Here is a 57671-nt window from a genome sequence, read left to right on the forward strand (position 1 = left end):
AACGACAAGTCCTGCCTATCGTGATTTTAATAGTTATCTATCACCAGCAAAACAATTATATGATTGGTTCATTGCACCTATATCAGCAGAATTAGAAGCAGCAAATATCGATACCTTATTGTTCAGTATGGGTGAAGGTTTACGTATTTTACCAGTGGCAGCATTACATGATGGAAAGCAATTTTTAATTGAGAAATATAGCCTAAGTTTAATTCCGAGTATCAGCTTAATGGATACAAATTATCGCCCACTTCAAGGTACTCAAGTATTAGCTATGGGAGCTAGTAAATTTATCAATGAAAAACCTTTACCAGCAGTACCTGTGGAGATAGAAACAATTTCTGAACAGTTATGGGAAGGTAGTAAATTTTTAAACGAAGAATTTACCAAGAATAATTTGTTAACTCAAAGAAAAAATTATCCCTATCCTATTATTCACTTAGCTACCCATGCAACATTTAATAGAGGAAAACCTAGTAATTCTTACATTCAGCTATGGGGTAATGAACAAATAAAGTTAGACCAAGTGCGGGAGTTGGGTTGGAGTACCCCATCGGTTGACTTGTTGGTATTGTCTGCTTGTCGCACTGCTGTAGGAAATAGAGAAGCGGAATTAGGGTTTGCAGGGTTAGCAGTAGCAGCAGGAGTGAAGTCAGCCTTAACGAGCCTTTGGACTGTAAGTGATGAAGGTACATTGGCATTAATGACAGAGTTTTATACTCATTTGAATAATGTCAGTATTAAAGCAGAAGCGTTAAGACAGGCGCAGTTAGCAATGTTGCAAGGGCAGGTGCTTATTACAGGTGGGGAGTTGAGGGGAAGCAGCACTCGTGGTGGGGTGGAGCTACCTTCGGCGTTCGCAAATGTAAACAATCAAAATTTATCTCATCCTTATTATTGGGCAGGGTTTACTATGGTTGGTAGTCCTTGGTAATAAAAATGGCCAACTAATATTCAACATCACCAACAATGTCGACCCCGACGAGGATGGCAATAAGGCCTTTACTATTGATGGCGATCGCCTCCTAGTTAACGACAGTGACGACCTAAATTATGAAACTAACCCCATTCTCAATATTACCATTGAAGCTAGTGATAGGGAATTGACTGATGCAGCTTTATGTCTGGACTAGCAATTCTGAGGGTGTGGAAATCTGGGGATGCTCTGTTACCTCTGGAACAGGAATTTAATATTGACCTGAATGGAGACGATATAATTTTCTAGTACTCATTCCTATGCACATAGGTTAGGCGATTAAAAAATTATAATGCACAAAAGGGGGTAATATCATCTCCAGATAATCAGTGATCAAAAAGTATATGGTTTGTAGTAGGGCAAGGGCCTTATCTGCACTTAGGGCTTTGACCTTATTACAAACTTTAATTATATAGTTATTTTAAATAAGAATGAGACACTATTTGGCACAATAATTACGAATAATTTCATCAATAGATGTATTGATAGGTGAATACATTCTAGCTTTTTTTAATGCATTAAAATCATGTTCTTAGTCATTTAAATCAGGAGAGTTTTTTGACAAAAATAGTAATTGATGACCCCCTGCTTCTACTAATTCTCTAATAACCTTTTTTCGTTAGAATTGGTTAATTCTCCATAATTAGTAAACTGAGAATTTTTAATAATGGCAAGAAATGTTTATCTAACCATTGTTCAAATACCACGGTATTTAGGGTTCCTTTAAATATAATTGGTGCTATTGAATTTTTTTCCTTTTTTATTCTCCCAGCTACTAAATTTTCTCTTTTACCTCGTTTTCCCTCTTACTCAGCATCAACTTTTTTCCCTTTTTTTGACCAGGCATAAATATAGTATTGATTATCTTCAAATCTTGATTCATCAATAAATATAAGGCTTTTGCCTCAAAATTTTTTGATGAAATCTCGTAGTTTATGAATAATATTTTATCCTTTATTCTCTATTTATTTCCCTATAACGAAGTTGTTTTTTTTAAGGAAAATTCATTTTTTTCAAAGCATAAAATATAGCTGTAGGATTAACTCCAATTTTTTTATCTCTGTCTACCAATTTAAACTCTGGATTTAGTTTGATATCTTTTTCTAATTCTTTCTAATCTAATTTTATTCGACGAAATTTTACCTTATTTGCTTCCAATTTTGGGCGAGATCACTATCTATATATCGAAGTTATTCCTATCCCAAATACATGAGCTGCTTCGGTAATAGTACCACCATTTTCTACAAAATTTATGACTTTTTGTCTGAAGTCTAAATTGTAAGGCATGGTTAAAAATAGTTTCTACTTTACTTAAAATTATTATACTCAATTTTTGTCTCAATTTTAATTAAAACAACTATAACTATTTAACCGGACACGATATGACCGGAAATTACCCTTTTAAAGCAATGGTTTATAAATATCTTTTTTAGCATAAAACTTGACAAAAAAGAGAATTTATAAATTTGCTATTAAATGGATATTTTGAAAGAGTAAATGTGTTTAAAAATATATTTTTTTTCTACCAGATGTAGTTTTGAGATAATTCTCCCCCCCCCCATCCCCTTCCAGGTCAGGTAGAAAAAGTTTTAGACATTCCTGATCAAGGATAGCCTTTTAGAAGGAATTTAGGGGCTAACTACTGAAGCCGAATAAGAGCGACAAAGTGGGAGAAATATTAAGAAATTTTGTCCTTGACATTATGACAATTCTAAGCTGTAAAATTATATCTAAAAATCTTAGAGAAAGGTAAAATTATGGGTTCTTGGCAAGATAGGTTAAATAAATTTACAGGTAAAACTCGATTTGTTGTCTCTCGTTTATTCATTCACTTAGCAGGTTCAGAGGTAACACCCTTATTAGGTGTTTTAAACAAAGCTGCTAGGGAAGCCGTTGGATCAGAAGGTGACTTACAACAAGTAGGAGAAGAACTTGTGGAAGTCTGTAAAACTCTACTACAATACGACACCTACTGGCAGTCCGCCGCTAATGAAGGTGATGTTGTTTGGGACGAGGCAGAAGCAGGAGACTTTTTTGATGAACTGTTTACAGACTCTGCCCAACGCTATCTAAGTTCTGGGGAAAATGAAGACTACGGAGAAAATAATGAACCTTTAACCTTACCTCCCACCGGTAATTTAGTCGTAATGATAACAGCTGCTTTTGAGGGAGAAGTGCCAGACATTGAAACTGACCTTGCGAGTATAGAAGCTATGACTCAGGCATTAAAAGCTTTAATTAATTTACATTATCAAGAAAAATTACGGGGTATTCAAATACATTTTTCACCAGCACGTTTAGGAGATGAGTTAGATAATGAACAACTATTAGTCAATTTTTCTGAATTAATTCCCTTGTAATATCAAGCCAGTTGAATACTTATTAGAGTTGTTGGAGGAGGTGGGGAGGTCTGATACTAAAAATAGTAGGGACTTTATATACAAAACCCATAGGTCAGACCAAAGTTGGAAAACTAAAGTTAGAGTAAATATTCAAAAAAAAAAGGAATAAACTATAGAGATAACTGTCTTAAATTAACAGAACTTACACACCTAAACAAGAAACCAGGTTTATGACCCTGACCATTATTGTTCAAACCAGGGAGTTTCCTCAACCCGGTTTCTACATAGATCATGACTATATAGCATCAATTTCCGGGATTCAATTTATACTAATTTGATCAAGCAGAATTTTCGGAGTAGAATTGACTTGCCCAACTTCGAGACTGACGCACAGGGCCATCATTTTGATATAAAAGTGGATTACGAATATTTTTTTTATTCTCTAAAATACTCACATCTTGTTCAAAAGTTTCTAAAACATCCTGTTTTAACATCTTATTTAAAATCAAGCTTAAAGGAAAAGGTAGAACTTTTTTCACACTATAAAATATAGCAATATCAAGATACTCATTATTTATTGGTGTTCCTGTAAAAATAGTTAGCAAACCTAGCTTTAACTTTCCTTCTGTCCAGTAAAAACTCACATCATAAGCAGGTCCATAATAAATAGTAGTAACTGAGCCATCTTCCAATACTAATTTTCCCGCTGCTAAAGAAGATAAATTATATTTCTGGGACATTCTATGAGTTAACATTGGTCCGTCAATTTCTACACCATAACTATGAGCGCTTTTAAAAGTACGGCTGTGCAAATTATATAAGTGAGAGACATCTACACTATTGTCCATATAATCTTGAAGAGTAGTGCGTACTTTCCACTGACGGACTAAACGTAGAGGAGTCCATTCCTCAGACATTAGTTCTGGTATTTGCGGTATTTCCCAGTCTGGTAATTTTCCTTGGTGGTGATGATACATCATTATTAGACCATTCAGCTCAAGTACAGGCCAATTTTGTATTTTGACTTGAGGTTTTGCTTTATTCGGATAAGGAGTCGCAGCACATTGTCCATTTGTATCCCAAAACCAACCGTGGTAGGGACATCTTAGAGTCTGGCCTTCTATTCTACCCCCATGAGCAAGATGAGCCCCTAAGTGAGGACAATGGGCATCAAAAATATGGGGTTTGCCATCTTCTGTACGAAACAGTACAAAGTCTTTTCCAAAATAATGAAGTGGTATAACTCCTTTGGTAGATAAATCTTCACTTCTAGCAACACGAAACCAGCTATTAGGCAAATTTGAATACATAATTATTTTTTTTTGAATATAGACAAAAATCAGCTATTAGTTTATTTGGATAGCGATCGCTTACCAAAGCTAAAAATTAAAAAATATTTTATGCAAACTATCAAAGTAGAAAGAGTCACAGGAGTTAACGACATTCTCCCAAGTACCTACCAGATAGATCAACAAATCAAAAGTATACTGAGTAGCAATTTTGAGTCCTATGGATATCGACCCATAGATGTACCACTCATAGAATATACCGAACTCTATCTAAAAAAATCTGGTGAGGATATTATTTCTCGTCTCTACGACTTCATTTACCGCAACCGTCGCCTCTGTCTAAGACCAGAATTTACAGCTTCAGTGGTCCGTGCTTATTTAGACAATTTACAAGAACTACCCCTGCCAGTGCGACTTTATTATATGGGGCCAGTATTTCGTTATGAACAGCCCCAGAAAGAAAAATATGGACAGTTTACTCAAATGGGAATAGAGTTAATAGGTGCCACAGGAGCGATCGCTGATGGGGAAATTATTTCTATGGCCTGTCAAGGTTTAGATCGTCTAGGTTTAACTGAATATCAAACATTTATCGGCCACGTTGGAGTCCTCAATAATTTTCTTGACCATCTTCAGCTAGACACTCGTCTTCGTAGTTTTCTACTTACTCAGATGGAAACTCTAAGAATAGAAGGTAAAGAGATAGTAGAAAGTCGACTTTCTGAAATCTATCCTGCTTTTAAAAAAAATAATTTTTTGGCAGAACAACTAGATACAAATACGACAACAAAAAAAATCACAGATATCCTACAAAATTTAGAAGAAAATGAGGCAAGAACAGCAATTTTTAAGTTGCTGGAAAGTATGAATATAGAACTTACAAGTACTCGTACACCAGAAGAAATAGTTGACCGTTTGTTAATTAAAATTAAACATCAAGATCAAACTAAAGAGCTAAATCAAGCATTAGAGTTTATGACAGAATTGAGTCAACTCAAAGGAGAGCCTCAAGCCATATTCAAAGAAATAAAAAAACTACTTTCGGCTTATGGTATTGATGATTATGGTTTAGCAGAATTACAAGATATTTTGAAAAGTTTAGAAGCTTTTAATATTGACAAAAATCGTATTAGTCTTGACCTGGGAATTAGTCGGGGTCTTCAATATTATACAGGTATGGTTTTTGAGATTTATGACAGCAAGTTAGGAGTAGAAAGAAAATTATGTGGTGGAGGTAGATATGATGATTTGGTTGTCAGTTTAGGAGGTAAACAGGAAACTCCTGCCACTGGTTTTTCCTATCTCATGGAAGAACTCAGAAAAGAATTAACAGAAAAAGCTCATTTGAGTTTCAATAATTATCAATTTGTTGAAGCTCTAGTAGTTGGTTTGACTAGAGAAGATTATAGTGATTCTGTGAGAGTTGCTGAAAAATTAAGAAGCCTAGGCTTGCGAATAGAAACTGATGTTATTGGAAGAGATATTCAGAGTAATATTGAGTATGGAAATCAGCAGAAAATTTCATTTTTAATTATTGTAAACTCTACCGAAAAAAAAGGTGGTAAGGTGCTTTTGCAAAATCTAGATTCAGGAGAACAAAAAAAATTAGAGTTGCATGAAGTAGTACATCAAGTTAGAAATATTAAAGATAATACCAATTGTTAAAATTAATGCTATACTTAGGTAATACTTCAATTATTAAGTAATCAACATCTGCTCAATAACTCTTTTGAGAATAATGAGCTAGTAGTACGTTAATTATTATTAGATGAAAATTATACGTAAAATCCTAACTATTATCAATAAAATGTAGATTGTTTTTGATAGATTGTATCAGCATTCAGCTATCAGCTTGATAACAATTTTTGGGTTAATAAACTAGATTCAAAAAAAAAATATAATGATGCAAAACTATTTCATTTGATTCAAATTTATATTGGTTCATATAGTGAGTTTAAATCTTATCTGTTACTCGCTTACTACCTTCATTAATTAGATATTCAAAACACGAATTTCTGGTTAAAAAAGTAGTAGAAATTAAACTAATAATTGCTGGATTCATGAAAAAGCCGATAGCTGAATTATTAGTAAATATCCTTAAGCAAAACCACCAAAAAATTAGATTTCAATTTACCCCCTTTCAAGGGATGAGAAAAATATTAAATTCAGTATTTGAATACTTATAATTTAGCAGGTAATACTAATAACTAATAACTGAAATGACAAAAGATCAAACTTTAAGAATAGCCTTACCAAGTAAAGGTGCTTTGGCAAAGGGAACAATGAACTTATTGTCAGCCTGTGGTTTGGGTGTATCTAGACCCAATGAAAGACAATATTTTGGTTCAATTCCTGCTTTACCACAAGTAAAAGTTTTATTTCAAAGAGCAGCAGATATTTTTACAAAGGTAGAAGAAGGAAGTGTAGATTTAGGAATTACAGGTTATGATGTGGTTTGTGAAGAAGGTCAATCACATGATGATGTAATAGTAATTTGGGATAAGTTGGGTTATGGTAAATGTAAATTAGTCTTAGCTGTTCCTGAAAGTTGGGTTGATGTTTCTTCTATAGAAGATTTAGCAGAGTTAACTCTCTTATTTAGAGATAAAGGAAAAAATTTGAGAATTGCGACTAAATATCATCATCTAACTCAAAAATGGCTCTATGAAAAGTTAATTGTACATTTTTCTTTAGTGGCAGTTCAAGGTGCAATGGAAGCCGCACCAAGTATGGGATATGCTGATATGATTGCTGATATAACTAGCACTGGTACAACTCTCAGAGAAAATCGTTTAAAACAAATTGAAGGAGGTACACTTATAGAATCTCAAGCTTGTTTAATTGGTAATAAACGCTTGTTACAAGAAAATAAAATTAAATTAGAAACAACTCAAGTATTTTTAGAGTTGCTCGAGGCACAAATGGAGTCGAAAAAGTATGTTTCAATAACAGCAAATGTAGATGGAAAATCACTAGATGAAATAGGCGATCGCCTCATGTATAAAAGTCAATTAACTGGTATTGCTGGTCTACAAGGACCAACTATTGCTAAAGTATATTCTAGGGAAAAAAATAGCTTGTATGCTGTGACAATTGTAGTTAAACAAAGTATGTTATTGCCAGCAATTAACCATCTGAGAAATGTAGGTGGTACAGATATGACAGTTTCTTCTCCTAGTTATGTTTTTGGTTCCCAGTCTCAAATTTATGAGTCATTTTTGTCAAAGCTAAAATAATCTTTTATCCCTGGATAAATGAGCTCTTTTTAAGGAAAAATATTTACTTGATCTAGCCTATCTTTCATACCATTTATAAAAAAATTCTACATTTTATTTAGCTGAGGATATGGCAGATGAGGTAGTAGCGTTGCATATAATTTTCACACAAACAAAATAAGAATAATTAATACCCACTCTGACTAATAATAATCATAAAGGTTATTTACCCCATGTTAATTCTTAATAATTAAAGCCTTGTTTAAGTATAGTATTATTTTTTTCATCCTTTGGTATAATATAATTTTTGAATTAATAAGTTTAAACTTTTAAATAAACTAAAATGCCACATACAATTGTTACTAATATTTGCGAAGGTGTTGCTGACTGTGCTAATGCCTGTCCAGTTGCTTGTATCCATTCAGGGCCAGGTAAAAATAATAAGGGAACTGATTGGTATTGGGTTGATTTTGATTCCTGTATTGACTGCGGAATTTGTTTGGAAGTTTGTCCTGTAGAAAAAGCAGTACTTGCTGAGGAAAGACCTGAATTACAGCAGACTCCAGAGTAGCTCTTAGATGGGAAGAATTTAATTAAAAAATAGGGATAAACTTAGTGCTAGTTTGCGATCGCTATTTGATATTATAACAACCATTATCCTATAATAAATTATATGTAAAATTTGACATTTATACATAATTGAAATTTGTAGAAATTTAATCTCCAAATCTCTACCTAGTAAATAGATTAGTTTAATTATCTGAGCTATATTTCCTGAAAGCAAAAAATAATAATTAGGGCAATAGACCCAATTTCTTTTTTTGTACTTAATATCATTTATCTTTGAATACCCACTTTGGAAAACTCTAGGGAATGGGGAATAGAAAGTAAAACGAATAATTTTTGCTTTCTAACCCACCCTAAAAAAATCTATAAACAAATTCTTAACTGAACCGTATTGACTTTAAATTCGACTTAACAATTTACTGGCATAGAGTTCTTTTGGCATATCCTCAACTCTAGCTCCTTGCTGGTGCAGCTCTAGCTTCATATCCTTGGACAAACCGATAGCAAGAGCAAATTTTGTCTCAGTCACATTCACTTTAGTTATCTTTATATCTCTGAGGTCAGCACCACTTAAATTGGCACCACTCAAATTAGTACCAATTAAAGTTGCTTTATGTAAATTAGTACGACTCATGTCAGCATAACTGAGATGAGCATAACTTAAAATTGCCCCACTCAAATCTGCAGCACTTAAGTCAGCCCCACTTAAATCTGCACCAGTTAAATTTGCACGAGTTAGGTTAGCACCACTCAAATTTGCACCACTCAAATTTGCACCATATAAATTAGCACCTATCAAAGTAGAATTATACAGATTAATACCAATCAAATTCGCTCTAAATAGATTAGCTCGGAACAAGTTAGCACGAAACAAATTTACACCAGCTAAACTAACATTATTAAGGTTAGCTCGAAATAAATCAGTATCTCGAAAATTTCGTTCTCCGGCAGCATAACGTTCTAACAACCGTTCAACTTCCATAATTTTTTTCTCTTAATATTTTATTCAAGTTTTTACCTTAATATTTGAAATAGACTTCTCTTATTTCAAACTTTAAAAACAAAAGACTTATATTAACCATTGTGGAACGTTGTGAAAAGTTAACCTAACTTTTATAATATTTTTTTATAAAAATTAAGATATCTTAAATAAATTGATAAATATCAATATAACAAAACACTATAATTGAACCATATTTTCATGGTCTAAAAGTATTTTTAGAAAATAACTATAAATTCTATAATTGGTCAGTTTATTAATTAAATATAACTAAATTTTTATTGAAAACAAGATAAGTATTAAGGCAAATTTTGCCAACAATTATAAGTAAAAAATTATCTTATTTTGATAATAAATGGGAATAGTATTATAAGCAAGTGAATCATAATCATATATCTCAATACTATCCATTATAAATCTTATTATTAAGCTTATTAAAGCCTTATTATCATTTTCCTAAGTATGTATTTTTGGAGATATATATTGTGTATTAAAAGACAGAAAAAAATTGCTATTTGCGAAATATGCCTTAGGAAAAAACATTATATTGCAGCAATTATAGTTATGTGGAACAATCATAATGTAGGCACTACAAAAGTGATTAAAAATAGAACTTTAATAACAGTAGAGCAAACTGTTAAATAAAAAACTTGTGGAGGTGGTATAGTAGAAGTACAACTCAACTTGTTTAATTCCTTATCTAGTTAATAATCTCTTAAACAAGAATCTCCCATGATAATTAATCTTATTTAATGTTTAATGGTGAGAGTATTAAAATTCAAAATTTTCTATTATTGAGAAATAATTCGTGACTATTACACCTCTAAATCCAACTTCCACTCAACAACCAGATTCTCTAGGCAGATTTGGCAAGTTTGGCGGTAAATATGTCCCAGAAACATTAATGCCTGCCCTATTGCAGCTAGAGACAGCCTGTAAAAAATACAGTCAAGACCCTACTTTTAAACAAGAACTTCAACAACTATTACGAGACTATGTAGGTCGCCCTAGCCCTCTTTACTTCGCCGAACGTTTGACAGCTCATTACACCAAACCTGATGGTACAGGGCCACAAATTTACCTGAAAAGGGAAGACCTTAACCATACAGGAGCCCACAAAATCAACAATGCTCTAGGCCAAGCCTTATTAGCCCAGAGAATGGGCAAACAACGCATTATTGCTGAAACAGGTGCAGGTCAACATGGTGTGGCCACCGCTACAGTTTGCGCTCGGTTTGGCTTGAAGTGTGTCATTTACATGGGCATTCACGACATGGAACGTCAAGCTCTAAATGTATTCAGAATGCGACTGATGGGGGCGGAGGTGCGACCAGTAGAAGCTGGCACCGGTACCCTCAAAGATGCAACTTCGGAAGCTATTCGCGACTGGGTGACTAATGTGGAGACAACCCATTATATTCTAGGCTCCGTTGCTGGGCCCCATCCTTACCCAATGATGGTGCGTGATTTTCATGCTGTCATTGGGGTCGAAACCCGCGCTCAATGTTTGGAAAAATGGAATGGTTTGCCTGACATTTTGATGGCTTGTGTTGGCGGGGGGTCTAATGCCATGGGATTATTCCATGAGTTTATTAATGATCCGTCGGTGCGGATGATCGGTGTGGAAGCTGCTGGTAAGGGAGTTGATACGAATAAGCATGCTGCGACTCTGACTCTTGGTCGAGTAGGTGTGTTGCATGGGGCAATGAGTTATTTGTTGCAGGATGAGGAAGGTCAGATAATAGAACCCCACTCTATTAGCGCTGGTTTAGATTATCCTGGAGTAGGACCTGAGCATAGCTTTTTAAAGGATAGTGGTAGAGTCGAATATTATAGTGTGACCGATAATGAGGCGGTGGCAGCTTTTCAACGTTTGTCTCAGTTAGAGGGTATTATTCCAGCTTTAGAGACTGCTCATGCGATCGCTTATCTAGAAACTCTTTGCCCACAGTTAAGTGGTAGTCCCCGCATTGTCTTTAATTGCTCCGGCCGTGGGGATAAAGACGTGCAGACAGTAGGGAAGTTTTTGGAGGGGTAATTAATTCTTAGAGGTTTGGACACCAAACCTCTACCCATAACAGAAATTTCAGATTAAAGGCACTTATGCATTTACAGCAGATTTCAGGCCAATGATGTACAAAGTAAATAGTAAAAATTATCTACTGCCCGCATCTTGTCCCCGTAGCTGTATCTTATAACAACGGAAAGCGCCGTATGAGTAAAACATAATCAAGACTTACCCAAGCATGCTATGTATAGAGTACTGTCATATTTAATTTTCAATACTATAATTAGTTATTTTTCGGATAGATATTACTTTGAAGATATATAATTGCATTTAGCCATATTCCCATCAACTAATTAGTGAGCTACTCCATCAGAAAATTTTATGATATTAACTCAAAAGCCTTTACTAAAGACTATAATCTTTGCATTTGTTTATCTTAGCTTAATTCCTTTTGCCAAAGCTTTGCCTGTAGCTAAAACTCCCGAAGAAATTGGACTTTCTTCATCTAAACTAGAAGCAATTACAGAAGAACTGGAGCTACTTGTAAATACCAGGCAAATTGCTGGAGGAGTACTCACAGTAATCAGAAATGGTAAAGTAGGTTATCGTAAAACAGTAGGCTTCAGAAACTTAGAAACCGAAGAGTTAATACAAGTGAATGATATCTTTCGGATTGCTTCTATGACCAAGATTATAACTGGTTTTGCAGCTTATCTTTTAAAACAAGATAACTTGATTGATTTTAATGATCCGGTCTCTAAATACATTGAGAGTTATGGGAGTCTGAAAGTGTTGATTCCTGGAAAATCTGGAGAAGCAAGTGATTTCACTACAGTTACTGCTAAAAACCAAATTACTATTCAGCATTTACTAAACCACACTTCTGGATTAAAAGCAGGAATTTCCAATAGCATCTCTGGTAACTCTGCAACAATTGGTGAAGCAATGGAGAAACTTGTAAATATTCCCTTGCAATTTGAACCAGGAAGTGCTTTTCTCTACAGTAACTTAAACTCGGATTTATTAGGCTATTTAATAGAAGTAGTATCAGAGCAGACACTAGCTGAGTTTTTTGAAGCTAGAATTTTTCAACCACTAGAGATGAAGGATACTTCTTTTTTTGTCCGTGAAGAAAAATTAGACCGTCTCACCACTGTATATACTCCTAAGAATAATAATTTGAAACCTCTTGTTAACAATGCTGACGTTTTTAAACAGACCTATTTCTCTGGAGGAGGAGGTTTATATTCTACTATTAACGACTATTCTCGTTTTCTCCAAATGCTTCTCTCACAAGGCCAGTTAATTAGCAAAGATGGTCAAACAGTAATTCAGGTGGCTGACGCAAAAACAGTAGAAGAATTTCTTTCAATTAAACCCGAAGATTTAGAAATTAACCCATTTTTTCAACAATTATTAGGTGGGGCTAGCTATCGTTTCACTAATGGTATGGCCGTTAAGTCAGCACCTAGTGAAACAGTAGCTTCAATAGGTGCCTTCAAATGGTTCGGTGCCTACAGTACTTATTATTTTGTTGATCCAAAAAAAGAGTTGATTGGTATATTAATGACACAAATTCCATTTGCTCCATTTCTATTGCAAACTAACTTGATAAATAAATTTGAATCTCTTATTTACAATTCGCTTTGTAATAATTGTCAAGATGTAGAACCTTAGGCGTATTAGTCAAGTAGGGCGAAAGAAAAAGAAGCATGAAAGTGGCTACTATCGATACCCCTTATCTATTTACGCAGAATTCCACAAGGAAAACAACTTTTTATTTTTCCATAAACTAATGCTTAGAATTGTCCTAATTTAGTTCAAAATTATTATATTCTGAGTTTTTGTTCTGCCTCATATCATGGGCGTTAGATGATGTTAAAAAGCAGTTGAATCTCTATAGGAAGCAATTAACAATTAATCAATAGAAATCAGTGTTAGAAGTAGAGAAAGCTTTATTAGCAGAAAAAGAAAAATTTGATGAGGTGGTAAAAGCTAATGAAACATATAAAAATAAACTTATAAAATACCTTTTGCTGATAAATTCTCTAGGATCTGAAAAGGCTTTGTTGTATAAAAGTAAAGTTGCGATCGCAGCAAACCCCCCTTGTGGAAGTTAACTAGAACTAAACCCATGTAACTTTTGAGTTTACCTGTTTGAATCATACCTTTCAACATGGCACATTGCATGAATAACTCTACTCCCTAAGCATCAAATTTTCCTCGCCGCAAATTACCTCCAAATGTTACTTTTAGCCTAAACATAGTAGTTTCGGATCAGGAGCGTCGATGGTAGCCACTTTTACCCTTCCACTTCTTTTACCCACAGATATGAATACCTCTGAGATGTTCATCTCTAGGATGATGAGCCCCTCTACAATTGCCATAATGCCAGATAAACCCATTTTTTTTCTGGCAGACAGACCTTAAGGATAAAGACGTGCAGACGGTAAGGAAGTTTTTTGGAGGGATAATTTATTGTAGGGGTTTACTCTCTAAACCTCCACTGAAATTTTAGCAAAATTTATAGTGCACTGACAAAATTGAAATTCAGAATCACTATGGTATATCTTTAAATAACAACTATAGGAAATTGGGAGTAATTTAAAATAGAAAAATATTCTTATTATGGCTAACTAATTAGACTTAATATTATTAAAAAATAGTCAAGTCTTGCCATAACAAGAATTATCAGAAAAAAGCTAATCCACTATTTTAGCTGTGTCGGCCTAGTAGCCAAATGAAGTTTTTTATTTAAGTGCTTACGAGAAGCAATACATAAATTAAGCTGACTCCGGTTTAGGCAAAGACGAAGGATGCAATAACAACTCTGCAGTTGATCGCTTTTCCACCATTTCCTTAGTAATAGTGCAACGACTCACATCCTTCCGTGATGGTAGCTCATACATCACATCCAACATCAACTCCTCAACAATACCCCGCAAAGCTCGCGCCCCAGTCTTTCTCCTAAATGCTTCCTTCGCGATCGCCCGTACAGCATCCTCCTCAAACTCCAACTTCACATTATCCATCCGTAACAGCTTTTGATACTGCTTCACCAGAGCATTCTGAGGTTTCGTCAAAATTGCCATCAGAGTCTCCTCATCGAGAGGTTCAACGACAGCCACCATAGGTATTCGCCCAATCAATTCTGGGATCAAACCAAACTTCACCAAATCATTTGGTTCCATTTGCTTCATTAAATCTACAACTTTTTTCTCCTTAACCTGATAACTGTCCCCACTCTGGTGAATAAAGCCCATTGACTTTTTACCAATTCTTTGATCTACTATCTTTTCTAAACCAACAAAAGCACCACCACAGATAAATAAAATATTACTCGTATCGATCTGAATACAATCTTGATAGGGATGTTTCCGACCACCTTGTGGAGGAACATTAGCAACAGTTCCCTCCAACATCTTTAATAAGGCTTGCTGCACACCCTCCCCAGAAACATCTCTTGTTATAGAAGGGTTCTCACTCTTACGAGCTATTTTATCAATCTCATCAATATATATAATTCCCCGTTGTGCTTCATCCACTTCTAAATCTGCTACTTGTAAAAGTCGTAGCAAAATATTCTCCACGTCCTCCCCAACATATCCAGCTTCAGTTAAAGTCGTCGCATCTGCCACGGCAAAAGGCACATCCAATAAATCCGCCAAAGTTTGAGCCAACAACGTTTTTCCACAACCTGTGGGCCCAATCAACAAAATATTAGACTTTTGTAATTCCACCTCATCTTGAGAGGACTTACCACTTTTTTTGGCCTCTAGAAAACTCAGACGTTTATAGTGGTTATAAACTGCCACTGATAAAACCTTCTTACCTTCCTCCTGACCAATAACATGAGCATCCAGATAATTCTTTATTTCCCTAGGCTTAGGTATTTGACTAATAGATAATCTCTTAGTACCAGTCCCTCGTTTTTGGGGTGCTGGTGCTGGACGTGGTATTGGTGGTTGTGCTCCTGTAGCATTGGAGTCAAAAAGCTCCTCATCCAAAATCTCATTGCACAACTCTACACATTCATCACATATATAAACTCCAGGTCCAGCTATCAATTTCCTAACCTGCTCTTGAGACTTGCCACAGAATGAACATTTTAGATGGGAGTCGTATTTAGACATAACTGCCTCTTATTGCATTGCAGGGACAGACTCTCCTGGTACAGGAAGATTCTGTCTAGTAATCACTTGATCAATCAGGCCATAGTTTTTAGCCTCTTCTGCGGACATAAAAAAGTCACGCTCTGTATCAACCTCTATTTTTTCTAGAGGTTGACCTGTATGTTCTGCTAATAATTCATTTAGCTTACGCTTATGATAAAGGATTTCCTTAGCTTGAATCTCAATATCTACAGCTTGACCCTGAGCACCACCTAGAGGCTGGTGAATCATAATTCTAGAACTAGGAAGAGACATTCTCTTACCTTTTGCTCCACCAGATAGAAGAAAAGCCCCCATACTTGCTGCTAAACCATAGCAAATTGTAACTACATCAGGTCGTACCTGTTGCATCGTATCGTATATAGCCATTCCTGCAGTCACTGAGCCTCCAGGAGAGTTTATATATAGTTGGATATCTTTTTCTGGGTCTTCAGCATCCAAGAATAACATTTGGGCTGTGATGGTATTTGCCAAATTCTCATCTACTTGAGTTCCCAGAAAAATTATTCTTTCCCGAAGTAGTCGTGAGTATAAGTCAAAAGCCCTCTCTCCCATGCCTGACTGTTCCACAACCATTGGCACAATATTACTAGGGCCGGAATAAACTTGTGACTTGCTATAACTACTATTAACTAAATTATCAGAATATTGAGATAGAACCATCATAAACTGGTTTATTTATCAATTTTAATTTTTGGCTCAGTATATTTCGAGCTAAATATCATTATGCCGTATTTTTACTAATTTTAGTAATCCAACACTTATCTTGCTCAAAGCTAGTGCTCAAGCCATCAACTTTAAATCTTCATGTCATTAACAGTTAAAGCGATAACTGTTGGATACATTGTTTTGCTTAGAGTACTAAACCCCATCGCTAAGATTTTAAGGACCATTTGCTGACTTTAATCCGCACAGTGGTCACTCAGACCTCCATTATTTAATATCGCTTAACCTACGGCCGATACTATTAAGTACCAACAATTGTTAACAATGCACAGAAGGATTAACCGGGCTCAGAGGTTTCCCCTAATGTCTACAAGAGAACTTGTAGAAGCTTTTCAGAACTAGCATTGCCTTGCTTATCGACCCTCACAGAAGTTTCAATTACTTGATTATGGGCTTAGGTACCTGATCAGGAATTCGGTTAAGCAGTGGCCAGGTTTGATACCAAAATCTACTTATCAAATTTTACCATAATCTATATTACTTAATAAGTATAACATAAGTATAACTATATCCCTGATATACAAGCTTATGTGAATAAACATTAGTAAATCAACAATAGTTAACTAACCTTGGCTCCCAAAATAAATTTTGTTTCTTGGCCTTACAGGAGTGTTATCTTGTCTAACAAGCTACTCACTATCCCAAGTATAGTTTACTTTTTGGCTTTTTTCTGTTTGATGCTAAATAATTACCTAAAAATTGTGTTTAAAACCTCTCCCGTAAGATGGCTACTTTTTAGTTGTTTCTTTTTACATACATCTGTTATAATAAGACTTAATTAACTACTGGCGGGGGCCGTTAGGAGTCAAATAGATTAAACGAATCTAGCAGATAATGGTTTGAAAATGGATCAAGTTTCCCTGTCGTGACTCTAATTGCAGTAGCATATCTGAAACATCAACCCCCACAGGGATTTCACTCCCATTATATCTAACCCCGCGGCGGGAATAACCGTGGGTATATCAGTCAATCTTCTGCCTCCTATTCCTGAGAATTTTCTACAGTAGCTACTTCCTCTGCCTTTACTTCTACAATAGTTTCACTAGCTTGAGGTATTTCTGACTCTACCTCTGTTTCTAAGATTTCTGTAGTTTGAGGTGTTTGTGATTCTGTATGCAAAGTTCCTTCAGGGACTAATTCCACAGTGCCATTTGCTTCTAGCCATTTGATAGTTTTTTCTTTCAACAATTCTTGAGTAACTACTTGTCTTAACCTATCTGAATCAAAATCTTTTTCTTTGAGCTGCTTCACTACTTTCTGTGACTCTGCTTTTATTTCTTCTTCGTCCACGGTAATAGACTCTCTTTTTGCCACTGTAGCTATGACCAAATCCCTTTTTAATCGCTCAATTGCTTCAGGTCGTGTACGCTCTTGCATTTCCGGCAATTTCTCACTGCTGAAGAATTCTTTAACATCTATTCCATACTGACTCAAATCCATCGCACTTTGGGCTAACATTTGCTGAACTTCATTTTTAATTAAAGTTTCTGGAATTTCTACTTCTAGATGAGTCACCAGCTCGTCTATAATAGCCTTTTCCTTATTTTGTTTTGTTTTTTCCTCTTTTTCTTTAGTAAATTTTTGCTCCAAAAACTCTCGTAATTTGTCTATTGTTTCAAACTCACTAATCTCTTGAGCTAAATCATCATCTAATTCTGGTAATTCCTTTTCTTTGAGTTCTTTAAGAGTCACAGTAAATACCACTGGCTTACCGGCTAAATTTGCCTCACTATATTCCGAAGGAAACTGTGCAGAAATTTCCTTTGTTTCCTGTAACTTCATCCCCACTATTCCCTCAATAAAGCCAGGAATAAATTGTCCTTCTTTTAAATCCATTTGGAAATCTTGAGCCTTACCCCCCGGCACTTCTTGTGCTTCTTCTCCTTCCGTCTCTGATGGAATTATACCTACAAAATCCACTATGGCCACATCTCCCATCTCAGCAGCTCTTCCTTCTATAGGAATTAATGTTCCCATTCGAGAGCGACGTTCTTCAAGAAATTCATCCACAAGGGCTGAGTCATACTTAGCTTCTTCCGCCTGAACCAAGAATCCCTTATAATCCTCAACCTTGGCCTCTGGCTCTACATCTACCTTGGCCGAGAAAGCCATTTCTTTTCCTGGTTCAAAATCTTTTACTAACTCTTCAAACTCGGTTTTTAGTTCAAATTGGCCTATTGCTTTGATGCTTTCTTGTTCCCTTGCTTTTTCTAAGCAATTATTGATTAAGTCATCTAAGGCCATGGCCTTAATATAATTTTTTCCTAGTCTTTGGATCAAAATGTTTCTAGGTACTTTACCTTTTCTGAAACCAGGAATATTGGCCGAACGGATATATTTCTTAATTATCTGCTCATAAGCATTTTTGGACATTTCTGGTGAAATCTCAATTTCTAGACTTATTTGACTAGCTGGTAGTTTTTCCTGAGTAACTTTCATCGGCTTTTATAATTTTAGTAAGTACTATAGGTTATGATTTTTTTTAAGCTATATGAATATCTATTGCTTAGGTAGTTTAGTATTTCCCTTTATTTATTTGTGCATATTATTATATTATTCCTCCATATTGGTCATTAAAACTTTAATCTTAGGACTTTTTTAACTTTATTTTTGTTGAGCAGAGTCAGTTTAAATGTTGTGTGTAAGTTATGGCAAGTATGATAAATAATATATGTAATATCAATTTCCTTAAATATAACTACACATTATGCTCAAGAATGAAATCATAATAATCTTATTAAGATTAAGTAATGTAGCCTAAGTTTATGAAATTGGTATAAATGTCACTAAAAATAGACATTTTGTAGCAAAATCTCATCAAGATATTTTTTCAATAGTTCAGTCCTGATAACCTTTTGTCCATAGCATTTTAAAGTGTGTATAGTAATCCTATTTTTATGTAGTCCCAAATATTGCAATTTTGACAGGAATAGGGAATAGGAATCTGGACCATGGGCAAGAGTTTCAGAACTCATTTCTAGTTTTAGCAATTTTGAAAACCCAATGATAGGATTGCTATATAAAACTAACTTCCATCTAAAAAGAAGTATTGCCCTCTAAAAAAGTCCGGGAAATTAATGGCAAACAACCTGTTTCATTTCTCAAATATCTGGTAAGCATTCTTGGTTAGATTAGTTGAGAGATATACTATACCCCTAAAAAAAATCATAATAATATATTATTATGATTATAAATTCTGTTGATTTTATATAATAATTATAGGTTGAGGTTGATATATGCTTAAATCCTTAAATAGAAACCCTATTCTTAGGTAGCTCAAAATATTGTATGTTTTGGTAAAGAGGAAATAGTAATCTGGGCAATAGTTTTGGAGTTTATTTCTAGTTGTTTGATTTTGACAACCGTTTGATTAGATTGCTATAATATAATTAACTTATTGATTGATCAGCTAAAAGATTGTAAAAACTGCTTCTGTATCTAAATAAAATTGTGGCTCTTGAGAAGAGAATCGTTAAAATCAATTCTGTCTGAGGCAGCAGAGTTTTTTTTAAACTTATTTATCGAGTACTCTAATAGATATTTTATTCAATCCATTAAAAACTTAATATTAATAAGTTAGATATGATGTCGTGTCATTAAAAAAAATGCACTTCATGGGGTAAGGTAAGATAGATTGATTTTTTAGGTATAAAGCAAGAAATAAGTACATAAGACATAGATGAAAATTTTGCTTGTATTTGAACTTGATTAAAACATGAAATATATATTATCAATAAGCAACTCTAAAAATAAACTTCTGAAAAAGAATATAGCATGATGGGTAAAGTGGAAATAATTATTATAGAATAATCTAATAATTATTAGAAGTGAGTATAGTTGATAAATATATATCAGTAAAAAAATGAAAATTTAAGGTAAAAATTAGTCGAAAAAATTGAGATTGACAGCAATTTTATTTGAGTTGCGTAAAAAAGTAGGCTAGTTTGAGGAAATACCCAATATTTAAGAAGATTTGCTAGAATTTTAACTGTAATTACATAATCAACTCTTATATGAAATATAATTTTAAAATCTTATATAAAAAATTATTATATTTAGTTAAAAACTCTAGATTAAAATAAAACTGTTTAAAATTTAAACTAAAGGAGGAAAATAATTTGTCAGATTCATACAGAGTAGCAATATTAGGAGCAACTGGTGCAGTAGGTACGGAATTACTAGAATTACTGGAAACTCGGAACTTTCCAGTAGGAGAATTAAAACTCTTAGCTTCAGAATTTTCAGCGGGTAAGACCTTAAAATTTAAGGAACAAAGTTTACAAGTAGAAGCTGTAACAAATGATTCATTTAATAAAGTAGATTTAGTGCTAGCATCAGCAGGTGCATCTGTATCAAAAGTATGGGCAAAGAAAGCAGTAGAGGCTGGAGCTGTAGTTATTGACAATTCTAGTGCTTTTCGTATGGACTCCCAAGTACCTCTTGTAGTCCCAGAAGTTAACCCAGAAGCAGCGGCTTTACATAAAGGTATAGTTGCTAACCCTAACTGCACAACAATATTAATGAGTGTAGCAGTGTGGCCATTGCACAAAATCCAGCCAGTCCAAAGGTTAGTAGTGGCCACTTATCAATCAGCAAGTGGGGCCGGGTCAAGGGCTATGGCAGAAATGAAAATTCAGGCCCAAGAAATCTTAGATGGAAAAACTCCAACAACAGATATTTTTCCCTACCCATTAGCATTTAATTTGTTCCCTCATAATTCTCAACTCAATGAGCAGGGATATTGTCAAGAAGAAATGAAAATGCTTGATGAAACCAGAAAAATATTTGGCTCTAAGGAACTGAGAATTACAGCAACTTGTATTCGAGTACCAGTATTAAGAGCTCATTCAGAAGCAATTAATTTGGAATTTGCTGAACCATTTAGTGTAGTTAAAGCACGGGAAGTATTAAGTCAAGCACCAGGAGTGACACTGGTAGAAAATTGGCAAGAAAATTATTTTCCTATGCCTATGGTTGCAAGTGGTAAAGATGATGTATTGGTGGGGAGAATTCGTCAGGATATTTCTCAAGCTGAGGGGTTAGAATTATGGTTAAGTGGAGACCAGGTAAGAAAAGGAGCTGCCTTGAATGCAGTACAAATAGCTGAATTATTGGTGGCAAAAAATTGGCTGAGAATACCAGTAGGAACATTTTAATTCAGTATGCTAAAAAAAACAAAAAGGGGTCATAATTGAGTGCCAATTTCTGATTTTTTATATAGATGGAATAGGTATACTGAAGAAAGTGATAACTTGAGGAGAATTATCCCAAGGTTACTTATGATCAAGTCCTGATTAAAGCTTAAATTCCAAGCTTTCTTAAAAGCTTAAGTTACGACCTACTAAAGTAGAATTAACTCTAGGGTTAGAGAAAAAAATTTTGGCAGTACAGACTGTAAGGTGATATGAATCTAAAAAAAAATTAGGTCTATAACGTAAATACGGTTCATTAGTATATTTTTTTGCAGTTCTGTAACCTGAAGAGCTACTCTCATGTTTTGATACCATAATAGTTTTGGCCTTATCTGAAGCGTATTAGTCCATAGTCCATCAATAACCCGAAAAACTAAAAATACTAAGCAAAAAAAATCTAAATAATGCCGATCAAGGAGTGGAAATAGTGTGGTAAACTTTGGTAGTGTTCTGACTGCAATGATTACACCGTTTAATCTAGACGGTAGTGTTAACTATGAAGAAACAGAAAAGTTATCAATATGGTTGACAGAAAATGGAACAGACTCATTAGTGGTATGTGGAACAACAGGTGAGTCTCCGAGTCTGACATGGGAAGAAGAATATGAGTTATTTCAAGTAGTTCAAAAAGCAGTGGGAGGAAAAGCTAAAGTTATAGCAGGTACTGGGTCAAATTCAACAAAAGAGGCGATCACAGCTACTGAAAAAGCAGCTAAATTGGGTTTAGGAGGTTCATTACAGGTGGTACCATATTACAATAAACCACCACAGTCAGGACTTTATCGGCATTTTCAAGCGATCGCTCAAGCCACGCCAGATTTCCCAATCATAATATATAATATACCAGGGCGTACAGGTAAAAACATGGAGCCAGAAACTGTAGCTAGACTGGCGGAAATTCCAAATATTGTCGCTATTAAAGAAGCAAGTGGCAACTTAGACCAAGTAAGTCAGATTAGAAACTTGACGGCACCAGAGTTTAAGATTTATTCTGGAGATGACTACCTAACTCTACCATTAATGGCTATAGGTGGCAATGGGGTTGTTAGTGTAGCTAGTCACCTGGTAGGAAATAAACTACAGGAGATGATAGTAGCGTTTAAAACAGGTGAAGTACAGCGTGCGACAAAAATTCATTTAGAACTATTCAATTTATCTAGAACTCTATTTGCCACAACTAATCCCATTCCTATAAAGGAAGCTATGAATATGTTGGGATGGAATGTAGGTAAGACTCGCCTTCCATTATGCGATCCACCAGCAGAGATTACTGAAAAATTAAGGGTAGAAATGGATAAATTAGGTCTATTAGCCAGATAGTTTCATAGACAAAAGATGATGACCATAACTAATATATTTATATTATTGATATATTTGTATTATCGAATTAACTCTGACTTTTGAGTTTATGGTTCCAGCAACAACTTGAGAAATGATTACTGAATACTTATTGTTATTACGAAAATATTGTGTATAAGAGGTTAGTTTTCCTAAATTTTAATAGGTATAAAGTATAATTAATAATTACTCAAAATCAAAAAAAGTAAAGAAAAATAAAAATAGGATAATTATGATTAGAAAAAAATCATCCTCTGCCTTAAAAATTATTCCCCTTGGTGGATTGCATGAGATAGGCAAAAATACTTGTATATTCGAGTACGATGACGAAATTATTATACTTGATGCGGGATTAGCTTTTCCCACAGATGGAATGCACGGTGTAAATATAGTTTTACCAGATGTAACCTATCTGTATGAAAATCGTCATAAAATTAAAGGCATGATTGTCACTCACGGTCACGAAGATCATATTGGTGGCATACCTTTCCATTTGAAAAATATGGAAATTCCAGTCATCTATGGACCAAAACTGGCGATGGCTCTACTTTACCATAAATTAGAGGAGGCAGGAGTTCAAAATCGTACAGAGTTGAAGACTGTTTGCCCCCGTGACATTGTTAAATTGGGTAGATATTTCATTATAGAATATATTCGTAATACTCACTCAATGGCGGATAGCTTTACTGTAGCAATCACAACACCAGTGGGAGTAGTTATCCATACAGGTGACTTCAAAATTGACCATACTCCTGTAGATGGAGAAAAGTTCGATCTGCAAAAACTTGCGGAATATGGAGAGAAAGGAGTTCACTGCCTAATTAGTGACTCTACAAATTCAGAAGTACCAGGTTTCACTCCTTCAGAAAAATCGGTTTATCCAAGTCTAGACCGAGTATTGTCTGAAGCAGCAGGACGTGTGATGCTGACAACTTTTGCCTCTAGTGTACATAGACTACAAATAGTTTTGGAGCTAGCAAAAAAACATGGTAGGTTAGTGGCAATAGTAGGACGATCTATGCTGAATGTGATTGCTCATGCTCGCAATCTGGGTTACATTAAGTGTGAAGATAGTTTGTTTGTACCTTTGCATACTGTCCGAAGTGTGCCTGATGAAAAATTGTTTATTTTGACTACGGGTTCTCAGGGGGAACCAATGTCAGCACTTACTCGTATTGCTAAAGGTGAACATAGGCAAATAAAAATTCGCCAAGGTGATACAGTGATATTCTCTGCAAATCCTATCCCTGGTAATACGATCGCTGTTGTCAATACTATAGATAAACTAATGATGCTAGGAGCAAATGTTGTTTATGGAAAAGACAAAGGCATTCATGTTTCTGGTCACGGTTGTCAGGAAGATCAAAAATTAATGTTAGCCCTAACTCGTCCGAAATTTTTTATACCATTTCATGGAGAGCATAGGATGTTGGTGAAACACAGCCAGACGGCTCAAGGTATGGGAGTTCCGCGAGAGAACATGGTTGTGATTCAAAATGGAGATGTGGTGGAACTGACTCAAGATTCTATTTATGTTGCAGATAAAGTATCTTCTGGTATTGAATTGCTAGACTCTTCCCGTTCTGGTATGGTTGAAGACAAGATTCTCAAGGAACGCCAACAACTAGCAGAGGATGGTGTTGTTACTATAGCCCTGGCAGTTGGTTTGAATGGTAAATTGATTGGTCAACCTCAGTTACATTTGCGTGGTGTTGTGAGTTCTGTGGACAAAGTAGAGTTGCAAGAACTGGTGATTAGGGTATTAGAGAAAGAGTTGAGTTCTTACTGGTCTGAGTATGTTAACTCTAATGGTCATGACAATACTCAAGTTGATTGGTCTAGGTTGCAAGATCAGCTTGAATGTAGTGTTCAGAGAATGTTAAGACGAGAGTTTCAAGGTCAACCCTTATTGGTTTTCTTGATGCAAACTCCAGATGCGGAAGGTCAAGAACGTGAAACAGATATTAAAGTGAAACCTGTGGGAAGACGGCGACGGAGATCTACTGCTAAGGTAGCATCTTGAGTGCTTTGAAGTCAAAACTCATCCATTCAAAGGTCAAAAGTAAGGTTTTTGATGGATGAAAACTTTGATAATAGTAGGAAGTTCTAATGGAGAGGGAAAAATCTTTTTCCCTTTTTTTTATGTTTACTCTTTCTTATTTCTTCCCTCTGGCTTTGAGCTTTTATATGGTTTCTGGTTGAATACTTACAGTTTCAAGGTTTTTGGCTGGAGGTCAGGATATAAAGTCAATATAAATTATTGGATGAGGCTATGATAAGGGCACAGTTTATTAGAAATAAGGCTGTAAGGTATTGGAGCAACAACGAAGAGGTAAATAAGTCACAGTTTGACTTGGTTATTGCTGTAGCAAATATTCTTGAAAAATCGGTTTGACGACGAATAGAGTCGATTTTTGCACTTCAATTTTTTCTAGTAGCGATCGCTTTCCTAAAGACATAATGGCATTCAAAATATTGGAATAGGAGCGATCGCTTCCCTCCTGCAACCAAGATATGGAAACTGGTTCTTTTTGATGGCTAATTTGTAGTAAAATTTGACTCTCTAATTCCGATAGCCGACTTAAATGTTGTTTTAAGATAACTGTCAATTCTTCTGCTAAAAATAGAGGTTTGTACTGCAAATATTCTCCTACCCTGCCACCAAATAAATCTTTGATACCTGTTGCTGTAATTTTTAACCAGTGGGGGTTGCCTCCATAAATATTGATTAATTCGGACCATTTTTCTTGATCTAATAAATCTGCTTGTTGTAAAATTTTATTGGCGGCTTTTCCCAAACCTTCTAGTTGTAAGTAGGAAACAGGAGCATTTTTATTTTTTAAATTGAGAATTTCTAGGGGTAATTCCCAGGTATTGAAAATTATACAGCTTTGATGGGATAGTTCAGCAATGGTTTCAAACAGGTTTTTATAACTTTCGTATCCCGGTTGATAATGACCAACTAATTTATCTTTTTCTAAAACTTGATGGAGGTCATCTAATATGATTAAACAGCGGTTATTTCGTAAGTATTCTATTATTAAAGATAGTTGCTCTTCTTCTTTTTGATTTTTGCGACTTTGGAAAGTTTGATCAAAAAATTGAATTAAAGATTTGAGGGTAGTTTCTGGAGTCGGGGCACCGCGAAGACTCCGCCATATTATATGGTCGAATTCATCTTCTATTTGGGATAGTAATTGAAGGGCGATCGCTGTTTTCCCTATGCCGCTAATTCCGGAAATGGCTACTAGACGACTCCGTTTTTTGAGGAGCAGGTTTTTTAGGGTAGCCAGTTCTGCGGGGCGATCGCAATCATATTCTAGGTCTGGTGCTTCGGAGCGATCTATATGGGGTTTGCTGTTATTTGGGGGTTGAAAGCGATCGCTCTGTTGTTGCTTGATAACTGCTGGTCGATATGAGGTGTTTCCGCAGACGCTGACATGACTGATATGTGGGATATCTCTGAAATGTGAGATATTTGAAACTCGCCACCTTTGGAATGTCGAACGCAAATTTGATTTATTTATTTGTTTTCCATCTCCTAAACTTTGTGAGAGTGTTTTCCACAAGAGAGAAGCAACCTTTTTTACATGAACCTCAGTACAATGATAGGACTTAGCGATATGGGAGTATTTTTCACGTTCCCAGGTGCCACACAAAATAGCTTTTTGGAGGTCGTCTAAAGGTTTTCCAGTGTGGGCCAAAACCTGCTGCTCTGCCCAAGTTAATAATTCTTGGAATTCCATAAGAGTTTAGTGAGTCTGGTAGATGTGGTGGATGAGATTACTATATCCTACTTTATGCTACCTTCGACAACTGTAGCAATTTTTAAAGATCTTAGGCAAGACTTATACTAATTTAATCAGTAAATTTTCTGACAAGACTTATCAAATTAATACTAACTGGGGTGCTCATGATCAAAGTTGTTTATTTAAATGGAAAAAATGAAAATAATACAAGGGCATAAAAGTTGAAATTGTTTGTTTATTTGGAAAGTTTAAAGTTTGGATAAACTTAGTTTTTCCTATTTGTTAAGTAAACTGATATGACCGTTTCCTTAAACATAACTTTTTCCTGCTTAGTAGGGCAAAACTCAACCTCATAAATTACCTACTAAATCCAACTTTATTCTACTGACAATATTAAGTTTTACCAATAAAATGCTTAACTAAACTGTGTAACAAGTATTTTACTTTTGCGCGAGTTAGTGTTTCTAAGTAGCAGGTAAAAATTAATTATACACCCTAAGACACAATAAATATGTTCTCCAGGTAATTTAACGTGTAAATCTTTTTGTCTACCTACTTATTAACAAATTGCCAACAAAATAGATAGGGGAAACTATGCTGAATTTATCCAAAAATTGTTCGGTCGGTGAGGCTTCCTGCCTAGCTCCACCACCTCAAACTTTAGTGGCGATCGACTCCCGAGTTGATAACTCTCAAATATTACTTACAGGAGTTAAACCCGGAGTTAAAGCTGTAATTATAGATAGGGAGGAAGATGCTATTCCTCAAATTACTCTAGCTTTATCGAAATATCCCGCCCGTAATTTACAAATTGTTTGTCACGGCGAACCGGGTATTTTATATTTAGGCAAAACCCCTATTACTGCCCCTACTATGGAAGGATATTCCCATTTGTTAGCAGAGTGGGATGTAGAGGATATTTTATTATATGCTTGTCAAGTGGCGGGTCTCTCCAACAATACCGTTAATTCTTTATTAGCTCGACTGCATCAATTAACAGGAGCAAATATTGCTGCCTCAACCCACCGGGTAGGAAGTCAACAGTTAGATGGCAGTTGGGAGTTAGATACTTTTATCGGTCAGGTTAATTCTGAGTTAGCTTTGTTACCAGAAGTGGTGGAAAGTTATCCGGGGGTATTAGCGACATTTGGTGAACCTACTACTTATCCTACAGGTGGACTTGAACCTATCTACTTAAAAACAGGAGACTTGAACAACGACAACATTCCTGATGTTGTGACTGGCAATGGTGAGTCAGATAATGTCTCTATATTTTTAGGTAAAGGTAATGGTACTTTTGAAGTAGCTACCCGCATTCCAGCAGGAGATGGACCTACTGGCGTCAATATCGGTGACTTCAATAAAGATGGCTTTAATGATATTGTTGTTAGTAACTTTGATGAAGATACTGTATCAGTCTTTTTAGCTGATGGTATGGGTAGTTTTTTAACTCCTCAAACCTTTGCCGGAATAGGCGCTCCTACTGAAATTCAAGTAGCAGACTTTAATAAAGATGGAAATCAAGATATAGTAGTTACAACCCAGTCTAGAGGAAATAGCATCATTACGCTGCTAGGAAATGGGAATGGTGACTTTAATCAATTAACAACTCAGGCGACAGGTGCTTGGTTGTCAGCTAAAGGGGATTTTAATCAGGATTCGATCCTAGACCTTGCCACTGTTCAAGCCATTGGTGGCGGTTTGACTTCTTATGTTTCCATCTATTTAGGCAACGGTATTGGCGGTTTTTCTACTCCTGCTCAATATAATACAGGTGGAAATTCTGGTGATGTGGAAGTAGGTAATTTTAATAACGATCGCTTCATTGACTTGGTTACCACTAACGAGGAGTCAGACAATATTTCTATCCTATTAGGTAATGGAAATGGTACCTTTGAGAACCCTCTCTTACTTGATGCCAGCGATGCGCCAGATGGTGTGGCTGTAGCTGATCTAAATAAAGATGGTTTTGATGATATTGCGGTAGCTCACAATAGCTCAAATAATGTTTTAGTGTTTTTAGGAAAAGGGAAAGCTAAATTTGCTTCACCTATTGATCTTCCTACAGGAGGCGCTGACGCCAGAATTTTAAAGTTATCCGACCTTGATAGTGACAATGACTTGGATATTGTGGTGCCCAATAGAGACTCTTCCAATATCTCAGTGATACTAAATACATCCCTCATCGGTAACAACAAAAATAACACCCTCAAAGGAAATAACAAAGCCAACTTCATCAACGGTGTTGGTGGTAAAGATAACTTAAAAGGCAGTGGTGGTAACGATACCATATTAGGAGGAGGCGGAAACGATCGCCTAGATGGCAACAGTGGCAATGACACCCTTACTGGTGAAGCAGGGAACGATAGCCTCAACGGTGGCAGCGGTAACGACAAACTCAACGGTGGTGGAGGCAATGACATACTCAACGGTGGTAGCGGAAGAGATAGACTTGATGGTAGTGGAGGCAACGATATACTTAATGGTGGCAGCAGCAATGACAAACTCAACGGTGGTGGAGGCAATGACAAACTCAATGGTGGCAGCGGAAGGGATAGACTGATCGGCAATAATGGCAAGGACATCCTAACCGGCGGCAGTGGTAACGATACCATATTAGGAGGCGGTGGAGACGATGAATTAATTGGGGGTAGTGGCAACGACCTACTAAATGGTGGATCCGGTGACGACAAATTTATCTATAGTAGTCGCAAAGCTTTTAACAGAAAAACCTTCGGCAAAGACAGAATAGCTAACTTTGCCCCAGGATCCGATAAAATTATCTTAGATAAAACAACATTCACAAGCTTAGATAGCACAGCCGGTGAAAGCTTCAGCAATGACAGCGAATTTGAGATAGTCACCAACAACTCTGCAGCATCCAGCAGTAGCGCCGAAATTGTTTACGTTTCATCTACCGGCAACTTGTATTACAACCCCAACGGTAGCGACGCCGGTTTTGGTGGTGGCGGGCAGTTTGCTAAGTTGCTCGGCAGACCCGCTCTAACAGATAGCGACTTTTTAATTGAAAATTAGTTGTCCATACTAGAAATTCTAATAGTAGAAACTGGGGTCAAATGATAATTCTGTAGGGACGTTGCATGCAGCGTCCCTAATTTATGAAACGCTCCTACTGTTGAATTCCTTCTTTAATAAGGATTTGAATCTATTTTTCCATTCTCAACACTAACCTCATAATAATCATCATTTAATGCTCTATTTCTCAAATCAAAAGTTTCACCATTTCCCCTTTTCCAAATTTTAAACCTACTAAAAGTTAGTGGAGTTTGAGGTTCACATTTCTCTGGCAGATGGTCTCCTGAGACAAAATAAACAAACCCATCTCTTACCCCTACTACTTCGGCCAAACCATTTTGATCCACAATTAAGGAAGTATTTTCATCAACACCAATACCTAAAGCATCAGAAGCCCTTCCATCCCTGAGTAAACGAGCAACAAACGTCATCAACCGACCCATGCGATCGCGTTCAGAGAAATGGGTATCTATAATAGTATCCTGCAAATTCTCCCAATAAAAAAAATCTTGATTAAGAGTAATATCCTCGTATGGACTTTCCAATGCAGTTTCACTGATAACTTTATCAGAACAAGCATTGAAGACAAAATCACTTTGAATCATTGCTCCAGCACTAGTCCCACCAACTGCTCCACCTCTAGCAATGACAGATTTAATAGCTCCATCAACTCCCGTGTTTAGATAGTTCCGCAAATATTGACACTGGTCGCCACCAGCAAAGAAAATTACTTCAGCATCCTCAATATCTTCTACAACATTCTCTCTTGTAGCCTCCTCTCGATCTGAAATAATCAAAGTCTTGGCCGAGCTTACCCCATCCATAGCCAGAATTGCTTCATTATAAGCATCACTACCGGAGTTACGAATTATAACCACATCTACTTTCTTCTCACAAGAATAGCATCCTCGGACTTCATTAATCATCCACTGAATTGCTTCGTCCACATCACGACCACCACCACCTAGATCGTAAACTGGACCAGCATGTTGTAGACCAAGATCAGCAGAATTGTTCTCTAAATAACCGTAGCTTTTTACCTGGGGAAGAAAAACTAATACTGTAGCAACTATTAAGAATAAAACTAATGTTGCTTTTAGTGATTTGTTAAATAAAGAAGTTAAAAACAAATTTAACAAGAAAAGAAACCTCATCAATAGATTCCTAGATACTAATACTAAGATAATTTTATTTCAATCATTAGCTATCATCAACTATTTTCACCATTCATTTTTTTTACTTAAAGATAACCAAAATTTAACCAAAAATTTGTAATCTAGTAATTAGAAATAATTTATAAAAATTAAATTTTAGTGTTAATATTTATAGTGCAATTCCCATTATCTGAAGGGAAGATTAAAAGAAAAATATTTAGAGAAAACTATTTTATACAATTTGATATATAATAGTTGTGACAAGTTTTTTATTCATATTCATTTCAGCAATAAAAACCGTATATTGAAAGTTTATCAAAGCACCATTAACCTTAATTAATAAGTCCAAAAATCAGAAATATATTCAATGTAAAGACTCATCATTTATCAAGATTACCTAATTTATTTTTCTTCAGCAGCCACTTATAAAAATTAATTAGTTTGCATATTTTGATAGTATATTTTGATTGCAGTTATAAGCCTGAAGTTAGGAGTCAAGAGTCATAATTTCAAAGCTTTTTAGTAATTAATTAGATTAGATAAGGAAGGAACTCTGACACAAAGAAGGAAAGCTCATGAATAATAGACAGGAGGGAAAAAAATAAGCATAAATACTTAAATATAAATACTTAAATATAAATACTTAAGTATAAATACTATAGCTAAAATAGACATAAAAATGTTATTCTAGACACGTGATGAGAAAATTTGTCAGCATACTAGCAGCAAACAGTAAACATGAGCTTTGTAAAATAAGAACTAATATTACTCTTTGCAAAAAGTAAAGCTTTGTCGAAAAAATAAGAATTGAGCAGTTTTGATACTTGCCACTCTTCTCACCCATCAACTTTATAATAAATATAAAAAATATATGTCACAAGATATAAAAATAGTACCTTACTACCAAGGCTATCAAAAAACAACAAAAAGCACAAAGATAACTATTATTAAGGATAATGGTAATGTTTACATTCCTTTTAAAGAGGAACTTGACAAAGTCATGAATAGCAACATAGTAAGTGATGCACTAAAAGAAGAAAAAGAGCTGAAAAAGAATCAGGAAAAACTTAGACCCAAAAAACCGACAAAAAATGTAAAACTAACGTCTTGCTACGAAGGTGATCAAAAAGCAGCAAAAAAGATGAAGACCAAAGAGAAAGTTAGTATTGGCATTGGTAATAATAACAATACACCGAAAAAACACAAAGCAGTGAATATAAATCAGGAACAAAAAGAGGGAAAGGACAATAGTAGATTAGTCTTTGAAAGTTATAAAGGTACGGGAACAGAAAAGGCCAAGAAGAAAGTACCTATGAATCTTACTCAAAGACCTACGTTCCGACAAGAGCGGGCAAATGCCTTAAGATAATTGAGGGTGGTAGCTTATGTGAAAACAAAATTTCAAAACTCTTTCCTAATTGTGCTTCGGCGCTCTATTAGCTAAAACAAATTGACCGACTATCCTTGCTAGTTCTTCTTGTTCAATTATCTGACAGGAGCCGAAAACAAATCAGGAAGCAAAAGTAAGATAATTGATGATTTCTGCTTTGTAGACTGATAACTTAGCCCATTAAAGGAAAAAGCAATACCTCCTAAAAGCTTGTTTTACCAGTAGCACTTTTCAGTTGTATGAGTGTTTTAACTTGTTTTTACTACAAAACTTTTATCTTTGTGGCCACATCCAGAGAGCTTCCTGGCTAATTCCAAGAAAGCTGAATACTAAAGTATTATCATCTTTTTTGAGTTGAGCATAAGCTTCAGTTGGCCCAATAATATTTGCTACTATTTCTGGATTTCCTACCACAAAAGTTGCACTTTCTTTAGTCACAGGAAAATCATAAATAGAAGTAATATTGACAATAATTTCTCAAAATATTTTCCCTTTAATCTAATTTTTTTGTAGCAATGCTACCCATGTTAAGTTAGTAAAAATAACTAGATAAATCACAGAAGTTTGTTAACAAGAAAATTATGTAAATAAACAGTATTTAGAAAGAAAAATTCCAAGTCGAGGAAAGTTTTTGAGAATTGTCTTAGAGGAAAAATTGGATTGCGGAGGTACAGTCAGAAGAAAAATCTGACTTCCTCATAAAGCTATAGCTACTTTTGTTTTTTCAATTTCACAAACACATCATAATTAGTTGTGCGATTATTAAGGATAATAGATGTTACTCCAATAGACTCAATACCATCTACCCAAATTTTTTGATTAGCAGGTAACTGGGGAAGAGAAAGATTTTTTTTGCTGAAAGTCCGACTAATATCAATGAAAAAATTACCATTCCAAGCTTCTCTCTCTAATGGGAGGGTTTTTTGTAAAAATACACTTTCCGCCATAGAATTTGTCGGAGCAGGCAATATTTGATTTTCCACAGATCCTCCTAAAGTGAAAAATACTACATTCCCATTCAACCAACCACGAACTACAGTAAACCCACCAAATGGAGAAGTCCATTTTACCACAGGTCTTCCCCTAGCAATAGCTTCACCTACCTGAAATTTATTCCTCTTCATCACTTGATCTAATTTTTTCAGAGAGTCTTCAGCTACACGGCGATCGCTTGCCTTAACCATAAACACAAACCCCGCAAAAAATTTTTGTAACTGCTTCTTATCTTTAGAAACAGGCAGTAAAGATAGAGAATACTCTGCTCCCATCCAGTTGATAAATTCCTTATCTAAATCCATGCCAGTTGCATTTTTCATGTTTTGACGTAATGTCTCTGGGTTAATAGGTGCTAAGGGATTAGCCACTGCACCCTTAACATAATCAGACCACATTCGCTGTAAATTACTGCCAGATAGCATCATTAAAGCATTTCCAGGAACCTTATCTAACATTTCTGTAGCATTATTTTCTACAGTAAACTTTTTCTGGCTATTAGGTTTAAGCCAAGAAACTGCTTTTAAATTTATACCTTCAGGAACTAAGTTTAAAGTTGCTGCTATTCCCTGGTTATCCTCAAATTGTCTGAGATTTTCCTCAGAAAGAGAAGTAACAGATTTACTAGAGGTATAAGCAGCAGCAGCAGGGATATTCACATATACCTTAGCAAAAGATGGAGCAGTTTCCAATTTATTAATTGCTTGAGTTAAACCCGGAGCTTTTTCTAGAGAATTGTCTCCTTTATATATATCAACCACTCGGTTTATTGCCCTTGGAGAATTAGTAACCACCAAAAATTTTTCTCCCAATGCTGCTACAGAAAAATCTTGGCTAGCTACTTCTTGAGTTTCTGTAATTTCAATACCTCTGTAGGTACGTTTAACTAATTTACCTTCATTAAGAGAGGGCGGTTTATCTAAAATTTTTTTAGCTGCAATTGGATCAGCGATCGGCAATACCACCATAGTTGCTTGTTGAGCCGGAGGGGGTGGTGAAGAACCGGGGATATTTTCGTTACTGGGTTCAAGAGTAGATTGGCGTAAGAAAGCGATCGCTACTTCCTTGCCTACCCAAGGTTTAATATCTCGTTGATAATTATAACCATAAGTAGTTAGGAAGCGATCGCGCAAATTCCCTAAAAACTTTTGGAAAGCAGTTTTTGACTCAGAAGTACCAAACTCTTGTAATTTTTTCCATTGATTATAGTCAGTAGAAACATGTAAAGTTATCATTGTATCCTGGGGGAGAACCTCAGCACCCACAGGTAAATTTTTAACTGTTTCTTTCCTATACATTCCCATGTAGGCGGTGACACTACCGACAATTATTAATATGGCTGATCCTATTATGGTTAAAGGTAAGATTTTATCTTGCTTTTTCATTCTTAGCTAAGTAGAAATTAGGGATTAGAAGTTGGCATAAAGATAATAATATTTAATATTTTTACCAAACAAGGGCTATGGGCAAGGTAAAAGTCCAAAATACAAAAGTCAAAAATAATCTATTACTGAGCTTGATAATTTAGAACTGTTTTAACCTGTGCTTTAATTGCTATAGAAAACTGGATTGACACTCTCACTGTTAAATCAAAAATTATAAAGGGAGTGTCCTTAGGGCAACATTTATGATAGATAATAATATCTTCATTGAACATTTTTTCAAATGGTATTACAAATATAATTTACTCTAGTCCATTAAGTTCTAACCTTTGACTTTTGACTTCTACGCTTAAGATAACCGCTATAAAAGATTTTATCACTCATATTTGGACTGAATAATACTAGTAATCTCCTACAAATTTAACTTCTAACTTTTGACTTTCTCTAATTTTATAGGGGTCTATGCTTTATAAACATTTTTCTTTAGGTAATACTTGACAAAATCTCAAAAAAATGTAGCGCATTAAAAGACTGTTTCTGGAAAAAAGTATATGAAAAAAAGTTTGTCTCTTAAACATCAGTACTTGTATTTAGTGAGAACAAACTATGACACTCTTATAATATAGTTAGATAAGTTTTAAATTAAATGTAGTAGTCATCAAGTCAAAGGAATAGACATTAATATTCTTGGTAAGGTAGCTCTAAATCTAGGAATTTGGGGACATTGAATTGGAGAGAATTGCCACTTACTTCAAAAATAGCTCTTGAGACTTTACTTCTATATTAGCATTTATCTGTTAGGGAATAAATTAATTTAGGCGCACAGTCCATTAAAACCACCTTAAATAGTTAGGAAAAAATCTCCCTTGACCTAAAATACTAATCAAGGGATAGGCGTTTTGCAGAGGTTAATTATGACAATAGCAATAGTTCTTGCAGCAATAATAATCAGTCTTATAAAGCCACAGCTATTCAAAAGTATACTCTCAACTTCTATCTATTAACCAACTATTAATTTAGCTTAGTCTTAACAATTTCTTGAACTTTTTTACCATCAGCTTTACCCCTCAACTGTTGCATTACCGGGCCCATAACTTTACCCATATCTTTAGCAGAACTAGCACCCACCTGGACAATAATTTCATCTATTACCTGAGCAATTTCATCATCAGATAACTGTTTTGGCAGATATTCCTCAATAATAGCCAATTCTGCTGCTTCTTGATCTGCTAGTTCCTGACGACCTACTTGAGTATATTGCTCTATAGAATCCCGACGTTGTTTGGCCAGCCTTGCTAGTATGTCCATTTCTTGAGTTTCTGTCAAAGACTCCTTTCCGGCAGCCCTAGCATTTACTTCCTCCTCTAGAATAACTTTTTTGATACTACGAACTGTCTCCAGACGCACCTTTTCCTTGGCCTTCATAGCTGCTTTAATATCTTCTGTAATCTTATCCTTTAAACTCATAATTCCTATCCTGAGCAAAATGAACTAGCTATTAGCTTTTCAATAAGGAATGTTCCACAAAAAGCATTTAAAAAATTTAAGTGTAACATTTTACCCCAGTATATTTGAAAAGCCCGTGTTCCACGTTAATAGGTCTGTAAAACCAATACTGTATTATATCTGTTTAAATACCCAACAAAAAAAACTTTAGATAGTAGGGAATAGGGAGCAATTGATATGAGAAAAGCATTTTTATTATGGCTAATTAATTAAAGTAGCAATAATTAACTAAAAACCTTAATAAAAGCTTTTAAAAGTCTTGACATATAATTATATAGCCTTAAAAATATTTTTTCGAAAATTTGGTTAATTCCTTAAGAAAAGATAAAAAGTAAAGTGGGGTCTTGAAGTGGGAACTTGTAGAGTTAGTAAATTATTTTAGCAAGGGAAGACTCCCATGCAACGAAGAACTAAAAAGCATCAAAATAGATAGCTGTTCATTAAGTTAAGGGAAATTAAAAAATGGACGCTGGTGTTGTTATATTGAAAGAAGCGAGGCAGGAAAGAGCCTCCAAAAAAAACAAGCGTCTTATCCTCAAACAATAAGACAATGGCTGAAACAGCCCTAACTGTAATCAGTGATACTATGCAGATTAAATCTGCATAACGCAAAAAGAGGTTATATTTTCCACAGTATTCTCTGAGGATATTTATTAAATAAAGAAGTATTTCTAAAAACAACTAGTAGCTTGTCAAGATAGATTTAATGGGTAATCTATTGAGTTTTTCTTTTTGTCTAATTTCTTTCCTGGACCTCTTTAATCATGTTTTAACCCATCAGCATAAAAATTAATAAATTAATAAGTTTCTTTAGTATAAATCTTAATTTGGTCAGAAAAATAATATTTGTTTAAGAAATTTTGCTTTTTTCAAAGAGTTATTGAATTTTATTACTAAACATTCAATTATAAAATTTATATTAAGTAGGCAAAGAACAGTGTATTGAAGATTAAATCATGTTTTTATCAACAAAAACACGGAGAGATATTTTGCTTTTAAGATGATAAGATCACCATGAATAAAGGTTCTACAAGGGGTTGCCGTGATCCATGCGACTTTACCAATACAGGCTCCTATACCTGCTATTGTTAACGATCATAATCGACTAAGACTGTTTTCAGGTTCTGCTAACGTTCCTCTCTCTACAGAAGTAGCTAGATACCTAGGTTTAGATCTAGGCCCAATGGTACGTAAGCACTTTGCTGATGGAGAGCTATACATTCAAATTCAGGAATCAATTAGAGGTTGTGATGTTTATCTAATTCAACCTAGTTGTCACCCAGTTAATGATAACCTGATGGAATTGTTGATAATGATAGATGCTTGTCATCGTGCTTCTGCCAGACAAATTACCGCAGTAATTCCTTACTATGGTTATGCTAGGGCAGACCGTAAAACTGCTGGAAGAGAATCAATTACAGCGAAATTAGTGGCCAATTTAATTACTGAGGCGGGAGCTAGTCGTATTCTAGCAATGGATTTACATTCAGCTCAGATTCAGGGTTATTTTGATATTCCCTTCGATCATGTTTATGGCTTACCAGTAATTTTAGATTACTTATTAAGTAAAAACTTATCTGATATTGTTGTTGTTTCTCCCGATGTAGGTGGAGTAGCAAGAGCTAGAGCTTTTGCAAAAAAGCTAAATGATGCTCCTTTGGCAATTATTGATAAGCGTCGCCAAGCTCATAATGTAGCAGAAGTTTTCAATGTGATAGGGGATGTTAAGGACAAAACTGCTGTTTTAGTAGATGATATGATTGATACAGCTGGGACTATTTGTGAAGGTGGGCGACTATTACGGGAAAAAGGGGCACGACAAGTTTATGCCTGTGCTACTCATGCTGTATTTTCCGGTACAGCTATTGAGCGCCTTTCAAATGGAATATTTGAAGAGGTAATTGTTACTAATACTATCCCATTCAATCAGGAAAATTCTTTTCCTCAGCTAATAGTTCTTTCAGCAGCAAATTTATTGGGTGAGACTATTTGGCGTATTCACGAAGACACTTCAGTTAGTAGTATGTTTCGCTAGAATTAGCTATGTTTACCGCAAAATTGGGTCTCTATTCCCTCGCCCATAAGCAAGCAAAACCTGAGTTTATAGTGGGAAGACATAAACTATAGTATTATATCACGGCTGGACTATCTGAGACATTAAACGTACCTGGAGGGAAGAGAAGAACTACCGTCATCAAGATAGCAGCAACCAATAAAACGTCAACCCACTTGAGAGCTACGGCTCAGTATAAATCTCCGTGCCTTCAGCCAAGAGAAAATCTCAGTTAATCTATATGTTTTTTCCTATTCTATATATTAGGAGGTCAGAATAGTCAGTATGAAATGTTGAGAAATATTTAATAGAGATTAAACTTTTGCAAGGTTAATTAGTTGACAGTAGAGTTTGCTTCGGCAATTCTACTGTTACTGTTTATAGGTCTTGTTAGACATCTGTGGGTTACAGTTTTATGGGCTATAAAAAAGTCTAAAATATACAAATAATCTATCTCCTAATTAACTATCTAATTATACGTATGCTACTGGATTTAATATTACTTATACTCACGATACTTTTGATTCCTATTTATTTAAAAACATTGTTAAGGATAAAATATTTTATCATTTCTCTTTGAATAACCACTGTGAAAAAAAATTGAGGGAATTGAGATAAATTGATATGAGAAAAATATTTTTATTCTGGATAATTAATGAGACTTGATACTAAAGCTATTGAGGTAATTATATGGCAACTATTGAATCTAAAGGCATGAATTTAGAAAAGTTATTTGATGAATTTTATGTTATTCCTGATTACCAGCGCGAATATGTTTGGACACAAAAAGAAGTCAATGAATTTATTCAAGACATCTATGAAGAATTTTCTGAACAAACTCAAAACTCTTACCCTGAGTATTTTATTGGCAGTATAATTGTTTGTGGTCGCGGGGAAAAATTTTATGAAATAATTGATGGCCAGCAACGAATTACTACTGCTTACCTTGTACTATGTGCAATTCGGGATTATCTATTAACTATTAATCCTAATGAACCTATTGAAGCATTAAAAAATAAGATTGCTGCTTTGTATACGGATAACTGGGGTAATGACCAGTTTAGACACAAAGTAGAACTACAATATCAGGAAAGTCGAGGAATACTAGAAAATATAGCTCTACAAGCAAGTGTAGAGACTCTTAGTCCAACTCGCTCTGTTAAAAATATTCAGAATGCTTATACTGAAATTAGAAGTTTTCTTTACCAATATTTTCAAGTAGATGAACTTGTTGTTTTTAATATCAAAAAGTTTTACGCATATTTTCTTAAAAATGTTAAGTTAATTCGAGTCAAAACAGCTAGTGTTTCTCATGCTTTGAAAATATATTCAACTCTAAATCATCGTGGTTTAGCCCTAGATGATATGGATTTACTCAAAAATTTAATTTTTACTAAAGCTAAATCAACAGATTATGATCAAATCAAAGTAAAATGGAAAACAATGATAGACTTGCTTTATAATCATCAAGAAAAACCCATGCGTTTTTTGCGCTATTTTATATTAGCCAAATACGCAAAAGATGGGAACTATATTTTGGAAAAAGAAGTCTATGATTGGTTCCTAAATAATGAACATATTTGTAGATATAAGACTGAACCGATTCAGTTTGTGAATAATTTACTGAGCTCGGCTCAAGCTTATGTAGCATTTTTAATAGGTAATAATGTTGATGGTACTGTTAATCGGTATTTGGTAAATATTAGAAATCTTAGTATAAATGTTAGGCAGCATTTAATATTACTTTTAGCTGTTGATAAGTTGCCTAAAGCTTGTTTTGTTGATCTCTGTAGACAGATAGAGAATTTATTATTTTTGGCAATGTTAACTAGCGATCGCCATAAAAAAGCATTTGATGGCATGATAATTAAGTGGGCAAGTGAGTTACGTACAATTAGTTCACAAGAGGATTATGATATTTTTATTGCTCAGGAAATTATTCCTAGCAAACAGGGAGTAGCTGATAAATTTGAAAATACGTTCTATCGACTGAATAAATTATCATTACAGCTATATCAAATTCGATATATTTTGGCAAAGATAACACAATATATAGATGAAATGGCCTGGGGAACTGTGGGAGGAATTGATGATTTAAGAAACTATGTTTTTAAATTAGAAGTAGAACAAATTTTATCAGAAAACCCTACAAAAGAAGTAGTTTTTGATTTTGATAAACCTACTGAAATAGTAAACTATAGTCAACGTTTAGGAAATATGACTTTGTTAGAAAGTTCTATTAAATCTGCTATTTTAAATGCTAGTTTTACTGAGAAAAAATTAGGTTATACAAAATCTAGATTTTTGTTAACTAGAACTATTGCTGAAGAAATTTCGGTGGGAAACAATACAACTATTAATTTGGCTGTCAAGGATTTAAAGACATTTGAAAAATGGGATTCTCAAGCAATAGAAACTCGTCAAGAAATTTTAACTCAATTAGCTAAAAAAGTTTGGGATGTTCCTGAGTAATCTCCAACTTATTTTATGAAAAACTCTTTATAGTATGGTTTAATTAGCAAAGGTCTACTATGCTACTTTATCTAAAATCTACAAAATAACTAGGATAAAGGGCAAGATATGTATTCCCAAATTATTCTCTGGGAAAAAGCTAGTAATGGGTTCCCAAATTCCAGCAAAGCAACTATAATCTACATTAATTATCAATCAAACCTTAAACCCAATTATGGCAAATGGACGAGGACTTCCAAAATAATACTCCATACTCTCCCGGGGAGAAAGACTGCCTCTTCCCACTAGAAATTAACTATCATACTGGTCTAAACCTGGACCCTGAAGTCGCAAGTCCCCTCATAGAAACTGCCTGGTCTCAGGTCAAAGACGAATTAGTTGACTTTATCTTGCTCCCAGAGTTTAAGGCCAATATTGAAATAAGCTTTGATGAAAAAGTAAATGTGGATTTGGTCAAAGATAACATCAAAGATATTCTGACTGGGGAAAATTTGCCTGGTATTCAAGTCTTGTCCGCAGCAGACATGAATCCAGCGGTGGGTGCATATGACCCTTTGACAGGTGAGATTTATTTGGCTGATTCTTTATTAGGTGGAACTGCTCAAGCAAAAGAGCAGGTCTTGTCAGATCTATCTGGTGTATTGTTGGAAGAGTTGGGGCATCATTTGGACCCCCAGTTGCCTGAGTCGGACTCTCCTGGAGATGAAGGTGAGTTATTCCGACGTTTGGTGAGAGGAGAGACGTTAGATGAGTCGGAGGTTTTACAACTTCGGGCTGAGGATGATTTTCGAGAAATTAGGGTATGGGGTGTTTTGGTTGAAGTTGAGGCTACTCAGAAGATAGATTTTGAGGAGTTTGGTCCATTTGAGGTAGATGAGAGACCTAACTGGGTAGCAGTAGGAGAATTTAATGGAGATGAATTTTTAGATTTGGCTGTGGCGAATGAGAACTCAGATAATGTATCAGTTTTACTAGGAAAAGCTTACAGTAGTTTTGGCCCAGCAACTAATTTTGATGTGGGAGATAGACCTTGGTCAGTAGGAGTAGGAGAATTTAATGGAGATGACTTTTCTGATTTGGTCGTAACAAGTGGCCCATCAGGTCAAGTGTCTATTTTACTAGGAAAGGGTGACGGTGGCTTTGGTCCAGCAACTAATTTTGATGTGGGAGATTCACCTCGTTCTGTGGTAGTAGAAGATTTGAATGGAGATGGCTTTTCTGATTTGGTTGTGGTTAACCCATGGTCAGATAAAGTATCGGTGTTATTAGGAGAAGGTAAGGGTAGTTTTGGTTTAGCTACTGACTTTAATGTGGGAGATGAACCAGAGTCGTTAGTAGTAGGGGATTTTGATCGAGATAATATTCCTGATTTGGCTGTGGCGAATAAGTTTTCCGACAATGTATCGATACTATTAGGAAGGGGTAATGGTAGTTTTGGGCGAGCTAATAATTTTGATGGGGGAGATGGACCGAGTTCTCTGGCAGTAGGAGAATTTAATGGAGATAGTTTTTTAGATTTGGCTGTAGGAAACTATTTTTCAGACAATATATCAGTTTTACTAGGAGCTGGTGATGGTAGTTTTGGCTCAGCTACTAATTTTAGGGCGGGAGATGAGCCGACTTCAATAGCGGCAGGAGAATTTAATGGAGATGGTTTTTCTGACCTAGTTGTGGCAAATGAGAATTCAGATGATATATCAATATTATTAGGAAATGGAAATGGTGGTTTTGGTCCACCTACTAATTTTGACGTGGGAGATGAACCAGAGTCAGTGGCAATAGGAGATTTTAATGGAAATGGAATTGCTGATTTGGCTGTGGCGAATGAGTTTTCAGGGAACGTATCTATTTTGATTAACCAAACTTCTATCACTACTGTCCCTAACATTACTATCTCTGATACGAAAATTAAGGAAGGCAACAGAAATAAAACGGCGGAATTTACAGTAATTTTAGACAATCCTAGTAATGAAATAGTTAAAGTTAACTATACTACAGCTAATCAATCGGCAAAAGTTAATCAAGACTATAGACTGGCCAAAGGGACTCTGATTTTCCAACCGGGAGAAACGCAACAAACTATAACGGTTCCTATTTTGGGAGATAGGCGTGACGAAGCTCAGGAAAAGTTTAAACTTAATCTCAGTAGCCCCCAAAATGCAAATCTTAAAGATGCACAAGCTATAGGAACTATTCTTGATAATGACCCACTTCCGAAAATATCTATCGGAGATGCTAAAGTGACTGAAGGAAATAGGGGTCAGAAAAAGATGACATTTGAAGTGAGGTTGAACAACCCTAGCGGTAAGACAGTAAGGGTTAATTATGGAACTGTTGAGGGCAGCGCTAAGTCTGGAGAAGATTATCAGGAGAAAAGAGGGGTTGTGAAATTTAAACCAGGGCAGAAGAAAAAGATAATTAATATTCCGATCTTTGGAGATACTGAGGATGAACAGAATGAGCAGTTTCAGGTAATTCTTAGTCGTGCTAGAAATGCTAAGTTCTCAGATAAGAAGGCAGTAGGTATGATTCGGGATAATGATGAAGCGGTTCCCAAGGATGAAATAATGCCCCAAATATCTATCGGAGATGCTAAAGTGACTGAAGGAAATAGGGGTCAGAAAAGGATGGAATTTGAAGTCGAGTTGGATAGTGCTAGTCAGAAAATGGTAAAAGTTAATTACTCTACAGTAGATGGCAGCGCTAAGTCTGGAGAAGATTATCGGAAGAAAAGTGGGGTGGTGACATTTAAGCCTGGGCAGACGAAAAAGATAGTTAATATTCCGATTTTGGGAGATACCCAGGATGAAGATAATGAGAAGTTTCAGGTACAACTCAGTGGTGCTAAAAATGCTAAGTTCTCAGATAGAAAGGGAGTAGGTATAATTGAAGATAATGACAGACCAGTACCAGAGGTTTTTGAGGATGCTATTGATCTAGGAGTTCTTTCCCGGGAGCCTATTTCAGTCGTTGATAAGATTGGGTTTACTGTTGGCCCTGTGAATCGCAATACGGAGGATTATTTCCGCTTTGAGGTAGAGAAAGAGGGTTCGGTAAGTATTTTTGTGGATAGTTTTGTTCAAGATTTGGGCATTAAATTATACGATGAAGAAGAAAGTCTACTTAATCAGTCAAATAAGGGAGGTGACTTAAAGGAAATTGAAACTATTTTAGAGTCTGGTGTTTATTATTTGAAAGTTGTCCCAGTGGGAGGTAGTAGAACTAAATATAATTTGAGTGTCAATATTGTTGAGTTTTAATTGGTGACTATATCAAATTTGCTAGAGTTTGAGTTTTTCAGTATTCAGGATGAAAAATTTATGGTCTATAATTCAGGACTAATGTAGAAAAACTATATATAGTCTATAAGTTTATTTTATATAAAAGTGGGTTTGCTTATTTATAATTTTTGTCGATAAATACTTACGGTCAGAAGGTTTGGAATGTAAATATGCCAGATATAACTTACTACTTTATTTTAAAAATTACCCATTAAAACATTTTCTTAAAATTATTTAATGATCATTATTTACTTTTTATAGTATAAGATTATAGTATAAGGTTCTAAATCAAAATCATGACAAGCTATGAATTACGAAACAGAAAATTACGATCAAGATCAAGGTAGTCAAAACTATCAATATCAAAGTAGTGAAAACTATCAAGATCAAGGCAGTGACAACTATCAAACAAAGACAGTCAAAGAAAATCCAGTTGCCAAAAATGTGGCTAAAAAGGGTAGGCTTCGTGGTTTAACACAAGCCGATGTGGACAGAAAAGCTGGAAAGGCTAAACGCCGTAAAGATATGTCAAAAAAAATTGGTGGTTATGAAGAAAAGGATGCTGAAAGGCGAGGTGAGTTGAAAAAGGATTATGAAAACAATACAGATCAGATAAAGAAAAACGAAGCTGAACGTCAACAAATTGCTGAGGAAGACGCAATCAAACGTCAGGCTGACACGGAAAATAGGCGCAACAAAGTAGCAGCAGATCTGAAGGAAACCAACGAGGTACGTCTAGAAAATTCTGCTGAATGGGACAGCACGCGTCAAGCTGAATATGCTGCACTAGTTCAAGCTGTAGCTGACAAAATTGCTGTTTTCCAAGCAGAGATTCTTCAAACTAAAGCTGACACGAAAGATAGGCACGACAAAGTAGTAGCAGATATCAAGGAAACCAACGAGGTACGTCTAGAAAATTCTGCTGAATGGGACAAGACACGTCAAGCTGAATATGCTGCACTAGTTCAAGCTGTAGCTGACAAAATTGCTGTTTTCCAAGCAGAGATTCTTCAAACTAAAGCTGACACGAAAGATAGGCACGACAAAGTAGTAGCAGATATCAAGGAAACCAACGAGGTACGTCTAGAAAATTCTGCTGAATGGGACAAGACACGTCAAGCTGAATATGCTGCACTAGTTCAAGCTGTAGCTGACAAAATTGCTGTTTTCCAAGCAGAGATTCTTCAAACTAAAGCTGACACGAAAGATAGGCACGACAAAGTAGTAGCAGATATCAAGGAAACCAACGAGGTACGTCTAGAAAATTCTGCTGAATGGGACAGCACGCGTCAAGCTGAATATGCTGCACTAGTTCAAGCTGTAGCTGACAAAATTGCTGCTTTCCAAGCAGAGATTCTTCAAACTAAAGCTGACACGAAAGATAGGCACGACAAAGTAGTAGCAGATATCAAGGAAACCAACGAGGTACGTCTAGAAAATTCTGCTGAATGGGACAAGACACGTCAAGCTGAATATGCTGCACTAGTTCAAGCTGTAGCTGACAAAATTGCTGTTTTCCAAGCAGAGATTCTTCAAACTAAAGCTGACACGAAAGATAGGCACGACAAAGTAGTAGCAGATATCAAGGAAACCAACGAGGTACGTCTAGAAAATTCTGCTGAATGGGACAAGACACGTCAAGCTGAATATGCTGCACTAGTTCAAGCTGTAGCTGACAAAATTGCTGCTTTCCAAGCAGAGATTCTTCAAACTAAAGCTGACACGAAAGATAGGCACGACAAAGTAGTAGCAGATATCAAGGAAACCAACGAGGTACGTCTAGAAAATTCTGCTGAATGGGACAAGACACGTCAAGCTGAATATGCTGCACTAGTTCAAACTGTAGCTGACAAAATTGCTGCTTTCCAAGCAGAGATTCTTCAAACTAAAGCTGACACGAAAGATAGGCACGACAAAGTAGTAGCAGATATCAAGGAAACCAACGAGGTACGTCTAGAAAATTCTGCTGAATGGGACAGCACGCGTCAAGCTGAATATGCTGCACTAGTTCAAGCTGTAGCTGACAAAATTGCTGGCTTCAAAGCAGAGATTCTTGAAAGCTTGAATACAGCTATAGAAAAGGCAACGCAAGAGGAAACTCAACGTAAACAAATTGCAGAAGAAGACAAGCAGGAAAGGGTTGATGCAAATAGTAAACGCCGTAAAGATAGGAATGATCAATTTGTAGATTTCATAGAAGTCTCTTAGAAGGTTTAGGCCATTCTCTGGGATTTATCGTTAGATGAATAAGTAGTTAATTAAGTAGGTTTGATGCCTACTTAATTAACATAGATAATCTGGATTTTTCTGATTTTTAATATATCTTTTCAAAGTAGAAGTTTTGACTCCCCTAAAAGAAGCAATAAGAGAATAGCTATTCTATAAACATTTTTTCAGTAAATAGGGTTGAATAACATCAGATAGCTTTTGGTAGAATGAAGCGCCCTACTTTTAATTTTTAACGGATTTTTTACTTTTTGATCTACTTACATCGTGCTCAGTAAAACCGAATCAGGACGAATGGCCAGAAAGCCGCTACTGTAGAAAGTTGCCGTAAATTCTAAGTTCTAAGCTTTGACTTTTGAATTATATTGTTTGACTTTTAATTTGACAAGTTGATTAAAAAGTGCTATGATTGTTGGTTAAGCTTTTTTCTGATTTAATTTAATACTATGACTGAACCCTTTGAAGAAAATAATTCATCGGAGCCTGAGTTTCCGGATGACCCATTCCCAAGTGTCCACTATCTCCCTGGGGCTGACTCGAACCCTGAGGTTACAGACCCGATGATACAAGGTGCCTGGGGTGAGGTTCGTGACGAATTGGCTGATTTTATCTTGGCCCCGGAGTTCGATGACTATATTAAAACGGCTTTTGGTGAAACTGTGGACCCGGAGCTGGCAAAGGAGCAGATCAAGGATGTTTTGACTGGGGAAAATTTGCCCGAGGTTATTATGTTGCCGGCGGCGGATATGGAGCCGGCGGTGGGTGCCTATGATCCTTTGACTGGTTCAATTTATTTGGCTGATTCTTTATTGCCTGATACTGATGGGGTTTTGGTGGATGTGCTGTTGGAGGAGTTGGGGCATTTTTTGGACTCTCAGTTGTCTGAGTCGGACTCCCCTGGAGATGAGGGTGAGTTATTGGCTGCTTTGGTGAGGGGTGAGGAGTTGACTCAGTTTCAGGTGATGATGCTTCGGGGTCAGGATGATCGGGTAGATATTTGGGTCGGGGGTGTTGAGGTTGAGGTTGAGGCTAGTGAAAAGGTTGATTTTGAGAAGGCTCGTAATTTTAAGGTGGGAGACAGACCTTGGTCAGTAGCAGCAGGAGATTTTAATGGAGATGGCATTCCTGATCTGGCTGTGGCGAACGTTGGTTCAGACAACGTATCAGTGTTATTAGGAAAAGGTGACGGTAGTTTTGGTTCAGCTACTAATTTTCCGGTGGGAGACGGACCTGCGTCAGTAGCAGCAGAAGATTTAAATGGAGATGGCATTCCTGATCTGGCTGTGGCGAATATTGACTCAGACAACGTATCAGTGTTATCAGGAAAAGGTGACGGTAGTTTTGGTTCAGCTACTAATTTTCCGGTGGGAGACGGACCAGAGTCAGTAGCAGTAGGAGATTTTAATGGAGATGGCATTCCTGATCTGGCTGTGGCGAACTGGTTGTCAGACAACGTATCAGTGTTATTAGGAAAAGGTGACGGTAGTTTTGGTTCAGCTACTAATTTTCCGGTGGGAGACAGACCTGCGTCAGTAGCAGCAGAAGATTTAAATGGAGATGGCATTCCTGATCTGGCTGTGGCGAACTGGTTGTCAGACAACGTATCAGTGTTATCAGGAAAAGGTGACGGTAGTTTTGGTTCAGCTACTAATTTTCCGGTGGGAGATCAACCTTTGTCAGTAGCAGTAGGAGATTTTAATGGAGATGGCATTCCTGATCTGGCTGTGGCGAACAGATCTTCAGACAACGTATCAGTGTTATCAGGAAAAGGTGACGGTAGTTTTGGTTCAGCTACTAATTTTCCGGTGGGAGACTTTCCTAGCTCAGTAGCAGCAGAAGATTTAAATGGAGATGGCATTCCTGATCTGGCTGTGGCGAACTGGTTGTCATACAACGTATCAGTGTTATCAGGAAAAGGTGACGGTAGTTTTGGTTCAGCTACTAATTTTCCGGTGGGAGATCAACCTTTGTCAGTAGCAGCAGAAGATTTAAATGGAGACGGCATTCCTGATCTGGCTGTGGCGAACAGGGGGGATAACAACGTATCCATCCTCATCAACAAAACCCCCATAACCATCATCCCCAACATCACCATCTCCGACACCAAGGTCACCGAAGGCAACACAAATAAAACCGCCAAATTCACCGTCACCCTAGACAACCCCACAACCACCACAGTCAAAGTCAACTACACCACAGCCAACCAAACCGCCCAAGTCAACCAAGACTACAAACTCACCAAAGGCACCCTCACCTTCCGACCAGGAGAAACGAACAAAAACATCACAGTTCCCATCTTGGGAGATAACCGAGACGAACCCCAGGAAAAATTCCGAGTCGCTCTGAGCCGCCCCCAAAATGCCAACATCAAAGATGGGAGAGCTACAGGCACCATCGTTGATAACGACCCAGTTCCCCAAATATCCATCGGCGATGCCAAAATTACGGAAGGAAACAGAGGTCAGAAAAACATAGAATTTGAAGTCAAATTAAACAACCCCAGCGGGAAAACAGTGAGAGTAAATTATGGAACCCAAGAGGGCAGCGCCAAGTCAGGAAAAGATTTTCGAAATAAAAGGGGAGTCCTGACATTCCAACCAGGGCAGACCAAAAAAATAGTGAACATTCCCATTTTAGGAGATCGGGTTGATGAAAATAACGAGGAGTTTCAAGTCAAACTCAGCCGTGCCAGAAATGGAAATTTGTCAGATAAAACAGCGGTCGGCAGAATTATTGATAACGACGAAACAATACCCCAAATATCCATCAGGGATGCCAAAGTGACGGAAGGAAACAGGGGTAAGAAACAGATGAAGTTTGAAGTCGAGCTCAACAACCCGAGCACGAAAACAGTGAGAGTAAATTACGCCACAGTAGATGGCAGCGCCAAGTCAGGAAAAGATTTTCAAAATAAAAGGGGAGTGGTGACATTCCAACCAGGGCAGAGGAAAAAGATAGTGAATATTCCCATTTTGGGAGATCGGGTTGATGAAAATAACGAGCAGTTTCAAGTCAAACTCAGCGGTGCCAGAAATGGTAAGTTGTCAGATAAAACAGCGGTCGGCAGAATTATTGATAACGACGAAGGGGTTCCCAAAGATCAGATAACTCCCCAAATATCCATCAGGGATGCCAAAATTACTGAAGGAAACCAGGGAGAGAAAAACATGAAGTTTGAGGTCAAGTTAGATAATAGTAGCAGTGAAGTAGTGAAAGTTAATTATGAAACTGTTGACGGTAGCGCGAAGTCAGGAAAAGATTATTTGAAGAAAAAGGGAGTCCTGAAATTCCAACCAGGGGAGACGAAAAAGACAGTAAATGTTCCTATTTTGGGAGATACTGTTGATGAAAAGGATGAGAAATTTCAGGTGAAACTCAGCGGCGCTAAAAATGGTAAGTTATCAGATGCAAAAGCAGTGGGTATTATTCGGGATGACGAAAAACCAGTACCAGATGAATTCAAAAATGCTGTAGATATAGGAATTCTGGAGCTAGAGCAAATTACCAAGGTTGATGATATTGGTTTCTCCGAAGGACAACAGCGAAATACAGTAGATCATTATCGTTTTGAGGTCAAAAAAGAAGGTTCAGTGAATATTATTGTAGATGGCTTCTTTCAAGACTTAGGAATTAAATTGTATGATGATGATGGCAGTCTACTCAACCAGTCAAACGAGGAGGGCAATATCACCAAAGAGAAAATTCAAACTATTTTAGATCCTGGTTTTTATTATTTAGAAGTTTTTCCTGTAGGAGCGGGTGCAACTGACTATAGGTTAATTGTTAATATTGTTGAATTCTAATTAGGTTGCTCAATTATTTTAGCCTAGAAATTAGGTTTAGATCAATAAAATTGTGTAATGTTTGGATATTATATGGTAGTCAAAAGTCAACCTCTGCCTTTATCCCCTCCCCAGGCATAGAAGTCAAACCTCACCTTTTATTCCCCCATTGAGGAGAAGTGAAAAAGTTGCTCTAGAAGGAGGAGGTTTTAAACCAAATTTTTTGGTAAATGAAGATAATTTTTATAGTATAAATACTGAACCAAATTACGGGCTTTATACTAATTTTCATGTAACAAATTGAAGCGCGGAATGTGGGTGAAATGTTTCAGCAAGTCCATCCTATTGATAAACCCTAGATGAAAAGTTTTTCATCCAGGGATAAAGAGGTTTTGTCTAGTTGGTAAAAACTTCTCCAAGTTTATAGCTTTCCAAAAATGCCAACTTAAAAAGAGCAAGATAAGAGAATTAGAACCTTTTCTAGACACATCTAATGATGATGATGGTGGTGGTGACCATGATGGTGATGATCGCCGTGAGAATGACCATGGTCTCCATCGTGACTATGACCATGAGTCGACTTTGCCTGTGCTAGGGCCAAAGAAGGGTTAACAGCTAAAGCATTTTCACTCAATAATTCCTCAATATAAAGATTGGCCCACTCCCCAGCCATCTGCAAAAATTCTGAGCGGTCATTAACACAAGGCATTTGCCGATAAGTTACTTCAGGATATTTTCGACGCAAACCTTCAATAATATGCTCAACATCTAATAAGGTTTCGTGATTTTCCGTAGCAAAACCAATAGGCATAAATATAATAGCTGTTGCACCTAATTCTATCAGATTTTGAGCTGCAGTTTTAGCATCTGGTTGAGTCCATTCAATAAGTGGAGTATCATGGTTTAACCAACCCACAGAAATTAAAGCAAAACGATTAATTAAACGTTCCCGCACCAACTCATAAAGTGTTTGACTTTCATCAATTCCAGAAGTAAAACCTTTAGCTTTATGAGGGCAGCCATGATTTGTTAAAACAATACCAATTTGAGATGGTAAATGAGCAACCGCTAAATCATTAGCAATCTGTTCTTCTACCATTTTTGCCATTAAATTAATATAATCAGGTTCATTATAAAAAGAAGGAATATAACGTTGACCTTTAATCCAATGTTCATTTTTATCTGCTAATTTTACCAATGCTTTATTAACTTGTTCAACAGCAATACCACTAGTAAAAATAGAATCAACTACTAACAAAGGATAAATCAATAACTTATCAAAACCTTCAGATTTAATTTGATTTAATACTTGTTCTGGTAAGTAGGGAGCGCAGAAATTAAAAGCTTTAAAAACTTTAACCCGATCGCCCCATTTATCTTGAAGATTTTTTTCAATTCCTGCTCTTTGACTTTCAAAAATAGCATTATGAGGAGAGATAAAATTACCATGTTGATGACTCCATTCATGGAGGTCAAAAATAGCCAATAACTTTGCTAAAGGAGGATATATCCAGGTAGGAACAGGAGCAAACTTAGCGGTCAGTAAATTTAATGCTTGTTCATTATAATTGGCAAAATCTTCATAGCTTTCTACCTCGCCATATCCCATCAATAATACTGCGACTCTGTCTTGTCTGTTTTGGTTTGGAGATATAGAATTTTTTCGATTTTCAATTTTTTCTGGGGTTGTAACCACGTTTTGCTCCTTTAGTTATATTTATTAATTAACTTAATTAAAGAACATGAGTAATTTGACTCTTGAGTTAGTTTAGCATTCCCCACCGGGGGGATGGGTGCTCGAATAATTGAGATTATATAAAGTTTTTAAGTTTTGTTAGAATCTGCCTTTAGTAAAATCTAGTATAAATTTTAATTATATAAGTTGGTTCTTAAAAAGTAATATTAGAAATTTATTTTATTGTATTTTACTTATTTTGAAACAATTTTACTATGTTTCTCTGTCAGTTTCTCTCGAAAAAAATGACTCTATACACCCTTTATTTTTTTGGTTAAGGTAGGAAACCAAAGCAATATTCCTTTGTCAGTTTTTGTAGATAGAAAATTCCTCTAGTTTTCTCATACAGTAGTTTCACAGTTTTGAGCAGATGAAATTTTCATCTATTGACCCTTAACTTTTAACTCTTAACTTTTGAGTTTTGAGAGCTGAGATAATTTCATGAAATTACAGCTCATGTGGGAAAAATGATGTTGTGGGGGGCATCTTGCACCCGTGGGCGTACCTCATAAACCTGAAATATGCTGTAATTTAGCGCCACAGTTTTAAGCCAAGAAAATATTTATCCACAATTTTTAAGTTTTGAGAGCTGAAATAATTTCCGGAAATTAATTTAGTGTGACAGTTTTAAGTCAATAAAATCTTCATCCATAACTTTTTACTTTTAACTTTTACAGCATATTTCGGGAAAATGATGTACAGAGTAAATAGTGAAAATAATTTAGTAGCTGTACTTGATAACAACAAAAAGCGCTGTAGCTTTTAACTTTTAACTTTTAACCTTTAACTTTTAACCTTTAACTTTTAACTTTTAACCTTTAACCTTTAACTTTTAACTTTTAACTTTTAACTTTTAACTTTTAACCTTTAACCTTTAACTTTTAACTTTTAACTTTTAACTTTTAACTTTTAATTTTTAACTTTTAATTTTTAACTTTTAACTTTTAACTTTTGAGTAATGGGAAATAATTTCCTGAAATTAATACTGTGTCAGTCTACTAGAATAATTAAAATCGAACAAAAATAGTATTTTCAATTTTAATTTTTCAATTTTGATATGACCATAGTAATTTGCCCAGGAATACATGAGCCAAAGCTAACCGATCAATTCTTGGAAGGTTTATCTATTAATTGGCAGAACCTCTCTCATTCTGGAAAGCTCTTAGTATGCCCAACTCAAGACTATACCCCCTACTCTACCATTGACATATCAAAATTTTTATGGAGCTCAAAATTGATAAGGACAAATACACCATTACTATTCATTGCCTTTAGTGCAGGAGTAGTAGGAGCAACAGGAGCCGCTTGGACTTGGCAACTAGGAGGGGGACAAGTAAAAGCTGTTATAGCTATTGATGGATGGGGAATGCCTGTCAAGGGAAATTTTCCCATCTATAAAGTCAGTCACGACCATTTCACCCATTGGAGTTGGGGAATTTTCAGTAGTGGGGACGAAAACTTTTATGCCTATCCATCTGTAGAACATTTAGAAATATGGCGATCGCCCCAAACAACTAGAGGTTGGTGGCTACATCAAAACATTATGGAAGTCAAAACAGCAACACCTGCAACAGCCAAAGAATTTATCATAAAAATATTAGAAAACCATGAAGAATTAAGCAGTATTTAAAGTAATAAACTTAGGGTTTTGCAAAAGTTATTTTGATAGAGATAATTTTCAACAACCCTGCCCAAAAAATTCAGAATATACTAATTCCCATATATTAATACTAAATTTAGATAGGGCTTCAGTTATTAAGTAATTAATATAATAAGTAATTAATATAATTAGAATAACCTTATTGCTCTTCAATAGTTAAGTGAATGTGAATTTTATAAATATTTACTACTTCCTCTCCTGGTCAAGGTTAGAGGTTACTCCCAGGTTATTGATAGGGGTTAAAAAGTTTTTGATAAATATTAAAAAAAAGTAAGGAATTAGACACATTACTTACCTTTACTAATATCCTACTCCCCTAGTCCCCTTGTTAAGAGAAGTAGGGATAAGTCCCCAGCTATTAATACGAGCTAAAAACTTTTTAATAAATAGTATAAAAAAGTAAAGTATTAGGCGTAATTATTTTAATCAGAGTAATAGCAATTCACTTTGTTATATAATCTATAAATTAAAAAAAAATCATCAAAAATCAGGAGCTAGTTAGAGTGAAAATAGGAGAAAAAACATCTTATATAAATATCAACGGTGTTGAACATTACTATGAGTGGATCAAGACATCAAACTCTAGAGAAAAATCAAAACCAGTAATGGTATTTTTGCACGGATGGGGAGGTTCTGGTAGATATTGGGAAAGCACAGCGAAAGAACTTTCCCATAAATTTGATTGTCTAATTTACGACTTAAGAGGATTTGGTCGTACTTCTTTACCTAAAGATAAATCTACAGGAGAAAAAAGGATTTCTTCAACTACAAAAAATCTTATTAATGACTATGACTTAGTAACTTATGCCGAAGATTTAAAAGTTTTGTTAAATGCTTTAAATTTAGATCAAGTTTATATTACTGCTCATTCAACTGGAGCATCTATTGCTATTATATTTTTGAATATGTATCCAGAGAGATTAGAAAAAGCAATTTTCACCTGTAGTGGTGTTTTTGAATATGACGAAAAAAGCTTTTCTGCCTTTCATAAATTTAGCCGTTATGTAGTGATGTTTCGCCCTAAATGGTTAGTTAAAATTCCTTTTATGGGTCGTATTTTTATGGCAAGATTTTTCCATAAACCTCTGCCTAATAGTATGTGTAATATTTTTTTAGAAGATTTTCTCTTAGCAGATTTTGATGCTGCCTATGGCACAGTTTTAACTTCCGTAAGTAAAAAAGCAGCAGAATGGCTACCAGAAGAATTTAAAAAATTAACAGTACCAGTTCTATTAATTTGTGGTGAATATGATCAGATAATTCCCTTAGAGATGGGTAGGCAAGCAGCAAAACTAAATGAAAATATAGAATTTATTGTGATGGAAAATACAGCTCATTTTCCTATGCTAGAAGATCGAGAAAAATATCTACAAAAAGTCCTAAATTTTGTAGCATAAATTAAAATTTAAGAGTCAAACTGAGTCAGGCAAAGGATATAACCTAGAAGACATAAAGGAACAAATATCAAGCCTCATTAATGAGCTAGAATCAAATGCTTTTCTCAGGTTAATTTATTTCAATTTCTAACTGTTCGTTTGATTCCAAAAGGCTTTTGGGATTAATTAAATATCCGGCTAATTTTTTATGTTTTCAAAACACAGGACTAATGGATCTGGGTGACATTCAAAGCCATAAACTGGAGCATCATAAGCAGGATCTAGTGTCATTGAGTCAATGCATCACTAGCTCCGAGCTCTAAGATAGTTTTGACTTTAGCCTGAGAAATGTGTGTGATAATCATAGAATGCAAATAAATACCAGAGTTTCCAGTTGACATCAATGAACCTCCTAATTACTCATAGTTTAATTGGCTCAAGTTTCAGGACAAAACCCCCGTCTTTTAAAAGGGTAATTCCATCTAATTTTAGATATTAATTTAACACCGACATTCCGCAGATATTCATACATCTTTATGTAGATTGACATTTTCTAAGTAGATACGATAAAATATAGTATTTAAAGAAGTAAAAACTTGAGTAAGTATTTAGACTCAATAAAAAAAAACCTCAAGCTGTTATTGTAGATAACAAGGTGGAGAATAAACAAGAGTAAAAAATATCAATAGAAGTGACTAATATAAACCACTTAGGTAATGTAGTTAGCGTAATATTTATGCTAACTACATTTTCTTTTTGTCTAAAGTCCAAATATATCCGAAAAACAATTAGTTATAGTATTTACAATTCAAGATAACGGTACATTATATATAGAATACCTGCCTAAGTCCTAATAAATCTAATATAAATCTAATATAAAAGTTAATATTTGGTTCCAAAATTAATATTAGAAATCTATTAATTTTATAGATTGCTATTAGGCAAAATTCAACTTATATTAGTATCTGTTGATAATATATATTGATCAGGTGTATTTACCTTAAAATAGCTTGAGCTGACTTAGGATTTTCTGGCCTGCTCTTGTCTTGCTTACTTGATACAAACAGGGATCACTAGACATAGTTGAACCTATAACATTAGATGCTTATAAACCCTTTATCAAAGCTAGTATTGATATTGCCATGAGTTCCAATAATCAGGACTTAGGCACGGGAACTGCATCCTATGAGAGCGAATATGATTTGCAACTATGGTCTTGAGATTACCTATCCAGTAAGGGCGATTTGAAACTCTACTCATTTAGCAGCATAGCCTCAATTACACCTGATCGTTTATCTAGTGGAAGTTGAACTATGAAGTTCTAAAAACGAGTTTCTTAGACAAAACTTCAGGGAACACTTGAGGATATAGTTTATCTAGTAACAGTCAGGCTACTTCACACTTATGCCAGTCAGGAATGGTTTTGTTGCTTTTATTGTGATTGGTTTTACTGCAATAAAAATCCATTCCTGGCTTATTTCTAGTAATTCTCTAAACTGCAACACAAGCAAAGGAGTAAAAAAAAGGAGTAAAAAAAAATAGTGAAACGAACTTTCTGCAGAAGCTTGCCAGCTTTTTTGATGACAACTGTGTTGATGCTAATAATTGTGTTATAGCCCGCCATTACAGCAAATGGAGCCATAGCTTAGACTCAAAAGAGTAATTATGCTCTCGATCAAACCGGAGCAAGCTTGGTACATTGCGATCTACACTTTGTAGACAAAGAGGATAAGTTCATTGATATTAATGCAGATACTGAAGAGGCAAAAAGACCCATATGGACTGCATATACAAGGGATAATTTCAATCAGGAAAGTATCGAGGATCTAAAACAATATTCTTTTATACATATCTCAGGAATATTGTTTCAGATAGGTTCCGCCAAGGCAAATTCACCCTAATTTTTTTTCGGAAGTGATTTAGACTTAAAAGCTTATCCCACAAACTTTTTAACTTGCTATTCTCCTTGGGTACTCTATAAACACCAAGGTAATTTTTTGATGGGCCCTCGTTTCCGGATTTTTCTCACTCGTAAGCAAGAAAAAAAACTACTGAAACTTAGAACTGAGGATTTACCACAGAAAGTTAAAGACCGACCAGAGGTCATCAGCTTTCTGGGAATGATGACAATTCAATACTTTCCGGATCCAGGCATTACCGCTATACATAGTGCAAAAAATTGTTATTTTTCCGATGAAGCCACTATAATTAGTTTAGTGACCTGAATCCTGACTTGACTTTTTGTACAATGCCTAGTAATTGAATAAATAAAAGCAGTAATAAATTTTCGTAGAAATTAAACCGTACCACCACCCCACCTGAAAACTGACACCTACCACTTACTAGGTTTTTAGGCGTCTTGTCACCCTTTCAGTGTTTTTACCTTGAATTAACCGTTTTTCTGACATACATAATAGGTTTTAGCTATTTTTATTTCCCTTGGTATTTCCCTTGTTAATCATGGTTTGGTGCCGTTTTCGGTATCAAAAATCTTAAATCTCAAATAGCTGCAATGCTTACTCTGCAAACGTTTCATTATAATCATAAATAATACCAAGTTCGCCAAATGTGAGAAGGTATTTTTTCAAGTTACAGCCTTTACTCAATGTCCTGTTAGGGAATGGGATAAGCCTGCTTTTATATCCGGATATCACCTGAGCACAATTAATTTACTACATATACAAGACTACCGGAATAAACGAGTAGAGAATAAATCAAGAATAAAAAAAATTAAATACTTTTATAGAAATAATATCAAAGAATCCGGAGTTTTAAATTATATCATAGGAAAATAGAATATTAACCGACTAACAATGGAAATGCTTACCAAAGTAAAAAATTATCAATTTACAATTTCAAATAGCAACCATTAAGGGCAAAATCAAATAAAATTTATATAAAATCTATGCACAATATGCAAGCATATTTTTTTATTGACAACATTTTAGAGAAAAAATTGTCATATAATCAAAATTTTCTTTCTTGGTTAGAAGATAAAATTTTTACTCCCTCTCCAACTATACCCATTGATGAAACTTTACCATTTTTACT

Annotated in this window: 35 protein-coding genes and 1 pseudogene (2 of these 36 cut by a window edge); 23 read left to right on the plus strand and 13 right to left on the minus strand. The window is 35.5% G+C overall.

Annotated features, from left to right (window positions below):
• Together TERY_RS02695 and TERY_RS02700 are read left to right on the plus strand one after the other, a co-directional pair.
• Window positions 1-934 carry the final stretch of a CHAT domain-containing protein gene (locus TERY_RS02695; protein ID WP_044136324.1) on the plus strand. It extends 9170 nt beyond the left edge of the window, so only the last 934 of its 10104 coding nucleotides appear in the window; the start codon falls outside the window, past its left edge; its stop codon occupies window positions 932-934.
• Window positions 918-1133, plus strand: coding sequence for a hypothetical protein (locus tag TERY_RS02700; RefSeq protein WP_044136325.1), 216 nt, complete (start codon window positions 918-920; stop codon window positions 1131-1133). The genes TERY_RS02695 and TERY_RS02700 overlap by 17 nt, the downstream gene beginning before the upstream one ends.
• Before the next feature lie 836 nt (window positions 1134-1969).
• On the opposite strand, the pseudogene TERY_RS36050 reads toward TERY_RS02700, so the two are convergent.
• Window positions 1970-2263 (minus strand): annotated as a pseudogene (locus TERY_RS36050) (IS630 transposase-related protein).
• Between the two features lie 470 nt (window positions 2264-2733).
• Here TERY_RS36050 and TERY_RS02705 point away from each other — a divergent pair.
• Window positions 2734-3336, plus strand: a complete 603-nt coding sequence (locus tag TERY_RS02705) for a DUF1517 domain-containing protein (RefSeq protein WP_011610414.1) — start codon at window positions 2734-2736, stop codon at window positions 3334-3336.
• A 320-nt stretch (window positions 3337-3656) separates the two neighbouring features.
• Here TERY_RS02705 and TERY_RS02710 read toward each other — a convergent pair whose 3' ends face one another.
• Window positions 3657-4628 carry a Rieske 2Fe-2S domain-containing protein gene (locus tag TERY_RS02710; RefSeq protein ID WP_011610415.1) on the minus strand — a complete coding sequence of 324 codons (972 nt, stop codon included), beginning with the start codon at window positions 4626-4628 and terminating at the stop codon, window positions 3657-3659.
• 12 nt (window positions 4629-4640) lie between these two features.
• On the opposite strand from TERY_RS02710, the gene TERY_RS02715 reads away from it, so the two are divergent.
• From TERY_RS02715 to TERY_RS02725, 3 genes are all read left to right on the plus strand, one after another.
• Window positions 4641-6272 (plus strand): histidine--tRNA ligase, encoded by a 1632-nt coding sequence (locus tag TERY_RS02715; protein ID WP_370496497.1) that lies wholly within the window; start codon window positions 4641-4643, stop codon window positions 6270-6272.
• Window positions 6273-6826: 554 nt separating this feature from the next.
• Window positions 6827-7843, plus strand: coding sequence for an ATP phosphoribosyltransferase (gene hisG / locus TERY_RS02720; protein ID WP_011610417.1), 1017 nt, complete (start codon window positions 6827-6829; stop codon window positions 7841-7843).
• A gap of 322 nt (window positions 7844-8165) precedes the next feature.
• Window positions 8166-8393: a 4Fe-4S dicluster domain-containing protein gene (locus tag TERY_RS02725; RefSeq protein WP_011610418.1), complete on the plus strand. Its 228-nt coding sequence runs from the start codon at window positions 8166-8168 to the stop codon at window positions 8391-8393.
• 393 nt (window positions 8394-8786) lie between these two features.
• On the opposite strand, the gene TERY_RS02730 is transcribed toward TERY_RS02725, so the two are convergent.
• Complete coding sequence (locus tag TERY_RS02730; protein ID WP_011610419.1) at window positions 8787-9371, minus strand: pentapeptide repeat-containing protein; 585 nt, start codon at window positions 9369-9371, stop codon at window positions 8787-8789.
• Between the two features lie 826 nt (window positions 9372-10197).
• On the opposite strand from TERY_RS02730, the gene trpB reads away from it, so the two are divergent.
• The 3 genes from trpB (at window position 10198) to TERY_RS02745 (ending at window position 13517) form a co-directional block, all read left to right on the plus strand.
• Entirely contained in the window at window positions 10198-11427 is a 1230-nt protein-coding gene (gene trpB, locus TERY_RS02735; RefSeq protein WP_011610420.1) for a tryptophan synthase subunit beta, read from the plus strand.
• A 351-nt stretch (window positions 11428-11778) separates the two neighbouring features.
• Window positions 11779-13074: a serine hydrolase domain-containing protein gene (locus tag TERY_RS02740; RefSeq protein ID WP_011610421.1), complete on the plus strand. Its 1296-nt coding sequence runs from the start codon at window positions 11779-11781 to the stop codon at window positions 13072-13074.
• A gap of 257 nt (window positions 13075-13331) precedes the next feature.
• On the plus strand, window positions 13332-13517 hold the full coding sequence (locus tag TERY_RS02745) for a hypothetical protein (RefSeq protein ID WP_044136326.1): 186 nt from the start codon (window positions 13332-13334) through the stop codon (window positions 13515-13517).
• A gap of 132 nt (window positions 13518-13649) precedes the next feature.
• Here TERY_RS02745 and TERY_RS32185 read toward each other — a convergent pair whose 3' ends face one another.
• From TERY_RS32185 to tig, 4 genes are all read right to left on the minus strand, one after another.
• A complete protein-coding gene (locus tag TERY_RS32185; protein ID WP_155994267.1) occupies window positions 13650-13802 on the minus strand; it encodes a hypothetical protein in 153 nt (50 codons plus the stop codon).
• 378 nt (window positions 13803-14180) lie between these two features.
• On the minus strand, window positions 14181-15530 hold the full coding sequence (gene clpX, locus TERY_RS02750) for an ATP-dependent protease ATP-binding subunit ClpX (protein WP_011610422.1): 1350 nt from the start codon (window positions 15528-15530) through the stop codon (window positions 14181-14183).
• A gap of 9 nt (window positions 15531-15539) precedes the next feature.
• Window positions 15540-16232 (minus strand): ATP-dependent Clp endopeptidase proteolytic subunit ClpP, encoded by a 693-nt coding sequence (clpP, locus tag TERY_RS02755; protein WP_044137142.1) that lies wholly within the window; start codon window positions 16230-16232, stop codon window positions 15540-15542.
• 1044 nt (window positions 16233-17276) lie between these two features.
• Window positions 17277-18734, minus strand: a complete 1458-nt coding sequence (gene tig / locus TERY_RS02760) for a trigger factor (RefSeq protein ID WP_011610424.1) — start codon at window positions 18732-18734, stop codon at window positions 17277-17279.
• A gap of 1679 nt (window positions 18735-20413) precedes the next feature.
• On the opposite strand from tig, the gene TERY_RS02765 reads away from it, so the two are divergent.
• The 3 genes from TERY_RS02765 to TERY_RS02775 all read left to right on the plus strand — a co-directional run bounded on the left by TERY_RS02765 (window position 20414) and on the right by TERY_RS02775 (window position 24848).
• Window positions 20414-21451, plus strand: a complete 1038-nt coding sequence (locus tag TERY_RS02765; protein WP_011610425.1) for an aspartate-semialdehyde dehydrogenase — start codon at window positions 20414-20416, stop codon at window positions 21449-21451.
• Window positions 21452-21916: 465 nt separating this feature from the next.
• Window positions 21917-22807, plus strand: a complete 891-nt coding sequence (gene dapA / locus TERY_RS02770; RefSeq protein ID WP_011610426.1) for a 4-hydroxy-tetrahydrodipicolinate synthase — start codon at window positions 21917-21919, stop codon at window positions 22805-22807.
• A gap of 250 nt (window positions 22808-23057) precedes the next feature.
• Complete coding sequence (locus tag TERY_RS02775) at window positions 23058-24848, plus strand: RNase J family beta-CASP ribonuclease (protein ID WP_011610427.1); 1791 nt, start codon at window positions 23058-23060, stop codon at window positions 24846-24848.
• A gap of 334 nt (window positions 24849-25182) precedes the next feature.
• On the opposite strand, the gene TERY_RS02780 is transcribed toward TERY_RS02775, so the two are convergent.
• On the minus strand, window positions 25183-26571 hold the full coding sequence (locus TERY_RS02780) for an NB-ARC domain-containing protein (RefSeq protein WP_011610428.1): 1389 nt from the start codon (window positions 26569-26571) through the stop codon (window positions 25183-25185).
• A 597-nt stretch (window positions 26572-27168) separates the two neighbouring features.
• Between TERY_RS02780 and TERY_RS02785 the strand changes: the two genes are divergently transcribed.
• The gene (locus tag TERY_RS02785) at window positions 27169-29610 is read left to right on the plus strand and encodes an FG-GAP-like repeat-containing protein (protein ID WP_011610429.1); all 2442 of its coding nucleotides are present in this window, start codon (window positions 27169-27171) and stop codon (window positions 29608-29610) included.
• 113 nt (window positions 29611-29723) lie between these two features.
• Here TERY_RS02785 and TERY_RS02790 read toward each other — a convergent pair whose 3' ends face one another.
• Complete coding sequence (locus TERY_RS02790; protein ID WP_370496504.1) at window positions 29724-30740, minus strand: cyanophycinase; 1017 nt, start codon at window positions 30738-30740, stop codon at window positions 29724-29726.
• An 841-nt stretch (window positions 30741-31581) separates the two neighbouring features.
• On the opposite strand from TERY_RS02790, the gene TERY_RS02795 reads away from it, so the two are divergent.
• A complete protein-coding gene (locus TERY_RS02795; protein ID WP_155994269.1) occupies window positions 31582-32133 on the plus strand; it encodes a hypothetical protein in 552 nt (183 codons plus the stop codon).
• 294 nt (window positions 32134-32427) lie between these two features.
• Here TERY_RS02795 and TERY_RS32190 read toward each other — a convergent pair whose 3' ends face one another.
• The 3 genes from TERY_RS32190 to TERY_RS02805 all read right to left on the minus strand — a co-directional run bounded on the left by TERY_RS32190 (window position 32428) and on the right by TERY_RS02805 (window position 35996).
• Window positions 32428-32592: a hypothetical protein gene (locus TERY_RS32190; RefSeq protein ID WP_011610432.1), complete on the minus strand. Its 165-nt coding sequence runs from the start codon at window positions 32590-32592 to the stop codon at window positions 32428-32430.
• A gap of 272 nt (window positions 32593-32864) precedes the next feature.
• Complete coding sequence (locus tag TERY_RS02800) at window positions 32865-34532, minus strand: DUF3352 domain-containing protein (protein ID WP_011610433.1); 1668 nt, start codon at window positions 34530-34532, stop codon at window positions 32865-32867.
• A 1008-nt stretch (window positions 34533-35540) separates the two neighbouring features.
• Complete coding sequence (locus TERY_RS02805; RefSeq protein WP_011610434.1) at window positions 35541-35996, minus strand: GatB/YqeY domain-containing protein; 456 nt, start codon at window positions 35994-35996, stop codon at window positions 35541-35543.
• Between the two features lie 1084 nt (window positions 35997-37080).
• On the opposite strand from TERY_RS02805, the gene TERY_RS02810 reads away from it, so the two are divergent.
• The 5 genes from TERY_RS02810 to TERY_RS24675 all read left to right on the plus strand — a co-directional run bounded on the left by TERY_RS02810 (window position 37081) and on the right by TERY_RS24675 (window position 49870).
• Complete coding sequence (locus TERY_RS02810; RefSeq protein ID WP_370497378.1) at window positions 37081-38070, plus strand: ribose-phosphate pyrophosphokinase; 990 nt, start codon at window positions 37081-37083, stop codon at window positions 38068-38070.
• Window positions 38071-38778: 708 nt separating this feature from the next.
• Complete coding sequence (locus TERY_RS02815; protein ID WP_011610436.1) at window positions 38779-40560, plus strand: GmrSD restriction endonuclease domain-containing protein; 1782 nt, start codon at window positions 38779-38781, stop codon at window positions 40558-40560.
• A 221-nt stretch (window positions 40561-40781) separates the two neighbouring features.
• Window positions 40782-43820 carry a Calx-beta domain-containing protein gene (locus TERY_RS24670; RefSeq protein ID WP_011610437.1) on the plus strand — a complete coding sequence of 1013 codons (3039 nt, stop codon included), beginning with the start codon at window positions 40782-40784 and terminating at the stop codon, window positions 43818-43820.
• A 327-nt stretch (window positions 43821-44147) separates the two neighbouring features.
• Entirely contained in the window at window positions 44148-46049 is a 1902-nt protein-coding gene (locus TERY_RS02830) for a hypothetical protein (RefSeq protein WP_011610438.1), read from the plus strand.
• 464 nt (window positions 46050-46513) lie between these two features.
• Complete coding sequence (locus tag TERY_RS24675; RefSeq protein WP_011610439.1) at window positions 46514-49870, plus strand: Calx-beta domain-containing protein; 3357 nt, start codon at window positions 46514-46516, stop codon at window positions 49868-49870.
• 469 nt (window positions 49871-50339) lie between these two features.
• Here TERY_RS24675 and TERY_RS02840 read toward each other — a convergent pair whose 3' ends face one another.
• Complete coding sequence (locus TERY_RS02840) at window positions 50340-51545, minus strand: ferrochelatase (RefSeq protein WP_011610440.1); 1206 nt, start codon at window positions 51543-51545, stop codon at window positions 50340-50342.
• 1273 nt (window positions 51546-52818) lie between these two features.
• On the opposite strand from TERY_RS02840, the gene TERY_RS02845 reads away from it, so the two are divergent.
• The 4 genes from TERY_RS02845 to TERY_RS02865 all read left to right on the plus strand — a co-directional run.
• The gene (locus TERY_RS02845; RefSeq protein WP_370496509.1) at window positions 52819-53214 is read left to right on the plus strand and encodes a hypothetical protein; all 396 of its coding nucleotides are present in this window, start codon (window positions 52819-52821) and stop codon (window positions 53212-53214) included.
• A gap of 533 nt (window positions 53215-53747) precedes the next feature.
• A complete protein-coding gene (locus TERY_RS02850) occupies window positions 53748-54641 on the plus strand; it encodes an alpha/beta fold hydrolase (protein ID WP_011610442.1) in 894 nt (297 codons plus the stop codon).
• A gap of 1979 nt (window positions 54642-56620) precedes the next feature.
• Entirely contained in the window at window positions 56621-56845 is a 225-nt protein-coding gene (locus TERY_RS02860; protein ID WP_011610443.1) for a hypothetical protein, read from the plus strand.
• Between the two features lie 731 nt (window positions 56846-57576).
• A protein-coding gene (locus TERY_RS02865; RefSeq protein ID WP_155994271.1) for a hypothetical protein crosses the window boundary here: on the plus strand, window positions 57577-57671 show its beginning. Its footprint extends 454 nt past the window's final position; the window shows 95 of its 549 coding nt (coding positions 1-95); it begins with the start codon at window positions 57577-57579; the stop codon falls past the right edge of the window.

The organism is Trichodesmium erythraeum IMS101 (assembly GCF_000014265.1).
Classification (GTDB): Bacteria; Cyanobacteriota; Cyanobacteriia; order Cyanobacteriales; family Microcoleaceae; genus Trichodesmium; species Trichodesmium erythraeum.

Coding starts and splice junctions, on each gene's coding strand:
- TERY_RS02705 (WP_011610414.1), top strand. CDS start 2,734: ATGGGTTCTTGGCAAGATAGGTTAAATAAATTTACAGGTAAAACTCGA.
- TERY_RS02710 (WP_011610415.1), bottom strand. CDS start 4,628: ATGTATTCAAATTTGCCTAATAGCTGGTTTCGTGTTGCTAGAAGTGAA.
- hisG (WP_011610417.1), top strand. CDS start 6,827: ATGACAAAAGATCAAACTTTAAGAATAGCCTTACCAAGTAAAGGTGCT.
- TERY_RS02725 (WP_011610418.1), top strand. CDS start 8,166: ATGCCACATACAATTGTTACTAATATTTGCGAAGGTGTTGCTGACTGT.
- TERY_RS02730 (WP_011610419.1), bottom strand. CDS start 9,371: ATGGAAGTTGAACGGTTGTTAGAACGTTATGCTGCCGGAGAACGAAAT.
- TERY_RS02740 (WP_011610421.1), top strand. CDS start 11,779: ATGATATTAACTCAAAAGCCTTTACTAAAGACTATAATCTTTGCATTT.
- TERY_RS32185 (WP_155994267.1), bottom strand. CDS start 13,802: ATGGGTTTATCTGGCATTATGGCAATTGTAGAGGGGCTCATCATCCTA.
- clpX (WP_011610422.1), bottom strand. CDS start 15,530: ATGTCTAAATACGACTCCCATCTAAAATGTTCATTCTGTGGCAAGTCT.
- clpP (WP_044137142.1), bottom strand. CDS start 16,232: ATGGTTCTATCTCAATATTCTGATAATTTAGTTAATAGTAGTTATAGC.
- tig (WP_011610424.1), bottom strand. CDS start 18,734: ATGAAAGTTACTCAGGAAAAACTACCAGCTAGTCAAATAAGTCTAGAA.
- TERY_RS02775 (WP_011610427.1), top strand. CDS start 23,058: ATGATTAGAAAAAAATCATCCTCTGCCTTAAAAATTATTCCCCTTGGT.
- TERY_RS02780 (WP_011610428.1), bottom strand. CDS start 26,571: ATGGAATTCCAAGAATTATTAACTTGGGCAGAGCAGCAGGTTTTGGCC.
- TERY_RS02785 (WP_011610429.1), top strand. CDS start 27,169: ATGCTGAATTTATCCAAAAATTGTTCGGTCGGTGAGGCTTCCTGCCTA.
- TERY_RS02800 (WP_011610433.1), bottom strand. CDS start 34,532: ATGAAAAAGCAAGATAAAATCTTACCTTTAACCATAATAGGATCAGCC.
- TERY_RS02805 (WP_011610434.1), bottom strand. CDS start 35,996: ATGAGTTTAAAGGATAAGATTACAGAAGATATTAAAGCAGCTATGAAG.
- TERY_RS02815 (WP_011610436.1), top strand. CDS start 38,779: ATGGCAACTATTGAATCTAAAGGCATGAATTTAGAAAAGTTATTTGAT.
- TERY_RS24670 (WP_011610437.1), top strand. CDS start 40,782: ATGGACGAGGACTTCCAAAATAATACTCCATACTCTCCCGGGGAGAAA.
- TERY_RS02830 (WP_011610438.1), top strand. CDS start 44,148: ATGAATTACGAAACAGAAAATTACGATCAAGATCAAGGTAGTCAAAAC.
- TERY_RS24675 (WP_011610439.1), top strand. CDS start 46,514: ATGACTGAACCCTTTGAAGAAAATAATTCATCGGAGCCTGAGTTTCCG.
- TERY_RS02860 (WP_011610443.1), top strand. CDS start 56,621: ATGGGCCCTCGTTTCCGGATTTTTCTCACTCGTAAGCAAGAAAAAAAA.